The 57671-nt window shown below is 66.5% G+C and carries 50 protein-coding genes (2 of these 50 cut by a window edge); 29 read left to right on the top strand and 21 right to left on the bottom strand.

Features of this window, described 5'->3' with window-relative positions:
- The 11 genes from EXE59_RS14415 to EXE59_RS14465 form a co-directional block, all read left to right on the top strand.
- Window positions 1–100, top strand: partial view of a hypothetical protein gene (locus EXE59_RS14415; protein ID WP_135839529.1) — the 3' end only. Its footprint begins 779 nt before the window's first position; 100 of the gene's 879 nt are visible here — the last part of the coding sequence; the start codon falls outside the window, past its left edge; it ends in the stop codon at window positions 98–100.
- Window position 101: 1 nt separating this feature from the next.
- Entirely contained in the window at window positions 102–899 is a 798-nt protein-coding gene (locus EXE59_RS14420; protein ID WP_135839530.1) for a hypothetical protein, read from the top strand.
- Window positions 896–2977 carry a type IV secretion system protein gene (locus EXE59_RS24855; protein WP_135839531.1) on the top strand — a complete coding sequence of 694 codons (2082 nt, stop codon included), beginning with the start codon at window positions 896–898 and terminating at the stop codon, window positions 2975–2977. The genes EXE59_RS14420 and EXE59_RS24855 overlap by 4 nt, the downstream gene beginning before the upstream one ends.
- A gap of 62 nt (window positions 2978–3039) precedes the next feature.
- Window positions 3040–4542, top strand: a complete 1503-nt coding sequence (locus EXE59_RS14430; protein WP_135839532.1) for an SCO6880 family protein — start codon at window positions 3040–3042, stop codon at window positions 4540–4542.
- Window positions 4542–6089 carry an ATP-binding protein gene (locus tag EXE59_RS14435; protein WP_135839533.1) on the top strand — a complete coding sequence of 516 codons (1548 nt, stop codon included), beginning with the start codon at window positions 4542–4544 and terminating at the stop codon, window positions 6087–6089. The genes EXE59_RS14430 and EXE59_RS14435 overlap by 1 nt, the downstream gene beginning before the upstream one ends.
- Before the next feature lie 21 nt (window positions 6090–6110).
- Complete coding sequence (locus EXE59_RS14440; protein ID WP_135839534.1) at window positions 6111–9266, top strand: VldE C-terminal domain-containing protein; 3156 nt, start codon at window positions 6111–6113, stop codon at window positions 9264–9266.
- Window positions 9267–9404: 138 nt separating this feature from the next.
- A complete protein-coding gene (locus EXE59_RS14445; RefSeq protein ID WP_135839535.1) occupies window positions 9405–9962 on the top strand; it encodes a hypothetical protein in 558 nt (185 codons plus the stop codon).
- On the top strand, window positions 9959–11437 hold the full coding sequence (locus EXE59_RS14450; RefSeq protein WP_135839536.1) for a type IV secretory system conjugative DNA transfer family protein: 1479 nt from the start codon (window positions 9959–9961) through the stop codon (window positions 11435–11437). Before EXE59_RS14445 ends, EXE59_RS14450 begins: the two co-directional genes overlap by 4 nt.
- Complete coding sequence (locus tag EXE59_RS14455) at window positions 11434–12132, top strand: hypothetical protein (protein WP_246056796.1); 699 nt, start codon at window positions 11434–11436, stop codon at window positions 12130–12132. Before EXE59_RS14450 ends, EXE59_RS14455 begins: the two co-directional genes overlap by 4 nt.
- A 203-nt stretch (window positions 12133–12335) precedes the next feature.
- Window positions 12336–12977, top strand: coding sequence for a thermonuclease family protein (locus tag EXE59_RS14460; protein ID WP_210429001.1), 642 nt, complete (start codon window positions 12336–12338; stop codon window positions 12975–12977).
- 104 nt (window positions 12978–13081) lie between these two features.
- Complete coding sequence (locus tag EXE59_RS14465) at window positions 13082–13723, top strand: potassium channel family protein (protein WP_168218520.1); 642 nt, start codon at window positions 13082–13084, stop codon at window positions 13721–13723.
- Window positions 13724–13913: 190 nt separating this feature from the next.
- Here EXE59_RS14465 and EXE59_RS14470 read toward each other — a convergent pair whose 3' ends face one another.
- The gene (locus EXE59_RS14470) at window positions 13914–14192 is read right to left on the bottom strand and encodes a hypothetical protein (RefSeq protein WP_135839539.1); all 279 of its coding nucleotides are present in this window, start codon (window positions 14190–14192) and stop codon (window positions 13914–13916) included.
- A gap of 247 nt (window positions 14193–14439) precedes the next feature.
- Here EXE59_RS14470 and EXE59_RS14475 point away from each other — a divergent pair, with 247 nt between their 5' ends.
- Window positions 14440–14880 carry a lamin tail domain-containing protein gene (locus EXE59_RS14475; protein ID WP_135839540.1) on the top strand — a complete coding sequence of 147 codons (441 nt, stop codon included), beginning with the start codon at window positions 14440–14442 and terminating at the stop codon, window positions 14878–14880.
- A 331-nt stretch (window positions 14881–15211) separates the two neighbouring features.
- The gene (locus EXE59_RS14480; protein ID WP_135839541.1) at window positions 15212–15484 is read left to right on the top strand and encodes a MafI family immunity protein; all 273 of its coding nucleotides are present in this window, start codon (window positions 15212–15214) and stop codon (window positions 15482–15484) included.
- Between the two features lie 92 nt (window positions 15485–15576).
- On the opposite strand, the gene EXE59_RS24860 is transcribed toward EXE59_RS14480, so the two are convergent.
- The 3 genes from EXE59_RS24860 to EXE59_RS14490 form a co-directional block, all read right to left on the bottom strand.
- Window positions 15577–15810 carry an SMI1/KNR4 family protein gene (locus EXE59_RS24860; protein WP_210429199.1) on the bottom strand — a complete coding sequence of 78 codons (234 nt, stop codon included), beginning with the start codon at window positions 15808–15810 and terminating at the stop codon, window positions 15577–15579.
- Window positions 15811–15823: 13 nt separating this feature from the next.
- Entirely contained in the window at window positions 15824–16075 is a 252-nt protein-coding gene (locus tag EXE59_RS24865) for an SMI1/KNR4 family protein (RefSeq protein WP_210429002.1), read from the bottom strand.
- A gap of 219 nt (window positions 16076–16294) precedes the next feature.
- The gene (locus EXE59_RS14490) at window positions 16295–17068 is read right to left on the bottom strand and encodes a hypothetical protein (protein WP_135839542.1); all 774 of its coding nucleotides are present in this window, start codon (window positions 17066–17068) and stop codon (window positions 16295–16297) included.
- A 213-nt stretch (window positions 17069–17281) separates the two neighbouring features.
- Between EXE59_RS14490 and EXE59_RS14495 the strand changes: the two genes are divergently transcribed.
- Complete coding sequence (locus EXE59_RS14495) at window positions 17282–17812, top strand: hypothetical protein (RefSeq protein WP_135839543.1); 531 nt, start codon at window positions 17282–17284, stop codon at window positions 17810–17812.
- 77 nt (window positions 17813–17889) lie between these two features.
- Here the strand turns inward: EXE59_RS14495 and EXE59_RS14500 are convergent, their stop codons facing one another.
- Window positions 17890–18807 carry a hypothetical protein gene (locus EXE59_RS14500; RefSeq protein ID WP_135839544.1) on the bottom strand — a complete coding sequence of 306 codons (918 nt, stop codon included), beginning with the start codon at window positions 18805–18807 and terminating at the stop codon, window positions 17890–17892.
- Between the two features lie 380 nt (window positions 18808–19187).
- Here EXE59_RS14500 and EXE59_RS14505 point away from each other — a divergent pair, with 380 nt between their 5' ends.
- Window positions 19188–20309 (top strand): hypothetical protein, encoded by a 1122-nt coding sequence (locus EXE59_RS14505; RefSeq protein ID WP_135839545.1) that lies wholly within the window; start codon window positions 19188–19190, stop codon window positions 20307–20309.
- 97 nt (window positions 20310–20406) lie between these two features.
- Here the strand turns inward: EXE59_RS14505 and EXE59_RS14510 are convergent, their stop codons facing one another.
- Window positions 20407–21453, bottom strand: a complete 1047-nt coding sequence (locus EXE59_RS14510) for a DUF4917 family protein (protein ID WP_135839546.1) — start codon at window positions 21451–21453, stop codon at window positions 20407–20409.
- Window positions 21454–21700: 247 nt separating this feature from the next.
- Window positions 21701–27667, bottom strand: a complete 5967-nt coding sequence (gene mobF / locus EXE59_RS14515) for a MobF family relaxase (protein ID WP_135839547.1) — start codon at window positions 27665–27667, stop codon at window positions 21701–21703.
- Between the two features lie 16 nt (window positions 27668–27683).
- Between mobF and EXE59_RS14520 the strand changes: the two genes are divergently transcribed.
- The 4 genes from EXE59_RS14520 (at window position 27684) to EXE59_RS14535 (ending at window position 33733) form a co-directional block, all read left to right on the top strand.
- Window positions 27684–29240 carry an IS110 family RNA-guided transposase gene (locus tag EXE59_RS14520; RefSeq protein WP_210429003.1) on the top strand — a complete coding sequence of 519 codons (1557 nt, stop codon included), beginning with the start codon at window positions 27684–27686 and terminating at the stop codon, window positions 29238–29240.
- A gap of 308 nt (window positions 29241–29548) precedes the next feature.
- Window positions 29549–30781, top strand: a complete 1233-nt coding sequence (locus EXE59_RS14525; RefSeq protein WP_135839548.1) for an IS110 family RNA-guided transposase — start codon at window positions 29549–29551, stop codon at window positions 30779–30781.
- Window positions 30782–31752: 971 nt separating this feature from the next.
- Complete coding sequence (locus tag EXE59_RS14530; protein ID WP_342777229.1) at window positions 31753–32517, top strand: SDR family NAD(P)-dependent oxidoreductase; 765 nt, start codon at window positions 31753–31755, stop codon at window positions 32515–32517.
- A gap of 100 nt (window positions 32518–32617) precedes the next feature.
- On the top strand, window positions 32618–33733 hold the full coding sequence (locus EXE59_RS14535; RefSeq protein ID WP_168218522.1) for an MFS transporter: 1116 nt from the start codon (window positions 32618–32620) through the stop codon (window positions 33731–33733).
- Between the two features lie 4 nt (window positions 33734–33737).
- Here EXE59_RS14535 and EXE59_RS14540 read toward each other — a convergent pair whose 3' ends face one another.
- The 4 genes from EXE59_RS14540 to EXE59_RS25005 form a co-directional block, all read right to left on the bottom strand.
- Window positions 33738–34616 carry an NAD(P)-dependent oxidoreductase gene (locus EXE59_RS14540; RefSeq protein WP_135839550.1) on the bottom strand — a complete coding sequence of 293 codons (879 nt, stop codon included), beginning with the start codon at window positions 34614–34616 and terminating at the stop codon, window positions 33738–33740.
- Between the two features lie 117 nt (window positions 34617–34733).
- Window positions 34734–35891, bottom strand: coding sequence for an extracellular solute-binding protein (locus EXE59_RS14545; protein ID WP_135839551.1), 1158 nt, complete (start codon window positions 35889–35891; stop codon window positions 34734–34736).
- Between the two features lie 77 nt (window positions 35892–35968).
- Window positions 35969–36478, bottom strand: a complete 510-nt coding sequence (locus tag EXE59_RS14550) for an SDR family oxidoreductase (RefSeq protein ID WP_342777206.1) — start codon at window positions 36476–36478, stop codon at window positions 35969–35971.
- Entirely contained in the window at window positions 36472–36729 is a 258-nt protein-coding gene (locus tag EXE59_RS25005; protein WP_168218524.1) for an SDR family NAD(P)-dependent oxidoreductase, read from the bottom strand. Before EXE59_RS25005 ends, EXE59_RS14550 begins: the two co-directional genes overlap by 7 nt.
- Window positions 36730–36877: 148 nt before the next feature.
- Between EXE59_RS25005 and EXE59_RS14555 the strand changes: the two genes are divergently transcribed.
- Window positions 36878–37315 (top strand): acyl-CoA thioesterase, encoded by a 438-nt coding sequence (locus tag EXE59_RS14555; RefSeq protein ID WP_135839552.1) that lies wholly within the window; start codon window positions 36878–36880, stop codon window positions 37313–37315.
- Between the two features lie 33 nt (window positions 37316–37348).
- Here the strand turns inward: EXE59_RS14555 and EXE59_RS14560 are convergent, their stop codons facing one another.
- From EXE59_RS14560 to EXE59_RS14570, 3 genes are all read right to left on the bottom strand, one after another.
- Window positions 37349–38491 (bottom strand): acyl-CoA dehydrogenase family protein, encoded by a 1143-nt coding sequence (locus EXE59_RS14560; RefSeq protein ID WP_135839553.1) that lies wholly within the window; start codon window positions 38489–38491, stop codon window positions 37349–37351.
- Window positions 38492–38500: 9 nt separating this feature from the next.
- On the bottom strand, window positions 38501–39652 hold the full coding sequence (locus EXE59_RS14565) for an acyl-CoA dehydrogenase family protein (protein WP_135839554.1): 1152 nt from the start codon (window positions 39650–39652) through the stop codon (window positions 38501–38503).
- Window positions 39653–39794: 142 nt separating this feature from the next.
- Entirely contained in the window at window positions 39795–41993 is a 2199-nt protein-coding gene (locus EXE59_RS14570; RefSeq protein WP_168218525.1) for an oxidoreductase, read from the bottom strand.
- 250 nt (window positions 41994–42243) lie between these two features.
- Between EXE59_RS14570 and EXE59_RS14575 the strand changes: the two genes are divergently transcribed.
- Window positions 42244–43029 carry an SDR family oxidoreductase gene (locus EXE59_RS14575; protein ID WP_135839556.1) on the top strand — a complete coding sequence of 262 codons (786 nt, stop codon included), beginning with the start codon at window positions 42244–42246 and terminating at the stop codon, window positions 43027–43029.
- Between the two features lie 307 nt (window positions 43030–43336).
- Here EXE59_RS14575 and EXE59_RS14580 read toward each other — a convergent pair whose 3' ends face one another.
- Entirely contained in the window at window positions 43337–44914 is a 1578-nt protein-coding gene (locus tag EXE59_RS14580; RefSeq protein ID WP_135839557.1) for an AMP-binding protein, read from the bottom strand.
- Window positions 44915–45099: 185 nt separating this feature from the next.
- Between EXE59_RS14580 and EXE59_RS14585 the strand changes: the two genes are divergently transcribed.
- Complete coding sequence (locus EXE59_RS14585; protein WP_168218526.1) at window positions 45100–45750, top strand: TetR/AcrR family transcriptional regulator; 651 nt, start codon at window positions 45100–45102, stop codon at window positions 45748–45750.
- On the opposite strand, the gene EXE59_RS14590 is transcribed toward EXE59_RS14585, so the two are convergent.
- Together EXE59_RS14590 and EXE59_RS14595 are read right to left on the bottom strand one after the other, a co-directional pair.
- Window positions 45741–46166: a universal stress protein gene (locus EXE59_RS14590; RefSeq protein WP_135839559.1), complete on the bottom strand. Its 426-nt coding sequence runs from the start codon at window positions 46164–46166 to the stop codon at window positions 45741–45743. The two genes, EXE59_RS14585 and EXE59_RS14590, sit on opposite strands and share 10 nt — an antisense overlap.
- 9 nt (window positions 46167–46175) lie before the next feature.
- Entirely contained in the window at window positions 46176–47528 is a 1353-nt protein-coding gene (locus EXE59_RS14595) for a flavin monoamine oxidase family protein (RefSeq protein WP_168218527.1), read from the bottom strand.
- Window positions 47529–47740: 212 nt separating this feature from the next.
- Here EXE59_RS14595 and EXE59_RS14600 point away from each other — a divergent pair, with 212 nt between their 5' ends.
- Genes EXE59_RS14600 through EXE59_RS14610 form a run of 3 tightly spaced genes read left to right on the top strand, consistent with a single transcriptional unit; the run spans window position 47741 to window position 50585 of the window.
- Complete coding sequence (locus EXE59_RS14600) at window positions 47741–48658, top strand: ABC transporter permease (RefSeq protein WP_210429004.1); 918 nt, start codon at window positions 47741–47743, stop codon at window positions 48656–48658.
- Window positions 48655–49449, top strand: coding sequence for an ABC transporter permease (locus EXE59_RS14605; RefSeq protein ID WP_135839561.1), 795 nt, complete (start codon window positions 48655–48657; stop codon window positions 49447–49449). The genes EXE59_RS14600 and EXE59_RS14605 overlap by 4 nt, the downstream gene beginning before the upstream one ends.
- Window positions 49450–49451: 2 nt before the next feature.
- Entirely contained in the window at window positions 49452–50585 is a 1134-nt protein-coding gene (locus EXE59_RS14610; RefSeq protein WP_135839562.1) for an ABC transporter ATP-binding protein, read from the top strand.
- Between the two features lie 72 nt (window positions 50586–50657).
- On the opposite strand, the gene EXE59_RS14615 is transcribed toward EXE59_RS14610, so the two are convergent.
- The 3 genes from EXE59_RS14615 to EXE59_RS14625 are packed head-to-tail and all read right to left on the bottom strand — an operon-like array spanning window position 50658 to window position 53046.
- Window positions 50658–51059, bottom strand: coding sequence for a nuclear transport factor 2 family protein (locus EXE59_RS14615; protein ID WP_135839563.1), 402 nt, complete (start codon window positions 51057–51059; stop codon window positions 50658–50660).
- On the bottom strand, window positions 51056–52222 hold the full coding sequence (locus EXE59_RS14620) for a saccharopine dehydrogenase family protein (protein ID WP_135839564.1): 1167 nt from the start codon (window positions 52220–52222) through the stop codon (window positions 51056–51058). The genes EXE59_RS14615 and EXE59_RS14620 overlap by 4 nt, the downstream gene beginning before the upstream one ends.
- Before the next feature lie 41 nt (window positions 52223–52263).
- Window positions 52264–53046, bottom strand: a complete 783-nt coding sequence (locus EXE59_RS14625; protein ID WP_135839565.1) for an SDR family NAD(P)-dependent oxidoreductase — start codon at window positions 53044–53046, stop codon at window positions 52264–52266.
- Window positions 53047–53226: 180 nt separating this feature from the next.
- Here EXE59_RS14625 and EXE59_RS14630 point away from each other — a divergent pair, with 180 nt between their 5' ends.
- Complete coding sequence (locus EXE59_RS14630) at window positions 53227–53913, top strand: response regulator transcription factor (RefSeq protein ID WP_135839566.1); 687 nt, start codon at window positions 53227–53229, stop codon at window positions 53911–53913.
- An 8-nt stretch (window positions 53914–53921) separates the two neighbouring features.
- On the opposite strand, the gene EXE59_RS14635 is transcribed toward EXE59_RS14630, so the two are convergent.
- Window positions 53922–54554 (bottom strand): TetR/AcrR family transcriptional regulator, encoded by a 633-nt coding sequence (locus EXE59_RS14635; RefSeq protein WP_135839567.1) that lies wholly within the window; start codon window positions 54552–54554, stop codon window positions 53922–53924.
- Window positions 54555–54683: 129 nt separating this feature from the next.
- Between EXE59_RS14635 and EXE59_RS14640 the strand changes: the two genes are divergently transcribed.
- The 3 genes from EXE59_RS14640 to EXE59_RS25105 form a co-directional block, all read left to right on the top strand.
- Window positions 54684–56261 (top strand): AMP-binding protein, encoded by a 1578-nt coding sequence (locus EXE59_RS14640; protein WP_168218528.1) that lies wholly within the window; start codon window positions 54684–54686, stop codon window positions 56259–56261.
- A 64-nt stretch (window positions 56262–56325) separates the two neighbouring features.
- Complete coding sequence (locus tag EXE59_RS14645) at window positions 56326–57546, top strand: acetyl-CoA C-acetyltransferase (protein WP_135839569.1); 1221 nt, start codon at window positions 56326–56328, stop codon at window positions 57544–57546.
- A gap of 49 nt (window positions 57547–57595) precedes the next feature.
- Window positions 57596–57671, top strand: the 5' portion of a protein-coding gene (locus EXE59_RS25105; RefSeq protein WP_210429005.1) for a hypothetical protein. 101 nt of this gene lie beyond the right edge of the window; 76 of the gene's 177 nt are visible here — the first part of the coding sequence; the start codon lies at window positions 57596–57598; the stop codon falls past the right edge of the window.

The raw sequence follows: 57671 nt of genomic DNA on the forward strand, positions 1-57671 counted from the left end.
CGGCACCCAGCTGGCACACGAGGCCGGCTGGCGCACCTGGTCCACCACCGACCACACCACCGAACCCGCCCACCCCGGCGACACGGAAGGGGAGCGCTGACATGCGCAACCGGATCAACGACTCGATGGGGCAGTCCCGCACGACCCTGCTGCGCGTGGGGGTCCTGGTCGCGATCGCCGTCCTCGTGGCGACCGCCGTCTGGCTCGGAGCGCGCGGCCGCACCGATGACAACAGCGGAACCGACAAGACATCCGGGGACCCCTCGATCCAGACCGGGCAGCAGGGGCAGAACGTCTCGGTCGACCAGGTCGCCCCGGAGACCGCACCGACCGACGGCGTCGTCATCCCCACCGGTGCCGAGCAGGTCGACGGCTACCCGACCCGGTTCCCCCAGACCGACCTGGGCGCCGTCGCGCTGCAGGTCGAGGTCGCCAAGGCACAGGTCGGGTTCGATTACGACCAGGCGGCCACCGTCGCCGGCCTCTACGCGACACCTGAGGACAAGGCTGTCTTCGAGCAGCGCGCCCGCGACGCCGTCGCGCTGCGCCGCCAGCAGACCGGCGTCCCGAAGGAGGGGGACGTCCCCCCGCCCGCGTCGTACACCGTGACGCCGATCGCCTACACCCTCGAGGAGCTCGACACCGGCTACTACGCGGTGAACCTGCTCAGCTACGTCACCCTCACCACCGCCAACGGCAAGGTCAGCGACGGCCTCTACGCCGGCACCCAGCTCATGCGGTGGCTCGAGGTCGACGGCGTGGGCGACTGGCGCCTGGTCCAGGGCAGCACCGCAGACATCGAGCACCTGGTCTCCACCGGACAGCCCAAGGCGGTCGCGCCGGGCACCCCGGAGTACAAGCAGGCCGGCTGGATCCCGATCAACGGAGCACCCCAGTGAGCACCGCCGACCTCCTCCACCGGGTCACCAGGCTGGGCATCGGCGCCCTGGCGGTCCTGCTCCTCACCACGCTTCTCGGAGCCGCCACGACCATCCAGCCGCCAGCCGCCGCGGCCGAGCCGGCGACCAGCACGGCGGCCAGCACGGCGCAGGTCGCCACGGTCGAGACCACCAGCCAACTGCCGACCCGCACCCTCAAGATGGGCTGCCTTGGTCCCGACGAACTGTGCGACCTCGGCGGCGACGCCCTCGAGTGCGCGCAGGACCCGGTCGACTGCGGCAAGGACGCAGCCGGCGGCGTCAAGGACGAGACCGAGAACCAGGTCGAGGGCGTCCAGGAGTGCCTCGAAAACCCCAGCCTCACCGACTGCGCCAAGGGAGTCGGGGGAGTGGTGCCGGGAGTCGGCGGGTGTGGGCTGCTCGACGCGATCTGCGACGCCGGGCTCCCGGGGGTCGGACTCCCTGGCGTCCCGGGGGTTCCCGGCGTCCCCGGTCTCCCCACCCCCGCCGACCTCTTCGGCGTCGGCATCCCCGGCCTCGGTGACATCCCCAACCCGTTCGAGAACATCGGCGACGTCATCGCCAAGGCGGCGGCCGATGCCTGGACCGCGGCCATGCTCGCGGTCTGGAGCTCCGGCCTGTTCGTGCTGCGCATCGTGCTCACGTTCAGCGAGCTGTTCTTGACCCCCGACCTGAGCGACGACGGACCCGGCAAGGACGTCTACGCCTTCACCCTCTGGCTCGCGCTCGCCCTGGTGGTCATCTTGGCGATGATCCAGCTCGGCGCCGCGGCCTTCAAACGCGAGGGCAAGGGCCTCGCGCGGGCGTTCATCGGCGCCGGCCAGTTCGTCCTGGTCTGCGCCTGCTGGTTCGGCTACTGCGTGATGATCGTCGCGGCCTGCGGCGCCATCACCAAGGCGCTGATGAAGTCGCTGCTCAAGGTGCAGACCTGGCCCGACTGGGATCCCCTGGGCGGCCTCGGCGTCGACGACATCACCGACGCCGGCGTGGCCACCGCGTTGGCTTTCCTCGGGATCTTCTTGTGGCTGGCCGCGATCGGACACGTTCTCGTCTACCTCGCAAGGGCGGCCGCGCTGCTGGTCCTGGTTGCCACCGGCCCGCTCTCCGCGGCCGGGTTGGTCTCCGACTTCACCCGCTCCTGGTTCTGGAAGTCGCTGCGTTGGTTCCACGCCGCGGCGTTCACTCCGGTGCTGATGGTGATGGTGCTGGGCATCGGCGTGCAGTTCGCCAACGGCGTCGCGGCCCACCTCGCCGACGGCACCGCCAAGGCGTTCGGCACGGCCCTGCCGGCGGTCATGACGATCCTGATCAGCGTCGTCGCGCCGCTGGCGCTGTTCAAGCTTCTGGCCTTCGTCGATCCCGGCACCCCCAGCGGCGCGTCGTTCCGTCAGGGCATGGCCATCCAGGGCGGCCTCCAGGGGCTGCTGAGCGGCGGCGGTGCCGGCGGCGGTTCGTCGGCCGCGTCGACCACCGACGGCAACGGTCGGTCGTCGGGTGAGCAGGGCGCCGAGGCCTCGACCGGCGACCGGTTCAGCAAGTCCACCCAGGGCGTCCTCGGCAGCTTCGGCCCGGTCGGACAGGCGTTCGCTGCCGGGCTCGGGATGGTCAGTAGCGCCGGAGCTAAGGCGACGTCGCTAATGTCGGACGAGACCAACCAGGCTGGCGTCGGGCAGAGCACCTACGGCCCCGATTTCAGCGGAATGGGTGGCCGCCAGTCCGGCCAATCCGGCGGTCAGCCCGGCGACCAGGGCGGCGGCACGCACCCCGGCTCGCAGGACAGCGGGGACGACGACTCGCCGTTGCCGACCCCGCCCACCCCGCCTGCCCCGCCTGCTTCGCCCACCCCGCTGACGCTGCCCACCGGCGGCGGACCCGGCGGCGGACCCGGCGGTGGCTCGGGTGGCGGCTCTGGCGGGCGGGGCGGCGGCTCCGGCGGACAGGGCGGCGGTGCCGGAGCAGCGCCCAAGACCCCGGCCGCAGGTGGCGGTGGGGGAGCGGCCGGAGGTGCCGGCGGAGCCGCTGCAGCTGGCGGCGCAACCCCCCCGGTGGCGGTGTAGCCGATGCGTCGCACGACCTGCCCGCAGCGATCGACATGCAGTGACCCGGAAGGAAACCGACGATGACCATCTACGCCGACTACCAGCGCGACCGCATCGGCTGGTTCTTCGGCCTCTCCGGAGGCCAGCTGATGTTCCTGGCGCTGGCCAGCCTGCCGGCGTTCTGGGCGATCAGCCGCGGAGCGTTCTCCGCGTTCCTGTTCGCCCTGGTCTGGCTGTTCCTGCTGGCCATCACCGTCATCCCGGTCCGTGGTCGCTCGGCCACCGGCTGGGTGTTCGCCTCGACGATGTACGCCGTCGGCGGGCTGCTCGACTGGACCTCGTTCCGTGCCAAGGCCACCGAGGGCCGCGCCGAGGACCTCGACACCCCCGACCTCCCCGGGGTGCTGCAGGGCATCAAGATCCACGACGGCCCGCCGCACAGCTCCCAGCTGCAGCGGGTCGGAGTGATCCACGATGACGCCACGAAGACCTGGGCAGTCACCGCCTCGATCGTCCACCCCGGCATCGGCATGAAGGACACCGAGGAGCGCAGCCGCTACGGCGAGGCGCTGGCCGGGCTGCTCGACGTCGCCGGCCGCACCGAGAAGATCGACGAGATCCTGTTCATGGTCCGCACCGTCCCCGAGGACGGCGCCGAGCGCGATCTGTGGGTCAACAAGCACCGCCGCGACAACGCCCCCCAGCTGTCCGAGATCGTCAACAGCGACCTCGCCGTGGGCCTCACCCAGGCGTCGGTCCGCACCGAGCAGTTCCTGACAATCGTCGTCCCGGAAACCCGGATCGCCCGGTCGGCCAAGGAGTCCGGCGGCGGCTTCGAGGGCCGCTGCCGCGAGCTCTACCTGCTCATGGCCGAGATCGAGGCCCAACTGCGGGGCCCGATGGGGATGACGTCGGTCCGCTGGCTCACCTCGCCGGAGCTCGCCCTGGCGTCCCGGACCGGGTTCGCCCCAGGCGATCGCGCCGGCATCGTCGAGGCCCTCGCCATGCGGGAAAAGGACCCGAGCGTGAACGCCGACGTCCCGTGGGCGCTCGCCGGGCCCTCGGGCGCCGACGCGACGGTGCGGCACTACAGCCACGACGCGTGGAACTCGATCAGCGCCACCATCAAGCTCCCGACCCGCGGCGTGGCGATGGGCGCCCTGGCGCCGATCCTCACCCCGAGCGAGTCCGGCGAGCGACGCTCGTTCGTCGTCTCCTTCCCGATCGTGTCCCAGTCCAAGGCCGACCGGCAGTCCGGCAACGCCGAGTGGGCCGCAGACCTGGCTGAGGGAATGAACGAGAAGCTCGGCCGCAAGACCCGTGCCAAGCAGCGCGACGAGGCCCACAAAGCCCGCGGCCTGGACGCCAAGCTGGCCCACGGCAACGCGCTGGTCCGGCCTTACGCCGTGTGCACGGTCACGGTTCCCAAGACACTGCGGATCACCGAGTTCGGCCGCCGCCTGGACGCCTCGATCCGACGCGCCGGGTTTGCACCCCTGCGGCTCGACCTGGCCCACGACGTCGGTTTCGCCGCCTCGACCATCCCCGTCGGGATGAGCCTGACCCGGAGCGGAGACGCCTGATGCCCACCACCACCCGCCGGGACCGCGGCGGCGCCAGGGCAGGGAGGGACATGGCGGCCTTGTTGTCCGACTTCGGCCACGACCTGCCCACGATCCCCCCGCTCGTCCCGGAGGCCAAGGAGCCCCGGATCTTCAAGTACGCCCCGCGCCGCGGTGCAGCCCGCCGCGGCCGCGGCTGGGCGTCCGCCACCGCCCCGGCGCAGGCCTGGCGGATGACGAGTGACCAAGCACCGGTGTTCTGGCCGTTCGTGTCCGCGCCGGCCCTGCCGCCGACCGGGGCGCAGATGGGCGTCGACCAGCTCTCCGGCGGCTCGTTCTACTGCGACCCCTTCGGCTGGGTGCTGCGCGACGACGTGTCGGCGACCAACCCGAACATCTTCCAGTTCGCCAAGCCCGGCACCGGCAAGTCCGGCACCACCAAGGCGTTCTGCACCCGGATGATGCCCTTCGGCTACCGCACCCTGGTCCTGGGTGACCCCAAGGACGAGTACGAGTCACTGTGCCGCGCGCTCGGCGTCGAGCCGTTCGTCATCGCCCCCGGCTTCTGGGCACGAATCAACCCGCTGGCCATGGGCCCGCTCGGCCACGACTGGGAGAAACTCTCGGCCGAGGAAGCCCAACGGCGCACGACGATCATCTTCAAGCGCTGGCTGGTCCTGATCCGCGGCCTGGTCGGCAGCATGAAGCTCGACGACCAGCGTCGAGTGCCGTTCGGGCCCGACGAGAGCGATGTCGTCCGCAACGCCTTGGCGATCCTCACCGGCTACGCCGCCGGCAACTCGATCCTCACCGAGACCACCATCCCGCGGCTGTGGGACCTGCTGCGCAACCCCACCGAGGAGCTCGTCCGGGCGTGCGAGTACGGGAACACCCGCCAGTTCCTCGACCAGACCCGGCTGCTGCGCAACGCGCTCGGCGAGCTGGTCACCGGCACCCTCGCCGGCCTCTTCGACGACTTCACCAACATCGAGGTCGACTGGCGCGCCCCGATCCAGTCGTTCAGCCTCTCCCGGCTCGATGGACTCGGCGACGAGGCGGTGGGCATCGCGCTGCTGTGCATGAACTCCTGGGGCCGCGGGCTGCGCGAGATCGCCGAGCCCGGCGACCTGCGCATCGTGGTGCGCGACGAGGTCTGGAAGCAGATGCGCCTCGGCGTCTCCGCGGTGATGAGTTTCGATGCGGACCTGCGGCTCTCGCGCGGCATGGCCGGCAAGGGCGGCGACATCCAGTTCGCCAACCTGCACAAGCCCTCCGACCTGCTGTCGGTAGGCGACGCCGATTCCCAGGCCGCGATGATCGCCAAGGACCTCCTCGAGCTCGCTGACATCAAGATCCTCGGCGGTCAGAAGCCGCGCGTCGCGCGCGAGCTCGACTCGATGCTCGGCTTCGGCCCGATCGCCCAGGACCTCGTCTCCGGGTGGGCGATGCAGGACAAGGGCCGAGCGCTGTGGTGCGTCGGAGACGCCACCTACAAGGTCCAGACGGTGCTCCACCCGCTGGAGAAGAAGCTCTACTACACCAACGAGGCCATCGAGGCCGCCGGCTGAGGCGCTCGGGACTGACCTGTCGTGAAGAAGCTACTCCTCGCCGGACTGCCGGTCCTGATCGTCTTCATGGCCCTGCCGTTCGTCGTGACCCTGATGGTGGTCATGACCACGACCGCGGCCGCCGAGTGCCGCACCCAGACCAGCGAGACCGCGCCCACCGAGCTCGGCGACCTCCGGGTCATCGACGGGCCCGTGGGCGGCCCGGTCAAGGGCAACATCACCATGGCGCAGGCCAACATCCCTCGCCGCTCCGGCCTCGACGGCTTCCGGGCCTCCATGCCCCGGGTGCTGTCGACGAACCCCGACTTCGTGAGCCTCAACGAGGCCAGCGGTTGGAGCTTGGCGCAGATCGAGGCCGCCGCCCCTGGCTACGACGCGTTCCGGGTCGAGGAGCACACCGGCGACAACAACTCGATGGGCAACGTCGTGCTCTGGAAGCGCGACACCTGGTCCAGGGCCAACGGCGGCCGGGTCACGATCGTGGAGAACGACCAGGGTTTCTACAAGGGCGAGCCGGTGGCTTGGGACCGGTTCGCCACGTGGGTGATCCTCGAGCGAGCCGACGGCCACGGCGGTCGAGAGGTGGTGTCGGTGATCTCCACCCATCACATGATCAACCCGCACAAGTACCCCCGCCAGCACAGCAACCCGCGGCTGACCCGGCCCCAGCAGTACGGCGCCGGCATGGACATCCTGCTGCAGCTGCGGAACTCCCTGGCCACCCACGGCCCGGTGCTCATCGGCGGTGACATGAACACCCACGCCTCCTACACCGACCTCCCGTGGACGGCGGCCGCCAAGATGAAGGCCGCCGGCTACGGCTGGCACAACCACTCGGTCGACTTCATCTTCTTCCCCCAGCACCAAGGCGTGCAGCTCAAGGGCGGCTGGGACGGGACCATGGTCTCCGACCACCACTGGATCTCCGCCCGCATCGCCATGAACGGCGCCGGCCCCGAGAGCGCCCCCGCGACCGCGGCCACCAGCGCAGGTGTGGTGAACACCGCCACCACCACAAGGACGTCGGACGAGCCCCCGTCCGGTGACGTGCTCGCCCAGCTGATGCGACTGCGGTTCGCCTCCAGCTACCCGACCCTGACCACCGAACAGGCCCGCAACGCGATCACCATCGCCCAGGTCGCCCGCGACCTCCAGGTTCCCCGCTATGGGCTGCAGATCGCGATCGCCACCGCGATCCAGGAGTCCAAGCTGGTCAACCTCACCGGCGGCGACCGAGACTCCGGTGGCCTGTTCCAGCAGCGTCCCTCGACCGGGTGGGGGAGCCGTGCTGAGGTCACCAACCCGGTGCTCGCCGCGCGTGCCTTCTTCGGCAAGGCCCAGCACACCGGCAACCCCGGACTGCTCGACATCCCCGGCTGGGAGGACATGCCGCTGACGCAGGCGGCCCAGGCCGTGCAGCGGTCGGGCTTTCCCGACGCCTACGCCCAGTGGGAGGACGTCGCCGGCGACATCACCGACCTCCTCGGCGGCGACCTACCCGACCTGACAGACGTCGACGGCGCGGTCTCGAACGCGAGCAATTGCGAGGACACCGTCAACCCGATCACCGTCGGGACCTTGAACATCCTGGGCGCCGGCCACACCGACAACCAGGCGGGCGGTGGCAACGAGAAGGCCGGGTACGCCACCTGGGACAAGCGGCTGCCCGGGGCACTCAGCGTGATCGAGAACGCCGGCGTCACCATCGCCGGCCTCCAGGAGGTCCACGGCCCCCAAGCCAAGGCCCTGGCTGACCGCTACTCGGCCAAGTGGGGCATGTACCCGGCCACCGACAACACCCAGAACAAGGTGATCTGGGACCGCGGCAGCTGGGAGATGACCGACTCACGCCTCGTCCAGATCCCGTACTTCAACGGCAAGGACGTCGGGATGCCGGTCGTCCAGCTGACGGGTGCGGCCGACAGCGTCAACGCCGGGCAGATCATCTGGGTCTGGAGCATCCACAACCCCGCCAACACGCACGGGAACGCCGCCGGGCACCGCAAGGAGGCGCTGCGCCGCCAGCTGGCCACCACGACCGAGCTCGCCGGCACCGGCACCCCGGCGGTGATCCTGGGCGACTTCAACGACGGCAAGGACGGCAACAACTCCTCACACTGCGCGCTGACCCCTGAACTGAGCAACGCCTTCGGCGGATCGGCTGAGCCCTGCAAGAAGCCCCAGAAGGACGCGCCGATCGACCACATCTACGGCGCCAACCTCACCTGGGCCAGCGCCGAGATCGACAACAGCACCCAGGCCAACAAGATCGCTGACCACCCGCTGGTGACCGCCACCACCGCCGGCAGCAGCGCGGGCTGCGCGGTCGCGACCGAGACCAACTACAACCTCGGCCCGGTCAAGCCGCAGCTGACGCTGCTGGTCAACATCCTCGGCCCGATGTTCGACATCAAGACCGTCGGTGGCTACCGCGAGAGCGCCACCGACCCGCACGGTCACCCGGCCGGGCTGGCGGCCGACTTCATGGTCCCGCTGACTTCCGCCGGCAAGGCCCAGGGGGACGCGCTCGTGGCGTACGCCCAGGCCCACGCCAGCGAGCTCGGGATCGACTACATCATCTGGTACCAGCGCATCTGGTCGGTCGCGCGAGCCGGCGAGGGCTGGCGGCCGATGGAGGACCGGGGCTCGGCCACCGCGAACCACCTCGACCACCCGCACATCAACGTGCTCCCCGACGCCCAGGTCTCCCCCGTCGGTCTCGAGGGCGCGTCCTGCGAGGAGGTGGTCTACCCGGTGCCGGCGGAGTACATCGGCACCGACAAGCGCAACTGGCACGACACCGGCCCGTACTGGACCAACTGGCACACCGGAACTGACTTCTCCGCCCCGTGCGGCACGACCGTCTACGCCGCCCATGCCGGCACCATCGAGATCGACACCAGCCAGAGCTGGGCCGGCCCGCGGCTGGTCAAGGTCACCACCGGCGCCGGCTCTCTGACCACCTGGTACGCGCACATGCAGAGTGTCACAGTCAGCCGCGGCCAGACCGTCGCTGCCGGCGAGTCGATCGGCCAGGTCGGCAAGGAGGGAAACGGCTCCGGGTGCCACCTCCACTTCGAGGTCCACCTCGAGAACGGCTCCATCTACGGACCCGACAACGTCGACCCCTCGACCTGGCTGGCTGAAAACGCCTCGAACCCGAATCGGTCTGTGTGATCGCTGCCGGGCACTCCCGACACATAGGTGACCAAACCAGCCAGAACCTCGACCACCCACGACTCCAGGAGTCGGAATCCAATGCAGCGAGAGCGACGACGCGACCCGTACCCCTGGACCTGGGAGATCCCTGTAGCAGTGGCCCTGGCGATCCTGTTCGTTATCGTCATCGGCATCCAGCTGGGCCGCTCCGTCGCGAACCTGCTCGCCGGCGCCGGCTGGACCTGGCCCGACGCCAACGCCGGCGCGTTCCCCTCACCGATCGGCACCGCCTTCTGGACCAGCCTCCCCGGCGTGCTCAGCGGGCACGCCGACGTCGGCCTGCCCACACCGACACCGGACGGTCTGGCTGCCCGCGGCCTGGTGTGGGTCAGCCTCGCGATGACCGAGGTCGCGCTGCTGAGCGCCACCATCTGGGTCGGTGCCTGGGCCTACCGGCGCTGGGACCCGGGACGCATGCGCGGCATGGCTACCGCCGCAGAGGCCGAGAAGATCCTGGGCGTCACTCGGCTGCGCAAGGTCGCCGACATCGTCCGCCCCGACCTCTACGGCAAGCACGCCACCGCCACGGCGGCACCCGTTCAGCGCACCGCCGGCGACCTCACCGAACGGACCGGGCCGCAGCTCGGCCACGGGCTCAGCCCGTGGCTCCTGAACGGCCGCCGGACGAAGCCATCAACGGGGGAGGAGCGATGAAGCTGAGGTTCAACCCGTGGGACGTGGGCTGGCGCATCGGGGACGCGCACGAGCCGCGTGGCGGCGAGCTGTGGGTGCCGTGGGACCGCACCGCCGGGGTGGTGGGCCCGCAGGGCTCCGGCAAGACGCTCGACCTGCTCACCCCGGCGCTGCTGAGTGCCCCGGGCGCTGCAATGGTCACCCTCACGAAGGTCGAGGACCTGCTGCTCAGCCTCACCGAACGCTCCCGCGACGACCGTCCGTGCGTGGTCCTCGACCCGTTCGGGCTGGCCAAGGGCGTCGTCGGCGAGCTGATCTGGGACCCGATCGCCGGCTGCGTGGACCCCAAGGTCGCCGAGCGGCGAGCGAAGGCCTTCACCGCCGGCACCGTCAAGGGTGCGATCACCGGCGGCACCGGAGACGATGCCGCCCGGTTCTACGCCGCGGAATCGGCGAAGGTGCTGCAGGGCTACTTCCACGCCGCGGCCCTGACCGGGAAGACCCTCGAGGGCGTCCTGCAGTGGGTCGCGAACCCGACCGCGGCCAGCCAGCCGATGGAGATCCTGCGCCGGCACCCGCATGCCGAGCCGTTCTGGCACGGCCTGCTGCACGGGGCGCTCAACGGCGACGACCGCACCGCCGGCAACACGATCACCACGGTGCAGCAGGCGGTGTCCCTGTTCTTCCAGGCCGACATCCGCCGACGCTGCGTGCCCAGCCACGGGCACCCGGCCACCGACCTGGCGGACGTGATCCGTCGCCGCGGCACCATCTACCTGCTGGGCCGCGAAGACCCCTACGCCTCGGCCAGCCCGCTGATGACGGCGGTGGCCGAGCACGTCTTGGACACCGGGCTGCTGCTGGCCAACATCTCACCGTGGGGCGGCCGGCTGTGCCCGCCGCTGGTCTCGGTTCTCGACGAGCTGCCCTCGACCGCACCGCTGCCGACCCTGCGCACCCGGATGGCCAACGAGCGCGCCCTGGGCCTGTCGTTCATTTGGGCCGCCCAGACCCGTCCCCAGCTGACCAGCATCTTAGGCGAGCACGAGGCCCGGGCACTGCTCGGCCTCACCAACACCCTGGTGATGTTCGGCGGGTCCAAGGACGTCGCCTTCAACCAGGAGATCTCCGACCTGCTCGGAACAGTCCGCATCGGCCGCGTCACTCACTCCACCGGCGGGTTCAACGGCGGCAGCCGCAACTTCTCCGGCGACGACATCCCCATCATGCGGCCCGAGGAGGTCCGCCAGTTGCCCGAGCGGCGGGCCCTGGTGATCGCCGAGAACGGCAAGCCGATCATCGCCAAGCTGCATCGCTGCGTGGAGGGCAAGGCCGGCGAGCGGCTCCTGGCCGACCAGCGGGCGCTGCGCGCCCGGCTCACCAACGATCGCCGCATGGTCATCACCCCCGAGGCCCGGGCGACCGCCGCCCTCGTCGAGGCGCGCCGCCTCGGCTTCGTCGATGCCGAAACCGAACCGACCAGGAGTGAGCTGTGACGACCGAACAGGCCCGACGGGCCGCACCCAGCCCGATGGTGTTCCCGTTCCCCGTCCCCGGGGAGCAGGTCCGGCTGGCCTACCGCGAGCTCCACATCGCCATCAACGGCACCGAGGAGCAGAAGAAGGCTCTGGGCAACCACGCCCTGCTGCCGCGGCCCTGGGAGCCGGGGACGTGCCCCGACCCCGAGCTCCGACGTCAGCTGTGGGAGTGGTTCGAGGACGTCGTCGCCTGGCTCAACCGCGAGTACACCTGGGACGTCGCGGGGCTCATCCCCAGCTGTTGGCCCCTCCACCCGCACCTGGTCCACGAGATCGCGGTGCTGGCCGACCAGCGCCGCCGCGCCCGGCTCGCCATGACCAGCGACGCGCTCGAGGAGTGGCACCGCTACTGCCTGCCGGCCTTCACCGACCGCATGCGCAACCGGCTGCGGGCCCACTGCGACGACGAGCACAAGAGCTGGCCCGCCAAGCCGCGACACAACGAGCACCTGGGCGAGGCCAGCACCCAGCGGCGTGAGAACGCCTTCGCCCACGACGTCGACGCGCTGCTCGACAACCGACGGGCCCACGAGCAGCCCGAGCCGGTCGGTCGACCGCGCCTCGTCGAGGTCGACCTGGACACCGGCGAGATCAAGGACGAACCGCTCGGCTCGCAGCCGCGCACCCGAACCGAGAAGGGTCCCCGTATCTGATGCGGCAATCGCGGCGGTTTGACGCACTCATTGCGGCTTGTTCCATTGACCCCGGGATCAGGTGAAGTCCGCCGAACCACGTACAACCACCGTCCGCGGGTGTCAGGGTGCTGTTGACAACAGTTTGCAGGACGACCAGCAGTGGGGGAAACGTGCACAACAGACTCATCCGAGCACTCGCGCTCATCATTATCGCTCTCGGCTTGACCAGCTTCGCGCAGTCACCGGCCACGGCCGTCGTTGACCGCGACTGCGGAGACTTCCCGAGCCAGGCGGCCGCCCAGAACTTCTTCCTCGCCAACGGCGGCCCCCAGAGTGACCCGCACGGGCTCGATAGTGAAGGTGACGGAATCGCCTGCGAGTCCAACCCGTGCCCGTGCATCGGTCGCGGCACCAACACCCAGAACCCGGTGACCACCCCGCCTCCGCCGAAGGTCTACCGCGAGACCGGCAACGTGACGCAGATTGTCGACGGCGACACCCTGAAGGTCCGCCTCCGCACCGGCGGCGTCGTGTCCGTACGCATGCTCGGCATCAACACTCCTGAGCGCGGCCGTTGTGGCTCGGACGAGGCCACTGACAATCTCAGCAAGCTCGCCCCTGTCCGGTCGACCGTGCAGCTCGTGTCCGACCCCAGCCAAGCCGCCAAGGACCGGTACGGCCGACTCCTGCGCTACGTGAAGCGCGAGGGTGGCTACAACGATCTGTCTTACCGCCAAGCGTGGAACGGCTACACGAAGCGTTACGTCTTCGGCGGCAAGCCGGTCAACCGGGACCGCGACTATGTCCGCGCGATCGACAACGCGCGCAGCAACGCCCGCGGCCTGTGGGCGAGCTGCTGGTAGTTCTCAACGTTTTCACAATGCAGGCCCCGACTCGGCATGACCGAGTCGGGGCCTGCTGCGTCAATGCGGCACCGTGCCCGGCAGGCGATGCAAGACTCGCCGACGTGACTCGTGTTGAACGTTGGGAGAAGCGCGCCGAGATCCCGCTCCTCCTGCTCGCCGTCGCGTTCGTTGTGGCCTACGCCTGGCCGGTCGTCGACCCCAACCTCCAGTCAGACCTCCGGGACACCCTTACCGTCCTGTCCTGGGCGGTATGGGCCGCGTTCGCGGTCGACCTTGGGGTGAGACTCGTCCTCGCTGATGACAGACGCCGCTACGCCCTGCGTCACTGGTACGACGTAGCTCTGGTGGTCCTCCCGGTGCTGCGGGCGCTACGGCTGCTCCGCCTGCTCGTGCTCTTGCGGATGTTCGACCGTTCGGCGGCCAGCAACCTCGCCGGCCGCGTCCTCACATACGCCGCCGCCATCGCCCTGATGTCGGTCGGCCTCGGTGCACTCGCCGTCCTCGACGCAGAGCAGGATGCGGCAGGCGCGAACATTGCGACCATTGGAGACGCGGTCTGGTGGGCGTGCACCACTGTGACGACTGTCGGGTACGGCGACCATTTCCCCGTCACCTTCCAGGGCCGTGCCGTTGCCGTCGTCCTCATGATCGTGGGTATCGGGCTGGTGGCCACCGTCACGGCTTCGCTCGCCTCATGGCTTCTGGCTCACGTCGAGAGCGAACGACAGCAAGCGGACGCCTGAGGGCCTACATCCCGTTCGGAGAGGCGTGGTGCACCGATGAGCTTCGGCGCAACATGGGCAGATGACGCAGCCGCAACCTGAACAGGACGACGTGGAGGCGTGGCGTGACTTGCAGGCCGTGCTCGAGGAGCGCGACCGCGAGTGGTGGGCCGACGCCGAGTCAACCGACGAGATGTGAGCTAGCGCGCCGTCAGGTGTCGCGCTGGGGCAGCGCGACCACCTTGCCCCGGTCAACGAGGCCGTCGTCGTCGGTGAGGTCGCCGCAGGGGCGTAGGTGGTCCTCGTGGATCCAGCCGAGCATCTGCCTGCCTGGAGCGGCGTAGTAGTTGCACATGCCCCACCAGTCGCCGGTCTCGTCGTCAACGGCCCAAGCGCGTAACAGGCCGAAGTGCTCCCCTGCGTGTTCGTGATCATCGGGGAGGCTGATGGTGACTTCGCGTTGTTCCCATCCGTGGAAGGTCTGGGTCATACGGCGCGCCATCGGGCCAGTGTGCGTGGTGGGTCAGACGAGCGAAACCCGGTGATGGGATCTGTGGACAAGGGGGCAAGGCCTTTGACTGGGTGTGTCCCTATTGTCGGTACCACCCGCGCCCTCGGTCGCGCGGAATGCGGCAGATCCGGAAGGCCGGCGTGCTCAGTAGGCAACGGAGGCTTCACCGCGTCCACGACCAGTCGTAGCATCCGATCAGGACACAACATCCTCCGGAGGTATCGCCATGCGCCTGTTCTTCATCGCGGGAGCCGCAGTGGTTGCCACGCTCGTCATCCCCTTGACCGCGGTGCAGGCCAGTGCCGCCGCCGTCGAGTTCACGAAGGTCCAGTACGACTCACCGGGCGACGACACCGGCAGCAACAACAGCCTCAACAAGGAATGGATCAAGATCACCAACCGCAGCAACCAGAAGAAGACCCTCACCGGCTGGACCGTGCGCGACCCGCAGGGCCACGTGTTCAAGTTCCCTGAGTTCAAACTTGGCGCTGGAAGGACCGTCACCATTCACACCGGGAAGGGCACTGACTCGAGGACTGACTTGTACTGGCGTCAGGACCGATATGTCTGGAACAACGAAGGCGACAAGGCGATCCTGAAGAACGCGAACAAGAAGCTGGTCCATGTGTGCAAGTGGGGGAGCGGCAGCGGCAGCGCCGCCTGCTGATCCGAGCGAGGCGATCGCACCCAAGTTGTACAGCGCGTGGCGCTTGTGGAGGAACTTCCCACGCGTCTTTGCAAACCCGTGCGGCGCGCTCCGTGGACACCGATCATCGGCATCCGGATGCCGACTCGGCGTGCGGCTCGGCATCCCCGCCGCTGGTGAGGACCAGATCGGGGCTTAGGATCGTCGCTCGTCTCTGCGGTCTCCGGGAACGTCAGCCCCATCTCGACTCCGAAGAGCGTCGATTGTGGGCGCCGAAAGGCGGCGGAATGACGCGCGTCCGACGGCGCGCGCACGCGGCATCTGAGCGCGCTTCTTCTGGCACGATGCTCGGGTGGATCGTGCCTACTACGACGAGATCGCCGGGGAACTGCACGTCCTCCTCGTCCGCTTGGACGATCGGCTTCCGGGCAAGGACGCCACGTTGATCGCCGAGTTCATCGACGCGAACGAACTCGGTCTTGCCCTCGAACAGATGGCCGACGTGCTGAGCGATGGCGAGCAGCCGTTGGCCCCCGATGAGCGGGCCCACATGCTCGGCCTCGTCGAACGGATGCAGATGGGCGAGCGTGTTCCAAGGGCCCTTCAGTCGTGTCCCGAGAAATGACCCGCTGGACGGCTCGTCGACAAGCGGGATGTCCGACAGGCGGCGGAGTGACGCGACCTCGATCCGAGTAATGCAGAATTTCTGCTGGTCCCCTACCAGCCGACGTCGAACTCGCCCTCGTCCGTCAGGCCGCTGACAAAAGCCGCAAAGTCAGGCGCCACCACGGTGATTGCATAGTCCAACTCCTGGTCGACATGGACGACCCGCGGCTCGCCAGAGCCGCTGTAGTCCAAGGCCAGCATGTCGTGGCCGGCCGATGGGCAGTCGGCGAAGTAGACGCCGATGTCGGGGTAACCCCACTCTTCTAGCCAGAAGCGACTGCCTATCGTTCCGCAGAGGCTAAAGCTTTGCGCTGCGGCCGATGGCCGCCAACGAGTGGACGCCGATGTGGTCCTCTGCCCACGAGGTTCTTACGTTCATCGGATGCGCGGTCTTGGCCAAGGTCCCGCCGTTGTGGGTGCGGCCTAGCGCCACGTAGGAGTCGGGCAGTTTCACGCCCAACTCTGCCTCGATCGACCGCAAGAGCTCATCGTCGAGCGACGGCTCGAACGGTCCCTCGTCCGGGACGAACAACTTCGCGGCGGTGCTCATTAGGCCAACATATCCGCGGTCATCCGCCGAACCGTGGGTGACACGATCTTCGGCAGACCCGTGCGTCCGGCAAGCGGCGTTAAGACGCAGTTGTCATCCCAACCATCACGGTTCTTCAACGTGCTACGGGTCGGGTGGAACAGAGTCGTCCTGCATTCGCTTTCTCGGACCCATCTCCGGAGAACAGGCCTCCGAATCCCGCTTGCGAGCGCGAGCCCGCTAGGGCATCGCTGATTCGTCTGGTTCGTCATTCTCAGGGAACACGTGCGGGATGCTCATCGCGGTGGCACGGACCACGTCAAGACGCTCCTTGGCGAACTCGACCCACTTCTCGGTATCACCCGTCGCCACACGGTCTGCCTTCTCGATCAGGACGGTCAGCAATTCGACCGTGAGAGCCAGTACCGTCCGCGCATGCTTGGCTGAGAACGTAACGAACCGCGGCTCCACACCGGCGTCCATGTCGGCTCGGTAGGCGGGATCGGCGAACTCGGTCGGCGGGTGGACAGCCAGGTCCCGGAACTTGAACAGCTCCTTCAGAAACTGCCGGATGTTCGGCATTCCCGCGTTCTTGATCTTCAGGTGGAAGTGAAACGTCGCTGCAATCTGGGAGTGTCGGGCGGTTCGGTTCTTGTTCCAGAGCTCGGCGTCAGGATGTTTGCCGAAGCGAGCCACGACTGTGCTGTAGAAGGCGTCGATCGCGAATGCACAGGCGGTCAACACCGTCATCGCGGCGCGGAACTCTGCCTCCAGCGCCAACCGCTTGAGTTCAGCCAACTCATGTTCGGCATCCTTCTCCCGCAAGATGGTGCTGTGCAGAACCGACTCCTCGGTGGCGGCGAGCGTCGTATTGTCACAGGCCGTGAGTAGCCAGTGATGCCACGTGTCCGACCGAACCATCAGCGTCATCGACGGCGGATCCGAACCATCCAACGGGATCTGGAGGTTGGAGATGCGGATGTCCATCCCGCTCGTGATGAAGACACCTGGCATGGTCGCTCCTCTGGGGCCTGTGGATCGCACACTGGTCCTACCACAGAGTCAGCGGACTGGCCGGCCATGCATACCTAGTAGCGGCTATGACGCACAGAGCTCTGGAGACGCGGGGATGCAATCGGGTGACTCCCGCGTGGACCACGTGACTGGAGTCGAAGTCGGACCGTTCAAGGCGGCGCGCGAGGCGGGTGCTGTGCGACCGTAGCCACGATGAATCCGTACGACGAAAACATCGTGACCTACCGGACGCTGCTTGATGGCTACGAACAAGCGCTTCGGCGTTTTACCGACGCGTCGAAGAGCCGCAACGCCAGCCAAGTTTTTCTGCCGCTGTTTGAGGCGCTGAATTGGGCGGTCGCCCTCGATGATCAAGCGCGCGCGCATTGGGCCCCCGAGGGCGTTCCATTGGACTGGTCCTGGAGAAGTCGGGTTGCAGGAGGTGACCTTGTGAACGCCGTGCGCTGCGCTAGGAACCGGGTTCATCACCAATGGGCGGACGCGCTGATCCGGCGCGACGGCATGAGTGCTCCACTGACACCTCCCCTTGTTCTGCATGAGTGGACTTGGCGACCCCTGAATGATCTCCCGAAGGCCGGCGGTCGCAGGACGCAGGTGATCATCGAGGCGGAGTCAGACTACGAGCGGGCCCTGGCCGCTGTTCCCGCCCGCATCACATTGACAGGACTCTTGGACCCGTTCCGCCGGCTCGCCGACATGCTGGAGCCACCTCGACCTCGCTGAAGGCCGGTCGAGTTTCACTCGCAAGCGTCGCCCAAGACGCATACAGACCGGCGTCCCCGACGGTTGGGTCAGGTGAGCTAGAAGCGCCAGCCAGCAGGTTGTGAACGCGCCGTATCCCACGTGCGATGCAAAAGTTCCCATGCCTCGTGGCCAACCTCTTCGCCGATGTAGTCACTGACCGTCGCGAAGGCAATGCGAGTCCCGAACGGAACGCTTGGGGTCCACGCACCCGTCAACCAAGCGGGGATCCTGTCGAACGAAAACGAGATCCACGATTGCGCGAGGGTCGGCTGCTCGCCGTGAATCAGCGACGAAGCGGCGCCCCATGCGTAACCCTCGACGCCGACGGCGCCGGGCAGAGTTGGCGCCAACTTCTCCACACTGAGTCTCGTGCCGATACTCGGGGCGAACCTTCCGTCGATCACTTTCCAGCCCCTCGATCTGGCCAGAGCTAGGATGTAGTCGCTCTCTTCACACGCCGCGGCGTCCGGCTCTGATGTGGGGTCCAAGAGGGTTACGTGACGTTGAGTGGCGTGGAGACGAGCGAGTCGACGGGTCAGAGCGCGCTGAGACCGCACCTCCGGGCCGATGCTTCCATCAAGGACCGACGCTGCCCAGACCGACGACTCGTACACGGCTCTGCCGCAGGCAACGGCTCCGACGAAGGATGACTGCGTCTCGATGAGTGCCGCATAGCCGCGAAGCGTGTCCGAAACGGTATGAAGGTCTAGCCTGGCTTCGTCGCGAATCAAGTCGCTAACGGTTCCGTAGCGCTCGTCGAGCGTTGACGACCGATCCGCCGCATGCGCCGCCTGGGCGTGCTCGGGCCAATCAGTCGTAGCGAGATTGGTGAATTCTTCGGCTACGAGCCGGGCCGACTGAACAAGGAGTTCTCGTACTTGGTCAGCAATGCGGCCGTTCAGTTCGAGTCGGTCGAGAAAGTCTTGGGCCCGTGCCGTATCCGCTGAGTCAGGTCCTTCGGAGTCACTCGTCACCAGGCAGAGTCTTCCCGCTCACACGAGGCTCAGCCGCACTTGGGCGAGACAGGCGAGTCGTCGCCCTCTCAGCCTCTGGGCGGTTTGGGACGAGCGCCCATCAAGGGTCCCCATCTCGGCTAGTGCCCGATGCCAGACCGGCGCTGGCTGACGGAGGACTGACTGTGAGGATCAGTCGCGCCCGAGTTCCTGGAACGCGTCGAGCGAGCAGACACCTGACTGCGCCAGACGAGGCGCCTCCGCACCAATGGGCGGCGCGGTCTGTAGTGGACGGGGCCTGCCCTGCGTGAAGAAGACTCGTCGCCCCATCTTCGACCTGCGTCGAGCGTCTTCGACCAGGCTTGGGCGTGCCGGTGGGGCTCCGGGCCTACTCTTCAATCATGGACACGGACGAGCGCGCGATGTTTGTCCCTCTCCGTTCCAACGCACGCACACTGCTCGCCGGCCGTCCCGTGGGCATCGTGCGACGCCGTCTGAAACAAGCCTCGCTCATCTACGACAGCATCTATCTGGAGGATGGAGCGCTGACGATCACGGCCGGTCCCAACGGCGCGATTGTGATGCCAGTACCAACCAGCGAGTCGACCACATTCCAGACGGCGCAGCAGCGGCACACGGCACCCGGCCAACGTTTCGTCATGTCGCTAGGCGAAGAGTCGGCGCCAGGGGTGCCTTCTGACCAGTTGCGCAACTTCATCAATTCGGAGACCAGCATTCTCTGGGTCCCCACGCTCACACCTTTCGCCCGAGAACTGCCGAGCGGTTGTAGCTGGGTGCAATTTGTGCGGCCGCAGTCGGCTCCAGAGGTCAAGCGGACCGCAGAGGAATGGAAGCGTCGAGACCTCAGAAATGAATCACTCCGGACCTCGCTACCCGTGCAGTTCGTGCGAAGCACCGTCGTTAGCCACGCAAACCAGGACCTGGCCCTAGCTGCACATGCAGGAGTGTCCGTGATGCAGGACGAGATGCACCAGCAGGTTCTAGGAAACAGGTTCGATGACCGCGTTGGCTGGAAGGCCAGCGGTTTCGCTCTTCCGCTGCTCGTTCCAGATGTCGGAGAACTCGACTGGGCGACAATCGCTGCAATTCGTAAGCACGAGGCGATGAAGAGCTTTCGCCGCATCCTGTTCGAGATCGAAGCAACGGCACTCGACGAGGCTCGCCGTGGTGACATCGAGGCTGCCGTTCGACACGCTTTCGAGCGCTACTGGGTCGAGGCTGTCGGCAAGGTCACTGGCCTCGCGGCGATCCCAAAGGTCGCCGTCGTGGAACTCGGCATCGGGACGATGACGGGAGTCCTCACGTCTGGATTCGCGGGACCTGTCGGCGTAGCGGTCGGAGCGGGCGTAGGCGCCAGTATCGCAACGGCCCAAACCGCGATCTCGACAATCAGGGCGCGACGCAACAAGTCGTGGGTCTCCGTCTACAGCGAGATCCGCACCGCTACGAAGACGCAACAGACCTCTCCGGGGTCGCGCCGCTCGACGCCGGCCGGTGATTGAATATATTGACGTCGCGCGCGGTCGGGCTAGCCGAACTATTGGACGGCGGAACCGCCATCTGCTCAGATGCCGGGCCATGGGCGCGGCACGGACATTGCTACGGCGTGATCAGCAAGGCCGGGTCGCCGAGGGGATGCGTTGTCGAGTCGAAGAACTCGACCCGGTGCCCGCGAAGCGCTTGGAGTAGTCGGGCCTTCTCCTCGACGACCGCCTCGTCGTCACCCATCGGGTACATCGAGATGGCGATGCGACGCTGGGAACCTTCGTTCAGCGCGGTCAAGATGTGTCGGTCTTGATCTGCTAGCGCCTGACCGAATACCACTGCCGGCGATTCATCGGTACGGAGTTCATCGAGACAGAAGGACAGGTAGCTGGACTGGCGGATGGTTCGGCTCTTCGCCGCCCAGGTGCCTTCGCTCACGAACAGCGGGCGTCGGTCGCTCCCGGGGCCGTACTTCGACTTGAGGTCGAGCAGCCGACCGCCAGACGCGTGCGTCCACTTCCCGTTCTCGCCGGTCTGGTCGTCCTGCCACAGGTGCAGTCCGCCGTGCAGATACAGCACCCGAGTCGCCTTGTTGCTCCAGACGTCACAGTTGGCCGGATCGAATCGGTCTCCTGCCCAGAACAAGTCCACGATGTTCGTGGTCACGTTCGTCGACTTGTACTGCGCCCACATGTGACTCCAGTACAGGTTCAAGTCATAGCTGGTCGTGAACACGGATTCGAACCGGTCGATCTGGGTCGCGATGTGGTCATGCGTGTCCGGAGGAAAGTCATCCCACGCAACATGAACATCGCCGACGGTGTTGAATAGCGCGTCCCGGATCTGTTCGTAGGTCGCATCGACGAGGGTTGTGGGTTGCTCCAACGCCCGAAGCGCAATGTTTGCGTGGTGCAGGCATTGGAGCCCCTGCTCGAAGTTCGTCGTGCCCAGCTCGGCGAAGATGGCTTTCGCTTCCGAGCTCAGGCTTGCCGCTGTGTACAGACTCTTGTACCCGAACCCGGCCCACAGGTTCATGCTCAACCCGTTGCCAAGTAGCAGAGTCGACCAATCCTTGTCTGCCAGCGTGGACCAATCCGCTAGGTCTCCGTCTATGGATGTGCTCACGTCGTCGGTGCCTCTCCAGATGCTCACGCCGGTCATTCACGAGCATGCCGCATCGAGGGTGGAAGATGTGCGCCGGTCTTCGAGTCCAGAGAACTGGCTTGGTCCAGTTCGCGCTGATCACCAACGCCGCCTGGTAGAGCTCCTTAAGGAGGGTCGCATGAGGAAGTCGCTGCGACCAGAAGATGCCGTCCGTTCTTAGACCTTCCGATGCAGCGGCGGCTCAAGTACCAAGCGCTTGAGTGACCGACGTCATTCTGGGCGGTTTGCCGTGGCTTCGGAGCCCTCATCGCCGACCGGGCGGTGGCATGCGACGATCCATGGTCGGACTTGACCAGGGATGGTGCGCTCCCTGGGATTGGCGGATTGCGGGAATGTCGAGAGGCGAGGTCGCGTCGATTGGCATCCCCAGACGGGAGACGATCCGGTAGCGCAAGTCGCGTGCGGGGCTGTCGCCCAAGGGTGTCTCGGAAACGATCGCGCGGGTGGAGGCGCCGACGTCGTGACCGTGCTCGTGGGCCCGCTGCAGCATCGCTGCGGTGGCCGGCCAGTCGCCTTGGTCGAGCAGGCGCGGGTCGAGCTCGCGCGCCAGCGGTGCCCACCGCTCGGCCGGCGTCTTGTCGGCCGCGGCCGCGAGTCGGGCGCGGACCTCGCTGCTTTTGTGCAGCTCGGCCACGGCGGCCTTCCGCGGGTCGGCGTCCCACGTCTTGACCGCGTCCCGCAGGTCCCGGCGGGCTTGCAGGTGGGAGAGCTGCAGCCGTGCCCGCACTTGGTTGACGCCCGGCTCCCAGGCCCGGCTGGGACGGGCCGAGATGACCCGCATGGCGGCCAACCGTGCCTGCTCGGCGGGGAGGTTGTCGAGGCGTTCGGTGAGGAGCTGGTCGCCCAGGGACCGGAAGGCGGGTTGGCCGCTGGCCACCGCAGCGGTGAGCGCGGCCGGGCCGCGCTGAGCGAGCAGGTCGGCGGGGTCGAGTCCGTCGGGGAACCGTGTGTAGCCGGGGTCCAGGCCGTGCGAGGTCAGCATCCAGAAGTCGCGCTCGGCCGCGACCTGGCCCGCCAGGTCGGCGTCGGTGGCCACGATCGGGTCGCGGCCGACGGCGGCCAGCTGCGCGGCCTGCTCATCGGTCAGGGACGTGCCGAGCGTGGCCACGCCGAGGTAGAGGCCGGCACTGGCGATCGTGACAGCGATCGCGTCCATCGGGCCCTCGGCGATCACCGGGACGGCGCCCTCGGCGAGCAGCTCGTCGGCGACGCCGAACAGCTGCGCGCCCTTGTGGAACAGCGGGGTGTTGGCGGTGTTGAGGTACTTGGGTCCGGCCTTGTCGTCGTCGGTGAGGTCGGGGCGTCGGCGGCCGACGAAGCCGAGCACCTCGCCCTGGTGGATCACCGGGAACATCACGCGGTCGCGGAACCGGTCGATGAGGCGGCCGGTGCTGGCCTCGGTGGCGACGCCGGTGGCGAGCATCTCGGCGTCGCTGATGCCGCGGCCGCGGAGGTGGTCGACCAGGTTGGTCCAGCCGGCCGGAGCCTGACCGGGGCGGAACCGCTCGTCGCCGGCGAGGTCGACGCCGAACCGGCCGGTGAGGTAGTCGCGGCCCCACGAGTCGGTGAACCGGGACTCGAAGAAGGTCTGCGTGAGCTCGTTGACCTCGACCATGCGCTCGCGCGTGACGGGGGAGGAGTGCCACTCGTCGGCGCGCTGGTACATAAGCCGGATATCGGCGTCGGTGGGCTCCAACCGGGTGCCGCCGAGGTCGCGGATGTAGGCGGCCAGCGTGAGGTCGCTCTCGATGTACTGGTCCTCGTCGACGTCGACCAGGTCCTCCTCGAGCGCGTCGACCAGGTCCTCCTCGAGCGCGTCGACCTGGTGCTCGTCGACCAGGTCGACGGGAGGCTCGAGGTCCGTGCCGGGGTCCTCAGCAAGCGGCCACGGGATGTCGTCGGGCTGGTCGACGAACATCCCCTGGTCGGGCTCGATGCCCTCCCACAGGTCCGCCGGCGGCTCCTCGAAGTGGTACTCGTGCGCGTGCTCGTCGGGAGCGGTCTCCAGCGCGATCGAGGTCCGCCAGACCAGTGCCTGGCACTCGTCGACGCCCTCCCAGCCGTCGCTCGGCAGCGCCCGGCCGGCGCCCAGCAGGGCCTCGACCTGCCAGCCACGCTGCAGGCCGTGGTCGACGTTGGAGACCAGCGCCGGCCACCAGGTGCTGGCCTGAATGCTCGCGGCACGCTCGGGGCCGAACAGGTCCGCGAGCCGCGGCGCCCAGTCGGTGGTGACGCTCTCGCCGTGGGAGCCGTCGCCGATCTGGGCGGCGACCGCGGGTGTGAGGTGCCGGGCCAGGCGCCACCACAGCGCGGCCGGGGCGTGCTCGTCGGGCAGCGGGCCCGCCGGGTGATCGGGCGCGGCGGCGGTGCGCAGCAGCTCGTGGGCCGTGACGCCGGCACGCGACATCGCGGCCAGCCGCTCGGCCAGGAGAGGGGTGAACTCGTCGGCGCTGACCTGCGGGGCGAGGGAGGAGAGCAGCTGACGCCATTCCTTGAGCGCCGGCGTGTGGTCACCGGTGACGGCCCGGTTGAGGCGCCGCTGCCACGTCGCCGACGCCTTCTGAAGCTGCGGTGCACCGGTCGGTCGCCGGTCGTCGACGGGGACCTGCATGGCTGCGCGCCAGACCTCGACGTCGGCCACCGTGGCGGCCTCGGGGCGGATGCCGTTCTGCGCCCACACCGGCAGCGAGGACTGCTCGGCGGCGCGGGTGTGGACCTGCCCGGCGAGCTGCTCGACCAGGTGCGCCCGCTGGGAGAGGTAGGCACCCCAGTGCGGGTCCTCGGCCAGACGGTTCGGGATCCCGGGCATCCACGGCAGCGGGCCGGCGCCCGCGTTGCGCAGCCCGGAGGCGTCGAGGCGCCAGTCCAGGACCGCGGCCCGGTCGCGTGCGCTCTCCAGCTCCCGGTCACCGGCGGCGGCCCGGAGCGCTTCGACGGGGTTCTCGCCCGCCGCACCGAGCAGCAGCAGGTGGGCGCGCAGGCTGGGCCAGGCGGCCTCGTCCGACAACCCGGGAGCCAGTGACTCGACGGCGGTGTCCAGCGCGTCGACCACGTTGACAGTGGTGCCGTCGACGCCGGTCGTGGTCTCGTGGCGCAGCAGGTCCTCGGCTGCGACGTAGAGGCTGTCGAGGTAGCGCTGGGAGGCCTCGCCGAGCCGGGTGGCCGGGTCGGCCTGCTCGCGGACCAGGCTGGTCGCGGACCGCTGGGCGTCGTCGCGGGCCAGCATCGACTCGAGGATGTCGGTGGGGGTGAGCGGCCGGACCAGGGTCGGGTGGATCACCGAGTGCGGGTCGCCGTCGCCGACGACCTCGAGGTAGACGTGGTTGGCGTGCGCGCCGCGGGTCATCATCGTGTAGAGCTGCTGGCGAGACTCGGTGCCGGTGGCCAGGCCGTGCATCGTGTCGGCGGTGACGCCCTGGGCGGTGTGCACGGTGCACGCGTAGCCGAGTTCGGTGGCCTTGGCGACATAGTTACTCGGCAGCCGCACGGTGCGGCCGTGCTGGGTGTGCTGGACGGTCAGGTCGCCAACGTCGTGGATCTCCAGGACGGTCCAGCGGTCGCCGTTCTTCACCCAGTCGGTGGCCGAGGTACGCAGCCGGCGGTCGTTCTCGCGGGTGATGATCAGCTCGCCGATCGACGCCTCGTTGCCGTCGGCGAGCCGCCGCACCGGGCCACCGCTGGCCCGATTGTTGGGGCCGTTCGGGTCGATCCCTTCCAAGCGGTGGGCGCGGGCCTGCTGGTTCAGCTCGCTGACCAGGTCGCGGGTCGGGGCGAGCATGATCGAGTCCAGCCCAGCGGCCCGGTCGGCCTGCCAGGCGGCGAAGACCTCCTCGGTCATGGTCGCCAGGTCGCCGACGTGGACCCGGTCGCGGTCGAGGTAGAACCCGAGCGCCTCGCTCTTGCCCTCGCGCAGGGCCAGCGACGCTGCGCCCTCGGCGGGGTCCTTGAACCGCACGAGCTCGGTCAGCTGGAGCGCGCCGTGGGTGGCGCGGATGTCGCGCAGCACGCCGCCGGCTCCTATCGCGGAGAGCTGCTGGTCGTCACCGATCAGGCGGACACTGCCGCCGCGTTCGAGGATGTAGGAGACCGCGGCGTCCAGGGAAAGGGTGTCGGCCATGCCCGCCTCGTCGATCACGACGAGCGTCGAGGAGTCGATGCCGGCCACCCAGTCCGGCATCGCGGCGCCGGTCTGCCGGGCCTGCTCGAGGGAGTGCGTGAGCTTGGCCAGGGTGTCGGTCTGGGTGTCGATCTGGGAGCCCATCGATGTGCGGAGGGCGTCCGCGGCCGCCGCCGAGGGAGCGAGGCCGATGACGGTGCCGCCGCCGTCGCTCCACGCGCTGGCCAGGACTCGCATCGCGGTGGTCTTGCCCGATCCGGCGGGGGCGATCGCCAACTGGAGCCGGGCGCCGGAAGTGGCCATCTCCCGCACCAGCGTGGCCTGCCCGGCGTTGAGGGTGATGCCGTTGGCGGTCGACTCAAGCAGCGCCAGGTCGACCGAGGACGCCTCGACGGCGTACCCGTCATGACGGCCGGCGGCGTCGACCAGGCGCTGCTCGGCGGCCAGCACCTTGCTCGAGGTGAACAGCTCGGCCCGTGCCTGGGTGTAGACCGAGGACCCGTCCGCGCGACGCAGCTCGACCGGCTCGCTGATGGGGTCCCAGGGGCGGGCCATGCTCACCGAGCGGCCGTCGAGAACCTCGCTGACCAGCAGGTCGACCACCTGGGAGACCTGGTTGGTGGGCACGTTGGCGGCCCGGACCTGCCGCTGGGCTTCGGCGTAGACGTGCCAGTACTGCCACGTGCTCCGGCTGCCTTCCATCGTGGCCACGATGCGGTCAGTCGTCTGGGTGAACCACGCTGCGTTCACGACTAGGTCGGCCAGGGAGCGGGCGGCGCCCTTCGGGTTGAGGACGCCGTGCACCATCTGCTTGACCCGCTGCGGGGTGCCGAGCACCTCGACGGCCTCGCGGTTCCAGGCCTCGCGCTGCTCGGCCAGCGAGCGGGGCTCGTGCTTGGCCTCGCGGGTCTCTAGCGTCGCCTGCTGTGACAGCTGGATGGTCTCGACGGGCGTCGGGGGCCGGCCGTGGGTGGCCTGGAACGCCGCGGCGAGGACCTTGCGGCGGTCCTCGACGTTGATCCGGCGCTTGGAGAACCGGCGGTTGAGATCGGGGTCGACGCCGACGATCTCACGCACGGGCCGCTTGCGGGCGTCCTCGTTCGGGCGCTCCTCGAACCGCACGCCGAGGGCGTCGATCAGGTGCCGCTCGAGCGCGGTGTTGTAGGTCTCCGAGGCCGAGACGACCGCCTTGTGCAGCGGCCGGCCGTCGATGGCCAGCCACGTGCCGTCAAGCGTCTGGACCTTGTTGGCCACCGCGACGTGCGTATGCAAGTCAGGGTCGCCGGCGCGGGAGTCGCGGTGGGTGAAAGCCGTGGCGACCAAGCCGCGGACCTCGACCTGGCGGACGCCGTTGGTGCCCCGGCGGGTGAACAGTGCCTTGGACTCGATGAAGTCCAGCGCGTCCTTGATCGCCGTCTGGTGGGCCCGCTCGATCACCGCGGCGGTCTTCGGGTCGGCGATCGCCCACAGCGTCGAGACGCTCTTGACCGGGGAGAGGGTCAGGTCGTAGCCGGCGACGGCGTTGGTCTTGGAGCGGGAGTGCTTGGCGATCGTGGCGGCCAACTCACGGGCATCCGCGGGCTCGCGGCCGTGCTCGGCGCGGAAGAACTCACGGCCGACCTCGGTACGGATTCTGGCGCGCTCTGCGGCGGGGACGGGGTAGTCGCCGGGGTGCCCGGCGGCCTCATTCCATTCACTGAATCGCTTGGCGACCGCGATCCGGAAGGGGCTGATGTCGTTGTCGTAGATCTTGTAGGGAATGCCGAGCCGGACGGCGGCCTTGTAGTCCGCCTCGGTCGGCCGCTGGGCCCCGTCGCGGCCGATGCGGAGGTCCAGTTGCTTGGTCCGCTGTGTGGCCAGCGGGTGATGCCCGGAGCCGAACAGGCTCTGCATGTGGTCGGCCGTGACGACGTCTCCCGCGTCCAGGCCGTCGATGCCCACCATGCCGGACCCGATCCACACGCCGGGGGTCTCGCCCTTCTCGGTGTAGTAGCTCGCCAGCCCGGTGTGGCCCTTGTCCGTGGCGTCCATCGCTGCGACCTGGCGGGTCAGGTAGTCATATCCCGACCCCGCCGTCAGCTTGTGGAGGCTCATCGTCACGGTCACCTACGTGCGCACGCGCGCGGCAGGCGATCACTTTCGGCTGGCTTTCTGCTCTGTTCTTTCTATTCGGCGAACCGAGAATGCAAGAGGTGTAACGCACTGCGACTTCGTCGCTGCACCGGGGGATGAGAATCGTGGTCGCGTTCGCTCGGCGACGTCGGAACACACTGGTGCGGGTGAGCCCGGTGAGGTGTATGGCGCGGGGTCTTCGGGTGCCTCTGGATTGTTGCTGCGAGCACGTGGGTCTGTGTCCCGGCAGAAGGCCTTCCGAGCGGCGTCGGCCCGGCCGACCGGGCGGGCCGGGTTCGCAAAGAAGGGATTGATCGAGATGGAAGTGCTCTACGAGCGGGTCGCGGGTCTGGACGTCGGGAAGGCGTCGGTGACGGTGTGCGTGCGCACGCCGGGTACGCGGCGTGGCAGCCGGCACAGCGTGACGCGCACGTTCAAGACCACGACGGGGTCGCTGGCGGTGATGCGGGACTGGCTGCTCGAGGCGGGTGTGACGATCGCGGCGATGGAGTCGACCTCGACGTATTGGAAGCCGCCGTTCTACTGCCTCGAAGAGGCCATGACGGTGTGGCTGCTCAACGCCGCGCACATGAAGGCGGTGCCCGGCCGGAAGACCGATGTGCGTGATGCGGAGTGGATCGCTCAGCTGCTTGAGCACGGATTGTTGACTCCCTCGTTCGTGCCGCCGCCGCCGATTAGGCACCTGCGGATGCTGACCCGGTATCGAGTGCAGCTGATGGGGGATCGGACCCGGGAGATGGTTCGCCTGGAGATGATGTTGGAGGACGCCTCGATCAAGCTGTCCACGGTGGCCTCGTCACTGAAGACGGTCTCGGCGCGGGCGATCCTGGCGGCGATGATCGACGGCGAGACCGATGCGCGGGTGCTGGCGGAGATGGCCAAGGGTCGGATGCGGAGCAAGATCCCGGACCTGGCGCAGGCGCTCGAGGGTCACTTCACGCCCGACCACGCCCAGTTGGCCAGGTCGATCCTGGACCGGCTCGACCGGGTCGATGAGTCGCTTGCGGAGCTCGACCAGGCCATCGAGGCGGCGTGTGAGCCGTGGGCCCACCAGATCGACCTGCTGCAAACGATCCCCGGCGTCGGGCCGCGGGTCGCGCAGACGATCGTGGCCGAGACCGGCGCCGACATGTCGCAGTTCCCGACCGCGGCGCACCTGGCGTCCTGGGCAGGCCTGTCGCCGTCGATGTATGAGTCCGCGGGCAAACGCTCACCGGCCGGGCGTCGGCGCGGCAACAAGTGGCTGACCGCGATGCTGGTCGAGGCCGCTGGGTCGGTCGGTCGGATGCACGGCAAGAACTACCTCGCCACCCAACACGCGCGGCTGACGCGGCGCCGGGGGATGAGCCGCGCGCAGATCGCGGTGGCGCACTCGATCCTGGTTGCGGCGTACTTCATGCTCAAGCGCGACGAGCCCTACCGCGACCTCGGTCCCGAGTGGCTCGCGCAGCGCAACGACGAGGCCCACACCCGGCGGCTCGTCGCCCAGCTGGAGAAGCTCGGCCACACCGTCCAACTCGACACCGTCGCCTGAGTCGCGGCGGCCGTTACGACGTGTCGGGCTTCGCCCGACGCGCTCACGCGCCTGCGCCGGTACAGGTGATTCACGGGTCTGTATTTGACTTCAGCCTTCGGCTGAACGTGGCGGGGGATGAGAATCGTGGGTGTCGCTCGGCGACGTCGGCACACACTGGTGCGGGTGAGCCCGTAGAGGTGTATGGCGCGGGGTTCTCGGGAGTCGGTGGATTGTTGCTGCGAGCACGTGGGTCTGTGTCCTGGCAGAGAGCCCTCCGGGCGACGCGTGGCCGCGACGGCCGCGGTCACCGAGCGAGGAGGCCGAGGATGGAAGTGTTGTTCGACCGGGTCGCCGGGCTGGATGTCGGGAAGGCGTCGGTGTCGGTGTGCGTGCGGACACCGGGTGCGCGTCGTGGCCGGCGCAGCGAGACGCGCACGTTCAAGACCACGACCGGGTCGCTGAAAGTGATGCGCGACTGGCTCCTGAACGAAGGGGTGACGATCGCGGCGATTGAGTCGACCTCGACGTACTGGAAGGCGCCGTTCTACTGCCTCGAGGACGTGATGGAGGTCTGGCTGCTCAACGCCGCGCACATGAAGGCGGTGCCGGGTCGCAAGACCGACGTGCGCGATGCGGAGTGGATCGCGCAGCTGCTCGAGCACGGGCTGCTGCGGCCGTCGATGGTGCCGCCGCCGGCGATCCGGCAGCTGAGGATGCTGACTCGCTATCGGGTGCAGCTGATGGGCGACCGGACCCGCGAGGCGATCCGGTTGGAGATGATGCTGGAGGACGCCTCGATCAAGCTCTCCTCGGTGGCGTCGTCGCTGACGACGGTGTCGGCGCGAGTGATCTTGCAGGCGATGATCGACGGCGAGCGCGATCCGTTGGCGTTGGCGCAGCTGGCCAAGGGTCGGATGCGCAGCAAGATCCCGGACCTGGCCCAGGCACTGGACGGGCACTTCGATGACCATCACGCGCAGATGGCCCGCGCGATCCTCGGGCGGCTGGAGCTGGTCGAGCGGTCGTTGGTCGAGCTCGACGCGGTGATCGCCGCGAAGTGCACGCCCTGGCAGCACGAGATCGACCTGCTGCAGACCATTCCCGGGGTGGGGGAGAAGGTCGCGCAGGTCATCGTCGCCGAGACAGGCGCGGACATGTCACGCTTCCCCAGCGCCGCGCACCTGGCGGCCTGGGCCGGTGTCGCCCCGGGAATCCACGAGTCCGCTGGCAAGCGCACCCCGACAAGCAAGCGGCACGGCAACAAGTGGCTCACCGCGATGCTCGTCGAAGCCGCCGGATCGGTGGCGCGGGTGCACGGCTCGAACTACCTCTCCGCCCAGCACGCCCGGCTGGCGAAGCGACGCGGGACCGGACGCGCCCAGGTCGCGGTCGCGCACTCCATCCTCGTGTCGGCCTGGCACATGCTCACCAAGGACGAGCCCTACCAAGACCTTGGCGCAGACTGGCTCGCACGGCGCAACGACGAGGCACATGCCCGGCGGCTCGTCGCGCAGCTCGAACGGCTCGGGCACACCGTGCAGCTCGACGCCGCCAGCTGAAACACCGCTTCACCAACATCGTGTCGGGCTCCGCCCGACGCGCTACGCGCCTGCGCCGGTACAGGTGATTCACGGGTCTGTGTGGCACTTGGTTTGTCGCGAAAATCTGGGGGACGCTGAGGGCCGTGGCGGGGGATGAGAATCGTGGGTGTCGCGCGGCGACGTCGGCACACACTGGTGCGGGGAGCCCGTAGAGGTGTATGGCGCGGGACTCTCGGGAGTCGGTGGATTGTTGCTGCGAGCACGGGGGTCTGTGTGCTGGCAGAGAGCCCTCCGCGGACCGGCACTGCATGGGGATGGGGACGACTCATTTTGCAGGGCAGGTGCGGTCAGAAGGGACGAAGCACGTCTGACCGACCTCGGTCACGCCCCATGGGTGCAGGCGAACGGCGACAATCAACGACGCGTACGAACTGTGGAGAACGCGTCAAGATCGCATGCGTCCCTGATCTCCGAACGGGCAGAGCACGCGCGGTTGTAGATGGAATCAGAGACCGCGCCTGACGCCACAGGTGACGGTGTCGCGCGCCGCGCATCGGGGTGATCCGAGAGCCGCGGTGGCGTGGTGCGCCTGAAGTCAGGGAACGGGTCGGCGGTGAAGCATATTCAGGCTGTCGCCGGAATCGACCCAGCGATAGCCGGTCTGCACCGTGCCACCGTGGAGGTCTCGCCGTCTCGGAGGCCGCGCCGCAAGGCGGTCCCCAGGGCGCGGGATGTGGCAGGGCCTGGCACGTGCGCCACCAGCTTATGCCGCGCGGGACTTAGATGCGGCGTCATGGCGAACAGGACATCCCCCGATCGGGTCGAGTAGATGACGGATCCGAGGCGCGGGCGTACGTGACCTACCAGCATGACCGCATGCGTTCATTTGTCGCGGGGCCGTGGATCAACTGCGCCCCGATACCCGCCTGTGAACGCGACGTCGTCGTTAGGGGCGTGGTCTCGTGAGCAACCTGCCAGTCGCGACCGCAGTGGTCACAGGGGCTGGAAGTGGCATAGGAAAGGCTCTAGCCGAAAGGTTGGCCATCGAGGGCGTCCGGGTGGTGGTGAACGACCTCGACGCGACTGCCGCGGCCGCGGTTGCAGCATCAACTGGAGCTCTCGCCGTGCCCGGTGACGCTGCGACGGAGGCCGGCGTGGAGCTGCTGCATGCCGCCGCGGTGGCCCATCTCGATACGATCGACGCGTGGTTCGCGAACGCGGGTGTCGACGCGGGGCGCGGGCTGCAGACTGCCGAGTCAGAATGGGCCGCGTCGTGGGAAGTCAACGTGATGGCACACGTACGGGCGGCTCGACTTCTGCTTCCAGACTGGGTTGAACGAGGCAGCGGACGGTTCGTTGTCACCGCCTCGGCAGCCGGCGTGCTCACGATGCTCGGCGCACCGGCCTACGCGGTGACCAAACACGGCGCCGTCGCGTTCGCTGAGTGGCTGGCCACCACGTATCGGCATCGGGGTGTAGTCGTGCAGGCCATTTGCCCGCAAGGAGTCGACACTCCCATGCTGCGACGCGCAGGTGCGCTTCAGGACATGCTCAGCCACGACCAAGCACTGACGCCCGCTGACGTCGCCGACATGGTCTGGTCCCCGTTGCACGACGACCGCTTCCTGGTCCTGCCGCATCCGGAAGTCGCTTCCTACGCCGCCGCACGCGGTGGAGACCGCGACCGATGGCTCGCGGGCATGAACCGCCTCCAGCAACGTCTGGAACAGCAACAGGTCCTGCCAGGTGAGTGAACGGACTACCCAGGCAAACTCGTACGCCAAGGTGATGGATGACAGACCTGTTCGGAATCTCCTGCTCAGCCAATTGCTCGGGAGGTCTCCGGCCGCCACCATGACGATCGCGTTGTCGGTGTTCGTCCTGGACCAGTACGACGACATCGCACTCGCAGGAACAGTCATAGCGATCTACACGATTGGCGCCTGCGCAGCCGGTCCCGTGACCACCGGCCTCGTGGCTCGCTTCGACTCCCGCGTCGCTCTGAGCACTGTCGCCGTCCTATGGGCGACCGCGCTGTGCGCCTTGGCCTTGATCGGACCGTCCTCACGCGTGAGCCTGTGCGTCCTCGCCCTAGTGGTCGGGCTCCTGTTGCCACCCGTCGGACCCGTGGTTCGATCGATGTATCCGCGCCTCGTCGAACCGGGTCGGGTGAGCACCCTCATCGCCCTGGACTCCTCCATGGGGGAGTCGATGTGGGTGTTCGGCCCGCTTCTCGTCGCAATCGCCCAGCACTTCTTCGGCGTGCGGGTTGCTTTGGTGCTGGTGGCAGCGCTGGCCCTGGCGGGAGTGATCCTGGTAGTCGGAAACGGCGCGTTCCGGAGCCACAGCGGACCGGAACCACAACGCGGGCGAATGCTGACGGTACTGGGGCGTGTCCAGCTCTGGCCCCTGATGATCGGCGTCGTCGGGCTCATGGCCGGGTGGGGTGCGGCTGAGATTGCACTCGTCGCACGGTTGGACAACAGCCTGCACTTGGGCGCCTTCTTCGCTCTCATGGCTGTCGCCGGAGCCGTATCCAGCGTTGTATGGGGACGATACCCAATAGGTCCTTCCTCGATGGCGGTGCGCGCGGCTGTCGCCGCATTGGGAATGGGCCTGGCGCTTCTCGACCTCGGCATGTGGTGGGTCGCGGCTGCGATGGCGCTCGCTAGCGCCGGCGCGACGCCTACCCTTGCGGCAATCTTCACCCTCACGGTTCGGGTGGTCCCGGCGACCCAGTCAGCCGTCGCTTTCGGCTGGCTGGCCACCGCCCAGCTGGCTGGGATGTCTCTGGGAGCCTTCGTCGCTGGCCGTGCAATCGACCATTTCCAGAATTGGCGCTACGGAGTGGCCGCTGCGCTCGCGATGTTCGTACTCAGCGCGACGGCGGGCCTGATGGTGCTGATGAGCGGTCGTAGGGCTAAGCGCAAGGCTGCGACGGCGGAGGCTGTGCGGGCCGAGCGCTGGTAGGCAATCAGGACGACGAATCCGCCTGACCCAGCTCGAACTGATACACCGCGGCAAGGTCGAACTGACCCAGGCCCGCCTCCTGTGCGCCGCGGACGGTTTCGGCCGCGGCGGCAATTGCCTTGCCGGACAAGCCGGCGTCGCGCCAGCCTCGGGCGAAATCGCGGGTCGACAGGGCCCACGTGTCGATCGTCGACTCAGTGGCGCTGAAGTCTCCTGAATCGACCATCGGAAGGGCGTAGTCGAGATAGCCCTTCATGTTCGTCAGTGATCGGTGCATCCGAGCCACTGCCTGCTCGCGTGGGACGCCGAGGACTTGTGCATATGCGAGCGTGGAGAGCATGGCCGTTTGGACGATGCTGACGAAGCTGAGCGACACGTGATCGACTGCGTTGGCTAGGCGTGCTTGGTGCCCGAGATACTGCGAGCCGCCGGCCAATCCGCGCAGCATGGTCTCGTTTCGCCTCCACGCGCCCTCGTCGCCGGAGTACAGCACGACCGTGTCGTCCCTGCCGATTCCCTTCGGGTACGTGAGGAGCGCACCGTCGAGCAGAGTGATTCCGTTCTCCCGCGTCCACGCCTCCAACTCGTCGGCCTCGGTCGGAGACCCGGTGACGACGTTCACGACGTCGCCGATGTCGCGGTGCTCAAGCGCGTCGGTCAACAGTGCGCGGACGTTGTCGTAAGAGAGGATGACAAAGAAGACGAGGGGGCTCGCCGTGATGGCCTCCGTGGCCGAGGACGCGATGACTGCACCCTCGCGCTTGAGGTGCGAGGCCTTCGCGGGTGACCTATTCCAGACCGTGACTGAGTAGCCATTGCGGAGAAGGACGCGAGCCATGGCTGCGCCCATGAGCCCAGTCCCCAGGATTGATACGTCCGTCATGTGAGTCCGTTCTTCGTCGGCGGCCCAGGTCGGTGACCTCCGTGAAAGGTCGTTGGCGCGAGATGCGCAGAGCCCCGAGATCCGTGAGGGTCTCGGGGCTCTGCCTTGCAGGGGTGGTCAGCCCGCCATGATCCGCGTCCACTCGGCGATGGCAGCGTCGTTGTTCTCGGCCCACCATGCCGGGTCGTAGGTGTAGGTCTCGCTGATCTCGTCCTCGTGGGACGACAAGACGTACGGCTGGAACTCTTCGGGGACCTCCGGCGCCTCCTTGAGCGGCGAGGAGTACGCCGAGTACTCGTAGAAGGGTGCCTGGCCCTCCTCCGTGGCGACGTGCTGCATGAAGGCCCACTGTGCCTCCGGTGACTTGGATCCCTTGACGGCGTAGAGGACGTCCCAAGCTGCGAATACCTTGTCCCAGACGACGCCGAACTCCGCGCCGTTGCTTTCTGCGATCTGCATGGAGCCGGCGTAGCACAGGCACATGCCGTAGTCGCCGGACTCCAACGACTGCGTCGCTGCGGTGATGGTGTCCTGGGGAGTCATCTCATCCCCGAGCTTCTGAGTGGCCTCCTCGACCTTCGACCAGTCCACGGGGTACACCTCGTCAGCCGGAACACCCGCGGTCATGAGGAGCGGTTCCACCTGTCCGTCTGCCCAGTTCAGGAAGATGCGCTTGCCCGGGAAGTTCTCCACGTCGAGGAAATCTTCGACGCTCGTGGGCGGGTTGTCGCCGTACAGCTCCTTGTTGTAGACAACCTGAATGGGTGCGACGAATGAGGGCACGCCGCAGTCGTCGGTGACGAACTTCGGGTCGATGGCACTGATGTCGAAGTCAGCAGGGCGCTCGTCGAACAGCTTGCCGCACTCTGCGGCACCGGTTGCGGCCCCGAAGTCGACGATGTCCCACGTCGTGTTGCCGGCGTCGACCATGGCCTTGACCTTGGCCTGGTCCGGGGGGGAGTCCATGACGATCTGTGCGCCGGTTTCCTCCGAGAACGGGTCGATCCACCCCTTCTGCATGGCCTCGCCAGAGGAACCGCCCCAGTTGACGACCACGAGCTGCTGCCCGGACAGGTCGCTTCCCCCGTTCCCTTCGGAGCCGGAGCTGGCGCCGTCAGCGTCGTTGCCGCATGCGGCCAGCAGGGTGACGGCCGCGATTGCGACCGGGATTAGCGTCTTCTTCATCTCTTGTCGCCTCTCGTCGAGCATATGGAGTGTCCGCCCGCTGGTGGGGTCGGCCCAAGATGTGACGAACGCTACGTTTGTCGTGAGCATCCGTAGGCCGCGTAGGTGCAATCACACCCGGTTGGGGGAGTCGTCCGTAGGCCACTTCCTTCTGGCCTATGCGGCGGTCACCCGATGGTCGCGCCGCCGTCGACGTACAGCGTCTGCCCGGTGATGTAGGAGGCCTCATCGCTGGCGAGGAACATGGTTGCGGCGGCGATGTCTTCGGGGAATCCGACTCGCTTGACCGGGTTGTTCTCGGCGCCCACGCGGCGAAACTCTTCTACGTCCAGCTTCAGGCGTGCGGCAGTGGCGTCTGTCATTTCCGTGACGACGAAGCTGGGGGCGATGGCACGGACGTTGACCCCGAACGCCCCGAGCTCAAGCGCGAGGGTTCTGGTCAACCCTTGGACGCCCATCTTCGCTGCCGAGTAGTTGGCTTGCCCGCGGTTGCCGAGCGCGGACACTGATGAGACGTTCACAATCTTGCCGTACTTCTGTGCGACCAAGTGAGCTTGGGCGGCTTGACTCATCAAGAACGCACCCTTGAGATGGACAGTCATGACCGTGTCCCAGTCGGTCTCTGTCATGCGGAACAACAGACTGTCCCGGGTGACTCCGGCGTTGTTCATCAACACGTGAATGCCCCCCAGTTCGTCGACGACCCGAATGACGGCGGCGTTGACGTCAGCCGCCGACCAGGCTCAGCACCGATCCCGATGTGGTGTGAGTCGCCCGGCAATTGCTTGGCGGTCGCCTCGGCTGCTGCCGCGTCGAGGTCGATGACGGCGACGCTTGCGCCCTCCTCGGCAAAACGGCGGGCGACGCCGGCGCCGATTCCTCGTGCGCCTCCGGTGATTACGGCCACACGGCCCACGAACCTGCTCATCGGTGCTCCCTGATAATTGGAGCTCTGTGGAGCAAGCCTCGTCGGTCCAGGTGTGGGAGTGAGCGTGCCCAGGTGTCATCCGTGCCCGAGTGGGGGATCCAGCTCCGCGTCGGGTGCCTTCTAGGCTGATGTTGACGAAGGAGTGTCCATGTCGAGTGCGACCGAACCGCTACCGAGTTTCGACGTCCCTGAGGGGTATGCGTCCTGGTGGTCGTTGGAGCTGCGTCCATGGTTTCGCGACATTGACTACCTCGGACACCTGACGGCGTCGTCCTACGCCGTCATCTACGAGGAAGCGGTTGGGACGTTCGTGGAAGCGATGTGGGGTACCGACGCGGCGTACGTCGTGGCGCACGTAGCGATCACCTATGGCCGAGAGGTCAGGATGGGAGAGTCGCCGGTGCGAGTACACGTTCGGTGTGAGGGCGCTGAGGGGTCCCGCTTCAGCTGCGCAATGGTGTTAATCGGGCCGGACGGTTCGCCGCGCAGCACTGCGCGTGGCTACTACTCAGCATGGGACATGCAGGCACGTCGGTCCCGCGAGTTGCTCAACGACGAGCGGGAACGCCTCCTGAGGGGACGCTGAACTTGACCTGTACTGCCCTTCCGGGCCGTGTGGTCAGCCGAGCGGGTCCAGTGCGCCGTAGGAATGTATATGCGTCGCGAGCTTTGACAGGTGGTGGTCCGGGGTGCCAACCAGCTGTGCAAGCGCGGTGAGCCGTTGGGCGTAGGCCCCCACGGGGTGCTCAGCGGTCATGCCAATCCCACCGTGCAATTGAATCGCCTCCTGGGCCACGTGGCGAGCGGCCCGACCAACGCGGGCCGATACACGCGCTGCAGCGTCCACGAGCTGGTCAGGGTCGTCGGCTGCCACCATCGTCGCCCACTGCACCAGGCTCTCCGCAAGTTCGACCTCGACGTACATGTCTGCCGCGCGGAAGGTGAGTGCCTGGAAACTGTTCAGGGTCGTCCCGAACTGCTGACGCTGTGTGAGGTACGTAGTCGTCATCTTCAGAACCTTCTCCATCGCACCGACCGCCTCTTGGCCAGCCATCACTGCAGTCAGCGCCGACACGCGGGCAATGGCGTCCTCGTCAACTCGAACATCCTCTCCGAGAGGCGTTGCCACGGCGTCGCGGAAGTCGATTCGTGCGAGCCGTCCAGCGCCCGGAGTCTCGTAGCCGTGGCGGTGCAGTCCATCAGCGGTCGATCGAACCACGAAGACACCGGTTCGCCCGTCCGTCAAAGCGGCGCTGACGAGGAGTAAATCGACGTCCGCGCCTAGTGGGACGGGCTCTTTGGTGCCGTTCAGCACCCACAGATCGCCGTCCACCGTTGCGCGTACCGAGGTCGCCACGTCACGCCATCTCTGCCCGGGCTCGTGGTGGGCCCACGACACCATCATTTCGCCGCCGCACATGGCGGGCAGCAGTTCTTGCTGGTGCTCGACGGAGCCAATAGTGCGGACCACTTCGGTCGCCAGCACCGCACTCGTCAGGAACGGTTCGGGGGCTAAGGCTCGACCGACCTCCTTGGCGACCACACCCACCTCGACCGGACCAGCGTCGGAGCCGCCGAAGACGGAGGAGACAGCGAGACCCAGCAAACCCAGTTCCGCGAGCTCGCCGTATAGGCGCTTGTCGTAGCCCGGCGTCTTCGCGGTTACGGCTCGACGGTGTTCCAAGTCCCCATAGGAACCATGCAAGAGCGTGCGGACCATGTTCCGCAGGGCCTTCTGCTCGTCGTCCAGTGTGAAGTCCATGTATCGCTCCTAGAGTCCGAGGATCGCCCGAGCGATGATCTGGCGCTGGATCTCGTTTGATCCGCCGTAGATGGATACCTTGCGGAGATTGAGGTAGTGCGGTGTCGCGTGCCGTTCCCATTCCGCGGCGGCGGTCCCCTCGCCTGCTCCCCATGTGAGGGCTCCGGGCCCGGCGAGGTCCATCTCGAGTTCGCTGATCGCCTGCTGCAATTCGGTCCCCTTCAGCTTCATGACTGAAGATGCAGGGTGCGGCTCGCCGCCGCCGGAGTGGGCGGTGATCCGCAGAGCCGTCAGCTCAAGCGCGAGGAGCTCGTTCTCCAGGTCGGCGATGCGCAGCTCCACAGCAGGCTGGGACCCTTGAGCCTTCGCGGTCTGCTTGATGCGACATAGCTCAGCCTTCATGCCTCCCATGGGTGCAATGCCCACTCGCTCGTTGCCCAGCAAGAACTTTGCGATGGTCCATCCATCGTTGAGTTCACCGACGAGCAGGCTCTGCGGGACGCGCACGTCTTCGAGCCAGACCTCGTTGACCTCGTGCCTGCCATCAATGAGCTCGATGGGGCGGACAGTCACACCGGGAAGCGTCATGTCGATGAGCAGCATCGAGATGCCTCGCTGCTTCTTCGCGCTGGGGTCTGTGCGAACCAGCGTGAACAGCCAGTCGCCGTGCTGCCCCAGTGTCGTCCACGTCTTCTGTCCATTAACCACGAAGTCGTCGCCATCGGACACGGCGGTCGTCTTGAGGCTTGCCAGGTCGGACCCTGCTTCGGGCTCGGAGAAACCTTGGGACCACCAGATGTCTAGGTTGGCGGTGGCTGGCAGGAACCGTTGTTTCTGCTCCTCGGTCCCGAACTCAGCCAGTACCGGGCCGATCATGCCGGTGTTGAACACGAGCGGAGGCGGCACGTGAGCCCGGTACATCTCCTCCAGCCAGATGTGGCGCCGAAGATCGCTCCAGCCGCGACCGCCCCACTCAATGGGCCAGTGCGGTACGGCGATGCCGGCCGAGTTGAGGATTTGCTGGCCTTCGACGGTCTGCTCGCGGGTGAGCTCGCGTCCATTAACGACGGCCTCACGGATGTGATCGGGAAAGTGAGTGGTGAAGATCCGACGCATCTCGTCGCGGAACTTGATGTCCTCTTTGGACAGGGTCAGATGCATCGGTCTACTCGCTCGCTCGGTGGGGCGTCGGGTGTGCGCGACAGCGTCTACCGCCACGCAAGAACTAGGTCATGCTGCCGCCGGGGCGAGCCTCCGACCACGGTCGCGGAAGTTCAGTGCCCGCATGGGGGATCGGCGCCGGTCAGCGGCGGTCCTGCTGAATGAGCGTGAGCAGCTTGCGGGGGTCACCGTCTGCGTCGTGCATCGCCCCCCAGTGGCTGAGCTCACGGCGGGTGCGCAGCGGAGTGGCAGGATCAGAACTGTCGAACTCGCGTCCGAGCCGGTGCCCGTCGAAAATCGCTTCGGACAGCTGGCGTGGAGAGACGCAGTCGCCGGCCCGGAACACACCCTGCACCCCCGCGTCCGCCCAGTCGCCCTTCCGGGCCATCAATCCGCGGTACAACTCGGTGTCCGATCGACGGCCCGTGGCAAGGACGACCGCATCGAACTCGCGGACGATGCCTGCACCGCCCGGCTCCCGGACCGAGTCCGAGGCGTCGGGGAAGCGACGGAACCCGTCCTCGAACAGCCCATGCAGCGTCAGTTGCCCATTGTGCATCACGGAAACGTAGGTCTCGACGAGGAGTTCGACGTCCAGTTCACGCATGAGGCGCGCAACGTTGGGCAGTTCACCGGTGTACAGGGTGTAGGCGGCGGGCCTGACGAAGGGGGTGATGTACGTGACCGCGTGGCCCTTCTGGCTCAGCAGTTCGGTGAGTCCCAGCCCAGCTGCGTACCCGTCGAAGTCAAGGACAGCAACGGTCCGACCAGGCACTTCCTTGCCTTCGAGCATGATCTGTTCGGGAGTAAGGATGTGCGGAAGGGATGCGTCGACGCCCGGGATGGGTGCGTGGGTGACGTGGTTCGTTCCATCGGCGGCGAAATGGGCCCCCGTCGCCACCACCACGTAACCGGCTCCGTAGTCCAAAGCGTCCTCGGGAGTCATCGGGGTGCGCGTGATCACCTCGATGTTGGACAACTTGTCGAGTTGGATCTGGCGGTAGTCCAGGAGGCGGCGCCAGTCGCCCAGGCGTGGCAACTCGGGAAGCCAGCGCAGGACGCCTCCCATTGTCGAAGCACCGTCGATCAGGTGGACGTTGCGCATTTCTCGCTTGGCCAGGACCATGGCGCACTCGAGGCCCGCGGGCCCGGAGCCGATGACGATGACGTCGTTTTCATGGTTCTTGGCTTTGGTGAAGATTTCCGGGTGCCAGCCCCGACGGAACTCCTCCATCATGGTGGCGTTCTGGGTGCAAACGACACGGGAGTGAGCCTCCCACCGAGCGATGCAGGCGTTGCAGCCGATGCACTCGCGGATCTCGTCGACGCGCCCTTCGTCGATCTTCCTCGGAAGGAACGGATCCGCGATTGAGGGGCGGGCGGCGCCGATGACGTCGAGTTGCCCGTTCTTGATCGCGGCGACCATCGTGTCTGGGGATGTCAGACGCCCCACGCCGATGATTGGCTTCGTTACGGCATTGCGCGCTTCGAGATGCCACAGAGCTTCATGGTTCTCGGGGTAGAAACGGGATGCAGCGATGTCCTCGCCCCAGTCCCAACTGGAGATATTGAGGTCGAACGCGTCGACCAAGGGATCTAGCCAACGCAGCACCTGCAAGGCGTCGCCAAGGGGTACCCCGCCGTCGCCACGCAGGTCGTCGAGGGAGACACGAGGAACGATGGCGCAGTCGTCTCCGACGGCGTCACGCACGGCCTGGACAACCTCGATCCAGTGACGAGTCCGGTTCTCGAGCGAACCGCCGTACTGGTCCTCACGCTTGTTATGGAACGGGGAAAGGAAACGGGCCGGACCGAGGTCCTGCGATCCGTGGATGCAGATGATGTCGTAGCCGGCATCGCGTGCTCGCCTAGCGGCGGTGGCCCAATCGGCAGCGAGATCACGGATTTCCTCTTCGGTCGCCTCCACGCCGTACCCGATGAGTCCCTCGAACACCTCGTTGCCGAGCTGGCTGGGGTTGCGTGCCACGAGCCGCTCGCCGAACCCACGCGTGAACCCGCTGTACCCAAGTTCGATCCCGGCCAGAGCGTCGTGCTCGTGGATTGCTGCAGCGAGCAGCGACAACTGACGTACGTCGTCGTCGTCCCACAACGTGGGCTGGCGGAGGGGTAAGGCGTCCGCTTCAGGGTGGATGGAAATCAACTCCGTGAAGACCGCTCCCCATCCGCCTTCCGCCTTGACTGAGCGGTGCAACGCATTCTGCAGCGGCGTCTCAGCGGTCGAGCCGGTGCACTGCGGTACCTGCCAAAACCTGTTAGGCAGCGTCTTCGGCCCGATCTGCAGCGGCTCGAAGAGAATGTCGTAGCGCGCGTCGCGACTCATGGGCAGTCCTTCCGAAGGTGGCGCCTCGACGCTAATGCGTGCGGCGTGCACGGCGGTCCATTGCCTTGCATCGCCACCCGGGTGGGGGAGGCCGATCACATGCGCATATGAAAGATCATCCCCCGAGCGGGTGTGGTCCGTAAGCAAGCGCGACGAGCAACTGAACGGCATGGGGGAATGACAGCGTTGTCGCGAGACCGCGATGACGCAGGAAACTGACTCAATGCGTCCTCACTAGATGGGAACCAGCATGCCGATCACCTTCGATCTGACCGGAAAGACCGCAGTGGTAACCGGAGGAAGCCGCGGCATCGGACTCATGGCGGCCCGGGGCCTCGTGCAGGCCGGAGCGCGTGTCTACGTCGTCTCCCGCGTCGAAGACGCGTGCCGTACAGCAGCTGCCGACCTCGCGCAGATTGAGGGATCGGCAGACGTGATCCCGCTCGCTGCCGACCTCGCTACGGAGGAAGGTTGCCGCAAGTTCACTGACGCGATTGCACAACGCGAGGAGTCTCTCGACATCCTCATCAACAACGCAGGCGCGGCCTGGGGCGCGCCGTTGGAGGAGTACCCGGTCTCAGGGTGGGACAAGGTAGTCGACCTCAACCTTCGGGCTCCCTTCCTCCTCGTCCAGGCGTTGCTTCCGCTCCTCGAGGCGGCAGGTGATGCCATTGACCCCGCTCGCGTCATCAACGTCGGTTCCATCGACGGACTCCGAGTCCCCGGCCTCCCCACATATGCCTACTCGGCCAGCAAGGCAGGAGTCCACCACCTCACACGCGTCCTCGCAGTCGAGCTCGGTCCTCGCCACGTGATCGTCAACGCGATCGCACCCGGACCCTTCGAGTCAAGAATGATGGCGGCCACGCTTGAGTCTCATCAGGAGCGACTGGAGAGCACGGCCCCGTTGCGCCGTATCGGTAAGCCCGACGACATCGCGGGCACCGTCGTGTTCTTGAGCAGTTGGGCATCGTCTTACATCACCGGCGCCGTTATCCCGGTAGATGGCGGGATCAACCTGCAGGCCGAGGCGTAACCAGGAAACACGAGCTATGGGCGGTCACATCGGGACTGTGCAGGTCCAAGCACTTCGGCGTAAGCCTCGGCTCGTTCGCGAAACAGTGTTGATCCTCGCACGCTTCCTGGGGCCGCCAGGCGTCCGGAGCGCCTGGCCCCGAAGGGACGATCGAGGAACGATTGCGGTCGGGCAGGCTGAGCTCGACTATCGGTGTCCTGCCCAGTTGTGCGGCGCCGCGGTTTCGATCGAAACCTTCGACGCGAACAGGGCGGGCTCCCAGAGAGCACGAATCCCGCCCGGGCAGCAGCGGCGTTCCAGTGTCGAGTCAGGCCGGGCGCCCTTCAGCGTCATAGACCGAAACGGAAAGCCCCCTCGCGCGGAGTTCGGCCTTCGCCACTCTGTGTGACGGTGTCTTGGGGAGATCGGCTACGACGTCGATGAATCGCGGAAGCGCGAAGCGGGGGAGATCCTTGGACATCTGAGTCCGCAGCTCCGCGGGGTCGAGGTTGGTGTCCGGCCGCGGGATGACAACTAGGGCGACGTCTTCCTCGCCCAGGGGCGAAGGAACCCCGATGGCTGCGGCATCCAAGACGCCGGGATGTGCCAGCGCGGTGCGCTCGACCTCCCAGGCCGAGATGTTTTCACCACGTCGTCGGATCGAGTCCTTGAGGCGCCCTATGTAACGGAAGCTGCCGTCCTCGAGTTCTTGGAGCAGGTCGCCCGTGTGGAACCACAGACCCTGCCAGGCCTGGACGGTCGCCTCTGGATTGCGCCAGTAGCCCTGCATGTGCGCACCGCGGCGCGTCGGTCGAACGACGAGCTCGCCAACCGATCCTTGAGGCAGCGGCATTCCCGACGAGTCGATGATGCGCACTTCCGCTCCGGCAAGGGGTCGACCGACGTTGCCGGGTCCTCCTTCGCCGAGGCTCTGATTCAGGATGGCCGGGAACTCGGTCATCCCGTAACCCTCTATGAGTTCGGTGTTGAAACGGAACTCGAAGTCAGCGTGCATCGCGGTGGGGATCGACGAACCGATGCCGACGCGTCGGGTGGCCGGCCTGGGTCCCGCCGGCTGCTTCATCAGGATGGGCAACATCGCACCGATGAATGAGAACATTTCTGCGTTCGCCGCCTCCACGTCGGTCCAGAAACGGGTGGCGCTAAACCGGCGCGGAATGACGATGGTGCCCCGTCGAGCAAGGACGTTGATGACGTGGATGCGTGCGTCTATGTGGCACAGAGGCTGCGGGCAGTAGACCGTTTTGGACCCACTCAGCTTGTAGAACGGGTCATAGTCTCCCGCCATGGTGGCGTAGTACTCGTGGGCAATCATCACGCCTTTAGGTGCGCCGGTGCTTCCCGACGAGAACATGACCGTGGCCATGTCAGAGCCCCGTACGCTAGGAAGAGGCGCAGCAGCGTCGTCGACGTGGATCAAGTCTCCAAATTTTGCGTAGGGGGTGGTCGCGTCGACCGTCGCATCTGGGTCGACGAGGATTACGTGCTTAATGGACGTCGCGACCTCCCCGAGCGCGCCGGCGTCATTTAGGCGCCCCAGGAGCGCGCTGGTCGTGATCACCGCCCGAGGAAGTGCGACGGCCACGGTCCGGGCAAGAGAGGCGCCCATCGCGTCCTCCGAGACCGGGACGTCGATGGCGCCCGCTGCGCCCACCGCCAACCAACTCCACAACGCCTCCGGGATGTTGGGCAGCAAAAGTAGGACGCGGTCACCCGGTGCAATCCCGAGCGAAGACAACCCGCGAGCCGCCCCGGTTACCAGATCGAAGGATTCGCGGTAACTGAACTCGGTGTCGTCCACCTGCGCAAAGGTCCGGTCCGGGGAGTCCTTCGCGGCCGCCTTAAGCTCGCCGAGCAAGGTGGCGACCACTTCTACATCAGGCATGGCGTCATAGTGCTGGTGCCTCGTAGCGACGCATCGTCTCACTCGTCTTTCCCGCCCAGTCGGGGGAGGTTCGATGCGCACGAGGATCCCCCGACCGGGTACATGCTGTACGGGTGATCGTCACAAGGACGAGTATGACTGCTTGGCTGTGCGGGAACCACACGACTTGGGGTCGCCTGGCGGCCATGGGGAGAGGCGAAGAAGTGACAAAAAGGCGTGAGGTCGCACTTGCCAACCTGCTGGCCGCAGCAATCAAGACTTTCGCTGAGCACGGCTTTCACGGTTCATCGATCAAGGACGTCGCGCGTGCAGCGGGTGTGTCACCCGCAGCCATCTACCTGTACGCGGACTCCAAAGAAGAACTCCTGTACCTGATCTCTCGCGACGGTCACCAAGAGGCGGTTCGCGTCGTAGAAGCTGCAGTTGCAGGCGGAGGCTCCGTCCTCGAACGCACGCGTCGAGCCGTTCACGACCTGGTGTTGCACCATGTGCGCTTCCACACCATGTCTCGCGTCGTGAATTACGAGCTCGCGGCGTTGAGCCGCGAACATTCTGAAGAAATTGTCGCTCTCCGTCGTCAGCTCAACGACGCTTTCAAGCACCTGGTTGATGACGGCATCACCGGAGGCGACTTCGAGCCGCCCGACCGACGAATGGCCGTGACCGGACTGATGTCCTTGGCCGTCGATACGGCCCGGTGGTACCACCCGGGCCTCGGGCCGAGCTATGCGCCAGAGATCATCGCGGACTCGTACGCCGAAATGGCAGTGCGAATGTTGACCGGCACTGCCGTGCCCGCGGTCCCGGCGATGAGCGGCGGCGCGCCTTACGCCTGAGTGTGCGCCACGTACACGTCGCAAGGCGCCGTAGCGGTCACGTCATGGGCAACGCTGCCAAGGATCCGGCCGATGCCCTGAGCTCGCTTGTTCCCAACGACAATGAGTCCAGCATCGATGCTCTCCGCATAACGCACAAGCGACTCCACCGCGCGACCGCGCACCGAGGCCGGCACCACCTGCACGTCGGGAAAGACCTTACGAATGCGTCGAGCTGAACGTTCCACGACGGCAGTCGCTTGCTCGGCCGTGCTGAGCACAACCTCCTGAGTGCCACCTTCGAACTGCTCGACGGCGTCTCGCTTGAAGGCCATCAGTAGATGAAGGTCAGCTTGAAGAGCCTGAGCCAAGCGCCCGGCCACCAACGCGGCGGTCTCCGCAGTCTCAGTCCCATCCACTCCGACGACAATTCTCATGGCTCGTCCCTAGGCCGACGCAGCCACAGACGCACGGAGTTCCTCGCCAACGGATCGGCCCACGTGGTAGCCGCTGTTGTTGGCGCCGGCGAGGCCAGGCTCGGCCGTGTAGTCGCCGCAGAAACGCACACGCCCATGTGCCTGGCGCAGTGCCGAACGATCGGCGTACGAGCCCGGTCGCATCCAAGGCAGTCCCACGGGGCTCCACCGCTGGACCACCGCTCCGGCCGGGTCAATCAGCGTGCGCGCCTCAGGGAACATCGCGACGATGTGGTCGAAGAACCGGCTCACGATCTCGGCGTCCGTGCCTAGGAGCACCGCCTGCGCCTTGTGTGCATTCGCGATGGTGACGACATGGCCCCCCAGCTCCGGACAGTCGCGCTTACCGAGGTAGGAGAAGTTGGTGAAGAGCGAGAACGGCGATCGCCCAGACACGGGCAGGAAGAACATCCCGTCCCATGGAGCTCGGACTCGATCCTTCACGGGCCAAGCCACCGAGACAATCTGCCCGTACGGTGCTCGGCTCAGCATGGCGCTGCGCATGTCGCCTGGAAGGTCGTCGAACACGCCCACGACAGCCGACGAGGGCATCGCGCACACTACTCGAAGAGCGTTCAAGCTCTGCTGCTGACCATCTTGGTCCTCAAAGTGGACTGTCACGTGGTCGCTGTCCTGGTCGACCTTGATCACTCGACAACCGAGGCGCACAGCGTCTGCTGGCAGCACCTCGGCGATGCGCTGCGTGATGCGTTGAGTGCCTCCACGAGCTCCGCGCACCTGCTTGCTCGACTTGGGGTCGATGTAGGCGCTCAGGCCGTATACGAGCCCCATGAGAGCGGAGACCTCATTGGCAGGCACGCCGGCTGCGCCCTCGCAGAAGCCGTTGAGAATCTGGTGAGTGGTCGGGGCGGCTCGTCCGATGACGCGTGAAAGCGACTGCGAGTCGAGCTCCAGCTTCTCGTCCTGTGTCATCTTCGGCACGCGGTGCAGAAGTCGTCGCAGGCGAAGCACGGTCACAGCGAAGTCCGCCTTCTCTGCCAACGTGAGCGGCATCTTCAAGAACAGCTTCTCAGCGGTGGAGCCTCGAGCCCATCGGTCGTCGATGCCGACCGCGAAGTCCGCACCCTCGATTGAAACCGAATCAATCCCAAGCTCCTCGCACAGGGACAGAAGCCGCGGGCTCGTGACAATCTGCGCGCCGAGGTTGTACCAGATCTGGTCGTCGCCGCCCGAGTATGTTCGTCCACCGACGCGGTCGAGCTCCTCGAGCACGATCACCCGGTGGTCGCGCAGCTCGTATGCCGCGGTCATACCTGCGATGCCCGCCCCAAGAACAATGACGTCAGCGTCGGTGTGGACCATGGTGACCTCCGGATCGTGCGTGTCTATGTACACCTCAGATTGGCTCAAGCACCTGCCAGCGAGGTCCTGGCTCCTCACACAACGCCCGATCGGGGGAGTGGCGATTGCCCACCGGGTTAGCATCCCCCAGTTGGGCGGTGACTAGGGAGGTGCCTGAGGTCACAGCGCGACTGCGCCTACCGTGAGGACACACGGCAAGGACGGAGGGCGCCATGAGCCTCGTCAAGGAGACAATGGACCTGGACGCGCATCCACAAGCGTCCGGTGACGCGCAGAGGAAAAGACGCTTCGCCCTCACCAACCCGCTGTTGGTGCTTCCGGCAGCCGTTTTTGTCGCTCTCGCATTCGGCTACCCGGTGCTACAGATGTTTTGGCTGAGCATCACAGACTTTCCGACCGGGGAGGGAAGTTGGTACTCGAACTTCAGTTGGTACTTCTCGGACGCGACCCAGATGACGATTCTGCGCCGCACCTTCCTGGTTGCCGCGTGGGTCACGGTGTCGTGCCTCGTGCTGGGTTTCCCATACGCATACCTCATGACGACAGTGAGCAAGAGGTGGCGGCTGGTCATGATCGCCGGTGTGATGCTGCCGTTTTGGTCAAACCTCGTGGTGCGGACCTACGCCTGGGTCATCCTGCTCCAGGACGTTGGCCCCGTCCCGGCCCTCATCGAGTCCTTCGGCATCGACGCACCACGACTGATCGGCAATGTCGCCGGCATGACGATCGGCGCGACCCAGGTGCTACTTCCGTTCCTGGTCCTGCCGCTCTACGCCGGCCTGCAAGGAATCGATCGCAGGCTGCTGGATGCGGCGCAGAGTCTTGGGGCCAACCCCGCGAAGGCATTTGTCAAGATCTACCTACCGCTGGCGGTGCCTGGTGTGTTCGCTGGAGGCATGCTCGTGTTCGTGTTGTCCCTGGGCTTCTACTTCACCCCGGCGCTTCTGGGAAGTCCGGGTGAAAGCCTGATCTCCCAACAGATCGTCATCCAGACCAGCAAGTTGCTGGCGTTCGGCCGAGGCGGCGCCATGGCGTTCATTCTGCTGGTGCTCACGTTGGTTCTCTTTGGCCTCGCCGGGATCGTGACCCGCGCGCGCACGCGCGGCATCGATGCTGGAGGTGCGCGATGACCGGCCGTTCCGTATCCCTCGGACGCGCCCTGCTGATCGCATACTCGGTACTGGTCGGCATGGTGCTCGTCCTTCCCACCTTCGTGGTGGTGCCTGTGAGCTTCTCGGATCAGAAGAGCTTGCGGCTGCCTAAGGGTTTCTCGACCCAGTGGTACGAGAACTTCTTCACCGACCCCGGCTGGTACGAATCGGCCATCCTCTCGCTGCGCGTCGGCCTGGTGGTGACTGTCATTGCGACTGTCCTGGGAACGGCCGCAGCACTCGGCCTGAACAAGGCGCTCGGTGCCTGGAAGGGTGCTGCGCGAGCCTGGCTCCTCGCGCCGATCATCGTGCCCGGTGTGATCACGGCTATCGGTATCTTCTACGTGTTCCTCAAGCTCGGCTTGACGCAGAATTACTGGGGCTTCGTGATTGCCCACACGGTGATGGCGATCCCATTCGTGATCGTCACGGTAACGGCTTCACTGTCGGGCTTCGATCACCAACTCGTGAAGGCTGCGCAGAGTCTGGGAGCGCGCCCATGGAGCGCGTTCCGGCAAGTGATGTTGCCCCTGATCGCCCCAGGAGTGATCACCGGCGCCTTGTTCGCGTTCCTGACCTCCTTCGACGAGGCCATCATCACGCTCTTCCTGTCGGGTCCGTTCACCCGGACCCTGCCCGTCAAGATCTACCAAAGCGTCACTCAGGAGTTCGATCCGACAGTGGCGGCGGCCTCCACCCTGCTGCTCGTAGTGACCACTCTTCTCATGATCCTCATCGGTGTTCTCAGTGCGATGAGGGAAAGGCGATAGTCATGGCCGTAAAGAACCACGGGGTAGGGCTCACCCTCAATGGGCTGACTAAGAGGTACGGAAGCGTTACAGCCCTCGACAATGTCGACCTGACGATCGCGCCGGGGGAGTTCATGACCTTCCTCGGGCCGAGCGGCAGCGGAAAGACGACCACACTCAACCTCATCGCCGGGTTCGTCGAGCCCGATGACGGGCAGATTCTGATGGGCGATCGCTCCCTGGTCGGAATCCCACCTCACCGACGCAACATCGGGGTGGTCTTCCAGAACTACGCTCTGTTCCCGCACCTGCGAGTGACCGACAACGTCGCGTTCCCCCTCAAGCAGCGAAAACTGAAGAAGAGCGAGATCACACGCAAGGTCGGCGCGATCCTCGAAACCGTGGGCCTGTCCCATCTCGCGAGCCGCTATCCACGCGAGCTCTCTGGTGGCCAGCAGCAGCGAGTTGCTCTCGCCCGAGCGTTGGTATTTGACCCTCAGCTCCTACTGCTCGATGAGCCGCTAGGCGCGCTCGACAAGAGACTGCGCGAGGGTCTGCAGCTAGAGATCAAGCGGATCCACCAAGAGGTCGGCGTCACCTTCATCTTCGTTACTCATGACCAAGAGGAAGCGCTCGTCATGTCCGACCGCATCGCGGTCTTCAACGAAGGCGGACTGGAGCACGTGGCGACGGCGCACGAGCTCTACGAGAATCCACGGACCCTCTTCGCTGCGCAGTTCCTTGGCAACTCGAACGTGATGCGCGGCTCGCTGGTCCAGGACGGCGACGACATGCGCTTCAGCGGCGACGGATTCAATCTGAGGGCTCCGGCAACTGGAGCATCCGCGGGGGAACGTGCAGCGCTCGTCATCCGTCCCGAACAACTTCGCGTCGTCCCTGCAGGGCACGTGGTGGCGGACAATCTGAATTCCCTGACCGGAACCGTCTCGAACGTCATCTACCTTGGTGGACGGCAACGGCTGATCATCGACGTCCGAGGTCAGGAACTCATGGCGGACGAAATGGCGCCTCAGTTCCAGCACCGACCCGGCGACGCGGTCGTCGTCACCTGGAACCCCGCCGCAACCAGTCTCGTGGACCCCGGCCCCGCTACGGGGGTACATCACGTCGCCGACGAGGTCAGCGTCCTGGCCTGATGTTGCTGTAGCCGTAGGCGTCAATGCCGCCGCCCGGGATATCTGGGCGGCGGCTTTGACGTTCCTCTGGGATCAGGGTTTGCGGTTCTCGAGTGGCTGTACGTAATCGCACAATCGAGTGATGCGCCCATCCCGTACCGAACAGAAACTTGCGACCTCCAGGGTCATCGGCCCCTCCGGTGTGGTGAGGCGTTGAATCCATTCGACGGCGCAACTGGTCTCGTCGGAGAGCGCTGTCCGAACCTCGCCCGTAGCGCTGTTGAAGGCCCGACCCTTCATTCTGCCCAGCTTCCGCGCGATGTTGGCAGCGCCGGTGACAGTTCCGAAGAAGGCGTCGTAGAACACCGCGTCACCGTCAAGTTGCTGTTCGATTCGACCCGGCTCGCCGCGCAGAATCCCGGTAACGACCTCGCCCCATGAGGCCAAGACGAGCGAATCGATTGCCAAGTTGATGACGGCATCACTTCCGCTCACGAGGGTGCCCCGTCGTCGAACACCACGCGCACGTCAAGCGGTGGCTCGCCGCCGGCCGCGCCGGCGTACGGCGCGAGACGTTCGATGAAGTCTCGTGGGTCGATGAAGGCCTCCGGTCCCTGGACTCCCCGAGTCGTGATCTCCCCACGCGCCAACATGAGAGCCGCGATGGCTGTGGGAATGCACGTCGACTCGCCCATCCCGCCGCGAGGCATCAGAGGAGTCGTGACGAAGACTCTCGCTCGGCGTCCGTCCTTCACGCCTTCTGCGTAGGAGAAGACCCCTGGAAACGGAGGGATCTCGCCGGCTTCAGGCCACCTGCGGCCGGGGGTGAGCAGGAGCTCTCGACTGGCCTCGGCCACTGTGAGCTCGCCGGTGCGGACCCGGTCACGTAGTCCGCGGGCGATGTTCATCAGTCCGGGGCGACCGAACATCGCGTTCACCGAGTGCTTGATCTCGGGGAATGTGCGAGGGAGCGAGATCGGCTCGGGGTGACCGCAGGTCCAAAGCGTCCCAACACCGTAACCCGGGTAGTCCACGGTGAACTCCTCGAGTGCGTCAGCCTGATGGAACTGCCCGTCACGCCAGACGCGGATCGGGTCAGCCAGGTTGTGAATCCAGTGGTCGATCGCAGCAGAAGGCTGCACGTCCGCCGGGTCCTCAGGCACCGGAGGAATGCCGACTCCGCCGCGCCAGACCGTGTGCAGAGTCTCCACGGTGTCGAACTGTGCGTGAGCCACTGCAGCCAGGAGATTCGAGACGCCGGGGGAGGCGCCCATGCCTACGATGGCCGTCACTCCCGCAGCCTCAGCCTTCTCATGCAAGGCGAACATCTCGATGGTGGGTTCCCAGTCGTCAGCGATGTCGAGGTAATGCACGCCGCAGTCGATGGCGGCCTGCAGAACTGGCGGACCGAAAAGGTAGAAGGGGCCGACCGTGTTGATCACGATGTCCGCGCCTTCGAACGCCCTGACGAGGGCGTCACGGTCGGTCACGTCGAGCTGCAGGTGCGACGCCTTGTCCCCGATGTCGTGCGCGACCTCCCGCGCACGTGCGTCGCTGAGGTCGGCAACCGTGACGGACGTAATGGCCGAGTCTGCGGCAACGACGACGCTGGCCACACGACCCATGTCGCCGCCGCCTCCGACGATGATGACGTGCATGTCGTGCTCCTTTCGCTAGTGATGGCTGGTAGGACGGGCGCTTACTGAGCGGTGTAGCCGCCGTCGACGACGAGGGTCTGTCCCGTCATGAAGTTGGAGGCTGCTGTCGCCAAGAACACCGCTGGTCCGGTCATGTCCTCAACCTGTGCCCAGCGCCCAACGGGCGTCGCCTTGCGCATGTAGGCGGCTGCTTCCTCTACCGCGGTGGCGCTTGCCAACATGTCGGTCTCCACGAAGCCGGGGCACAGAGCGTTGACCTGAACTCCCTTGCGTGCCCACTCGAGCGCAAGTGCCTTGGTCAGACCGATGACCGCATGCTTCGAAGCCGTGTACGCCGCCTCTCCGCGCACCGCTACGAGGCCGAACATCGAAGCGACGTTCACCACCTTGCCGCCGCCGTCGAGAAGTTGGGGGCCTGCCTCTTGGCACAGCAGGAGCACGGCCCGCAGATTCAGGTCCATGACCCTTTGCCACTCGTCCAACGTGGTGCGTTGGACGGTCTGCTCGTTGTCGTAACCTGCGTTGTTCACCAAGATGTCCAGCCCGCCCAATTCGGCGGTAGCTTGCGACACGCCGTCACGTATCGCGTCGGGATTGCCGAGGTCGGCCACAACTGGACTGATCGAGCCCGGCATCTCCGAAGCGCGGGTGCAGGTCTCCACGAGGTCGCTGTTGGTTCGAGCCATCGCAGACACGACTGCACCTCTTGCCGCGAACTCAAGAGCGATCGCACGACCGATGCCGCGACTGGCCCCGGTAACTAGTGCCCGCTTGCCTGCCATGTCGAAGAGGTCGGCAGCTGAAGATTCGGCGTTGGTCGGCATCAAGGTCCTTCAAGGGTTGGCAAGGGACTGGGATGCCCACGCTGGCGGCTTCGTCCTCCATTGGGAACCACCTCAAGGCGAAGTGCGCCCACATGGGGGACTGGACCGGGCATCTGACCCTTGCTCCTGAATGAACGATCAGTTATGTTGTGACTGATCGTTCATTCAGGAGGAGTTGCGATGACTGCATTGCTTGCCGAACGACCCGCCGACCAGGACGCCCTCGTCGCCGTCTCGAACGACGTGCATGACCCAGACCGTTGCCGGCCCCAGCGAATTCTCGTAGTTGATGACATGGAACTCGTCCAAGCCGGCCTACGTGCCCTCCTGACGGACCAGACCTATGTCGCCTCATGTCTGACGGCGGGTTCGCTCCAAACTGCATGGGACCTCGTTCGCCGCCACCAGCCCCAGCTCGTGGTCCTCAGCACGTCGGTTGCCGGCGAATCCGGCCTCGTGCTGTGTCGACACATCCGCGACCACATGCCGCACGTGCGCGTGTTGCTGATGTCGTCCGAAGGGCGAGTCTCGAACTCGCTAGCCCGCGCCAACGGCGCCATCGGCTTCTTGCCCAAGCACCTGCCGGCACCAAGCATCCTTGCAGTCGTGGAGCGCGCGGTCGCCGGCGAGCAGGTGTTCCCGCGTGACTCTTCCGCGGACTCCGAACCCGAGTCTGCCCTCTCGCGACGTGAGTTGGACGTCCTGCGCAACCTGGTCGCGGGCCTCAGCAACCCCGAAATGGCCCTGGCCCTCAGCCTCTCGCGCCACACCGTCAAACAGCACACCAGCGCCGTATATCGAAAGCTTGGCGTAAGAAACCGTGCGCAGGCGGCCGGTCGCGCACGGGAACTCGGGCTGGTGGCTTGATCCGGCCCTCATTCCTGCGGTGCAGCCCCTACCAGTCGCAGCGCCAAGGCTACGTATTCGTCCTCGACCTCTTCGACGGTGAGGCGGCCACCGCTGCGGAACCACAGGAAGCTGTACTCGCACATCTGGAGGATCGCGAAGGTGGTCACCGTGATGTCGCGGAGGGCGAAGACTCCGGCCGTTGAACCGTCCTCCAAAATCTCCTTCAGGATCACCAGGAACTGTCGCTGTTGCTTCGCCAACTCTTCGCGGCGCTTGGGCTCCAACGACGTCGCCAGCGTGAGGTAGCTGTGGTTACCACTCTCGGAGAGGGCTTCGATCTGGATGTGGACCATCGCGCGTACGTACGCAGCGAGGCGAGTGGTTGGGTCTCCGTCGGCCGGGAGCCGGGTAACGAGGTACTCGTGAGACCACGCGTACATCTGAGTCAGCATCTCAGCGAGTAGGTCCTGCTTCGAGGGGAAGTGCCAGTACATGTTTGCAGGCGTCATTCCAGCGGCCTTGGCGATACGAGTGACCGCGGTGCCCTCGTAACCGAACTCGGTGAACAGTTGCGCCGCCGCGTCGAGGAGTCGTCCCCGGGCATCGTTGTTGGAGCCTGCGGGCACGATACGACCCGGCGGGAGGGAGGAACGCGCCATGTCGTGAATCCTAGGCGCGTCATCCCCCGGTCGGGCACTAAGACCGCTTCGCGCCGGCCCCTCGACGGTGGCTCCGCGATAGTCGGATGTGACTGGGATCAGTCCCCGCGACCGATAGGAGCCGCACGCGTGCTTGACCAATCAGCGACCCACTTGCGTGAGTTGGAGCTCGCATCCGAGGACGCAGGGTCGGACCTTTTCCTCACTCTGGACGATGTCGACTACACGTTTGCCCAGGTGTGGTCCGACGTTGAAGCGTTCGCTCGCGGATTGCGCGGGCTGGGACTCACACCGGGAGACCGAGTGCTGGTGATGCTCCCCAATTGCATCGAGGCGGTGTGTGCTTGGCTCGGCAGCGAGCGGCTAGGGCTGATCGACGTACCAGTCTCCGAGGAATCGGCCGGTGCCTCATTGCGACACGTTCTATCCGAGGCAGATCCGAGAACGGTCGTCGGCACCGCTGACCTCCTCGCGCGTATCGCAACCGAATCCGAAGGGGACGCGCTCGAGCACGCGGTTGTGGTGGGTGAACCCGGCGGCAGCCCCTTCACGGACAAGGTGACCTACCTGACCGTCGCAGAGCTTCTGTCGCAGGTCGGCGACTACGACCTACCGGCCCTTCCCTCGCCCTCAGCTACCGCAACGGTCATGTTTTCATCCGGGACGACCGGCCCGCCAAAGGGCGTGATGATGTCGCATGGCTACTACGGCCACGCGTTGCACGCCTACGACGCAACTGCGCCGCTCGAACGTGGGCAACGCCTCTACTGCACACAGCCCCTGTGCCACATCGATCCGCGTATGGCAATCGTGCAGTCCATCGCCGCGCGCTCATCAATGGTGCTCAAAAGACGCTTCAGTGCCAGCCAGTATTGGCCAGACGTAGAGAAGTACGACGTCGACGGCTTCCTCTTCATCGGAGCCATGCTGCACCTTCTGGCCAAACAACCAGAAGGACCCGAGCGCGGCGCCCGTCGACGCCTGGGTATGGGGTCAGCGATCCCCCCGTCAATCCACGCCTCCTTCTCTGAGCGGTTCAACGTGGACCTGCTCGAGGGCTACGGAATGACCGAGATCTACACGGTCTTCTGCCAGTACCCAGACGAGAACGAGCCCGGGGACGTCGGCCGCGAACTTCCCGGTATCGAGGTTCGGATCGTCGACCAGGACGACCGCTCGGTACCAGCAGGCACGCCGGGGCAACTCCTCGTCCGCCCTGACAACCCCCATGCACACATGCAGGGCTACTGGCGTCACCCAGAAGCCACCGTTGAAGCATGGCAAGGACTGTGGTTCCACACAGGAGACCTTGTCCGGCGCCTGCCCAACGGCCGCGTGGAGTACATCGGTCGGCTCAAGGACTCCATCCGCCGCCGCGGCGAGAACGTGTCCGCCTGGCAAGTCGAGAACATCGCAAACCAGCACCCCGCGGTGCTCCAATGCGCCGCCGTAGGTATTCCAGCCGACTTGGGCGACGAAGACATCGCGCTCTTCGTCGTGGCCAAGCCTGACACCGCCCTCGACGTCGTAGAACTGCGCGAAGCTCTGTCAAAAGACCTCCCCCGATTCGCGTTGCCCCGTTTCATCGACGTCGTCCCCACATTGCCCAAGACACCGTCGGAACGAGTCGCCAAGGCCGTCTTGCGCCAGCAGGGACTCAGCCCGGAAGTCCACGACTTTGAGGTCGTCGTCCCCTCTCAACAGTGACCCTGCGACGCGCCCGCAGCGTCCAACCGTCCGCGACATCCCCGCACCGTCCTCAGGAGAACCCATGCCAGAAGCCGTCATCGTGTCCACCGCCCGGTCCCCGATCGGGCGCGCGAACAAGGGCTCACTCGGCGACGCCCGTGGGGATGACCTCACGGTTCAAATGCTGCGTGCCGCACTGGACAAGGTCCCTGAACTGGACCCTACTCAGGTGGTCGACCTGATGCTTGGCTGTGGGCAGCCGGCCGGCGAGCAGGGTCACAATCTGGCGCGAACAATCGCCGTGCAGGCCGGAATGGACCACGTGCCGGGCGTGACGGTGAATCGCTACTGTTCCTCCAGCCTGCAGACGACGCGGATGGCCATGCACGCCATCCGCGCCGGTGAGGGCGAGGTCTTCATCTCGGCTGGAGTGGAGACTGTGAGCCGCTACGGCAAGGGAATGGCTGACGGACTGCCGGACACCGAGAACCCTGTCTTCAGTGAAGCTGTGGCCCGTACAGCTGAGCGCAGCAAGGGTTCGGCTCCAATCTGGCACGACCCCCGGGGCCAGGGCCTGCTTCCGGACGTCTACATCACCATGGGCCAGACCGCTGAGAACGTCGCCCAGCACTTGGGCATGAGCCGCCAGGAGCAGGACGAGTTCGCCGTACGCAGCCAGAACTTGGCGGAAGAAGCAATCGCCAACGGTTTCTGGGCCAAGGACATCACCCCGGTGACGCTGGCCGACGGAACAGTAGTTAGTTCGGACGACGGCCCGCGCGCGGGAGTGACTATGGAGGGCGTTTCAGGACTTCGCCCCGTTTTCCGAGAGGACGGCACCGTCACCGCCGGCAACGCCTGCCCCCTCAACGACGGAGCCGCGGCCCTCGTCATCATGAGCGACACCAAGGCGAAGCAGCTGGGGATCAAGCCGCTGGCGCGCGTTGTTTCCACAGCAGTGACTGGGCTGTCACCCGAGATCATGGGCTTGGGGCCCGTCGAAGCCGTGCGGCAGGCGCTCAAGCATGCCGGTATGTCGATCAACGACATCGACCTCTTCGAAATCAACGAGGCTTTCGCTGTCCAGGCACTTGGTTCGGCCCAGCAACTTGGCATCCCGATCGAGAGGCTCAACGTCAACGGCGGCGCCATCGCGATCGGGCACCCGTTCGGGATGACCGGAGCCCGCATTACGAGCACGCTCATCAACTCGTTGCAGCACTACGACAAGCAGTTTGGCATCGAGACCATGTGCGTCGGTGGAGGCCAGGGAATGGCGATGGTGCTGGAGCGTCTCTCGTGACATACCTAGGTGCGAGCGCGGTCTGAGGTGAAGCCTCGCGAACGCCGCCTTGTCTCACGTCCCGAGAAGTGGCCCAAGAAGGACGACTTCGCGCCGGCGCAAGGTGCCGCTCGCAGAACCTGGGG

This window comes from Nocardioides eburneiflavus (assembly GCF_004785795.1).
Taxonomy (GTDB): Bacteria; Actinomycetota; Actinomycetes; order Propionibacteriales; family Nocardioidaceae; genus Nocardioides; species Nocardioides eburneiflavus.

Coding starts and splice junctions, on each gene's coding strand:
- EXE59_RS14505 (WP_135839545.1), top strand. CDS start 19,188: ATGGACACGGACGAGCGCGCGATGTTTGTCCCTCTCCGTTCCAACGCA.
- EXE59_RS14495 (WP_135839543.1), top strand. CDS start 17,282: ATGAATCCGTACGACGAAAACATCGTGACCTACCGGACGCTGCTTGAT.
- EXE59_RS14570 (WP_168218525.1), bottom strand. CDS start 41,993: ATGAGTCGCGACGCGCGCTACGACATTCTCTTCGAGCCGCTGCAGATC.
- EXE59_RS14565 (WP_135839554.1), bottom strand. CDS start 39,652: ATGCATCTGACCCTGTCCAAAGAGGACATCAAGTTCCGCGACGAGATG.
- EXE59_RS25005 (WP_168218524.1), bottom strand. CDS start 36,729: ATGAGCAGGTTCGTGGGCCGTGTGGCCGTAATCACCGGAGGCGCACGA.
- EXE59_RS14580 (WP_135839557.1), bottom strand. CDS start 44,914: ATGCCTGATGTAGAAGTGGTCGCCACCTTGCTCGGCGAGCTTAAGGCG.
- EXE59_RS14635 (WP_135839567.1), bottom strand. CDS start 54,554: ATGGCGCGTTCCTCCCTCCCGCCGGGTCGTATCGTGCCCGCAGGCTCC.
- EXE59_RS14450 (WP_135839536.1), top strand. CDS start 9,959: ATGAAGCTGAGGTTCAACCCGTGGGACGTGGGCTGGCGCATCGGGGAC.
- EXE59_RS14595 (WP_168218527.1), bottom strand. CDS start 47,528: ATGGTCCACACCGACGCTGACGTCATTGTTCTTGGGGCGGGCATCGCA.
- EXE59_RS14585 (WP_168218526.1), top strand. CDS start 45,100: ATGGGGAGAGGCGAAGAAGTGACAAAAAGGCGTGAGGTCGCACTTGCC.
- EXE59_RS14590 (WP_135839559.1), bottom strand. CDS start 46,166: ATGAGAATTGTCGTCGGAGTGGATGGGACTGAGACTGCGGAGACCGCC.
- EXE59_RS14620 (WP_135839564.1), bottom strand. CDS start 52,222: ATGCACGTCATCATCGTCGGAGGCGGCGGCGACATGGGTCGTGTGGCC.
- EXE59_RS14545 (WP_135839551.1), bottom strand. CDS start 35,891: ATGCTCACGACAAACGTAGCGTTCGTCACATCTTGGGCCGACCCCACC.
- EXE59_RS14510 (WP_135839546.1), bottom strand. CDS start 21,453: ATGACCGGCGTGAGCATCTGGAGAGGCACCGACGACGTGAGCACATCC.
- EXE59_RS14490 (WP_135839542.1), bottom strand. CDS start 17,068: ATGCCAGGTGTCTTCATCACGAGCGGGATGGACATCCGCATCTCCAAC.
- EXE59_RS14525 (WP_135839548.1), top strand. CDS start 29,549: ATGGAAGTGTTGTTCGACCGGGTCGCCGGGCTGGATGTCGGGAAGGCG.
- EXE59_RS14575 (WP_135839556.1), top strand. CDS start 42,244: ATGCCGATCACCTTCGATCTGACCGGAAAGACCGCAGTGGTAACCGGA.
- mobF (WP_135839547.1), bottom strand. CDS start 27,667: ATGAGCCTCCACAAGCTGACGGCGGGGTCGGGATATGACTACCTGACC.
- EXE59_RS14535 (WP_168218522.1), top strand. CDS start 32,618: ATGACGATCGCGTTGTCGGTGTTCGTCCTGGACCAGTACGACGACATC.
- EXE59_RS14605 (WP_135839561.1), top strand. CDS start 48,655: ATGACCGGCCGTTCCGTATCCCTCGGACGCGCCCTGCTGATCGCATAC.
- EXE59_RS14475 (WP_135839540.1), top strand. CDS start 14,440: ATGCGCCTGTTCTTCATCGCGGGAGCCGCAGTGGTTGCCACGCTCGTC.
- EXE59_RS14600 (WP_210429004.1), top strand. CDS start 47,741: ATGAGCCTCGTCAAGGAGACAATGGACCTGGACGCGCATCCACAAGCG.
- EXE59_RS14430 (WP_135839532.1), top strand. CDS start 3,040: ATGACCATCTACGCCGACTACCAGCGCGACCGCATCGGCTGGTTCTTC.
- EXE59_RS14625 (WP_135839565.1), bottom strand. CDS start 53,046: ATGCCGACCAACGCCGAATCTTCAGCTGCCGACCTCTTCGACATGGCA.
- EXE59_RS14420 (WP_135839530.1), top strand. CDS start 102: ATGCGCAACCGGATCAACGACTCGATGGGGCAGTCCCGCACGACCCTG.
- EXE59_RS24865 (WP_210429002.1), bottom strand. CDS start 16,075: ATGAGCACCGCCGCGAAGTTGTTCGTCCCGGACGAGGGACCGTTCGAG.
- EXE59_RS14435 (WP_135839533.1), top strand. CDS start 4,542: ATGCCCACCACCACCCGCCGGGACCGCGGCGGCGCCAGGGCAGGGAGG.
- EXE59_RS14630 (WP_135839566.1), top strand. CDS start 53,227: ATGACTGCATTGCTTGCCGAACGACCCGCCGACCAGGACGCCCTCGTC.
- EXE59_RS14470 (WP_135839539.1), bottom strand. CDS start 14,192: ATGACCCAGACCTTCCACGGATGGGAACAACGCGAAGTCACCATCAGC.
- EXE59_RS14560 (WP_135839553.1), bottom strand. CDS start 38,491: ATGGACTTCACACTGGACGACGAGCAGAAGGCCCTGCGGAACATGGTC.
- EXE59_RS14555 (WP_135839552.1), top strand. CDS start 36,878: ATGTCGAGTGCGACCGAACCGCTACCGAGTTTCGACGTCCCTGAGGGG.
- EXE59_RS14540 (WP_135839550.1), bottom strand. CDS start 34,616: ATGACGGACGTATCAATCCTGGGGACTGGGCTCATGGGCGCAGCCATG.
- EXE59_RS14610 (WP_135839562.1), top strand. CDS start 49,452: ATGGCCGTAAAGAACCACGGGGTAGGGCTCACCCTCAATGGGCTGACT.
- EXE59_RS14645 (WP_135839569.1), top strand. CDS start 56,326: ATGCCAGAAGCCGTCATCGTGTCCACCGCCCGGTCCCCGATCGGGCGC.